Below are 57671 nucleotides of genomic sequence, written 5' to 3'. Positions count from 1 at the left end.
CCCGAGCAAATAACCGATAATGTATCTGGACAGCTGGATGCGGCCAATTCTCCTCCCCAGTTTGTGAAAGCGAAAGGTATTGCCAAAGCGCGTGTATGGTATGAGACATATGGAGAGACCGAACTGGCAACCCCGATATACCAGAGAACGGGCAATCGGGAAGTTGCTGTTAACATAAATATAGGAAGTAATAAAATTTCCCTTAAGAGCGCTGACCTTGATCCGAACGCTGAATTCGAAACAGAGGTAATATACAAAAAACTTCCTAAATGGAGGAATAGCGGGGTTACCGTCGAATCTGAAATTAATATCTTTCATGAAGTTACCACATCTTGGGCGACAAGAACTATTGACGAAGCAAGGGATGACGCAAGGGCTAAAGCGTTAGCGGCTGTCCAAAATCTAATTCCGGAAACTGCGTATATTTTATCTCGTACAAGTGAAGTATTGGACACCTCTGAACCAAATCTCGTCCGGGTGAAGGTTAGTGTGGAAACTATCGAAGAAATAGGCCAAAGTGTTGTAATATTGAGCCAATAAAGCTCACAGGGAGGCTAATTTTTGCAGCGGTTAACAGAGCAACGTATTACTTTAAACGATAGCCAAGAGGCTTTTGCCATCCTAGGGCGTAATGATGAGAATTTACGACTCATTTGTGAATCTTTTACTGTCAAAATTATGACGCGTGGTGACGAAATAACTGTTATCGGCAATGAAGACGAGGTTGATAAAGTTGCCGGATTATTTAACGAATTATTATATATATATCGATCCGGAAATGCCATTACCGTACATGACGTACGTTATAGTATTAGGATGATAAAGGAGGGGCAAGGAGCCCATCTGCATCAGATGTTTGCTGATACAGTACTAGTGACTGCTCGCGGCCGTCATATAAAGCCTAAGACGCTAGGGCAGAAGCGGTATCTTGAGGCCATCCGGCATAATCACGTAACCTTTGGTATAGGACCGGCAGGAACTGGGAAAACTTATCTTGCTGTGGCAATGGCAGCATTTTCCTTAAAGAACAAGGAAGTTGACCGTATAGTTTTGACCCGGCCAGCTGTAGAAGCAGGAGAAAAACTTGGATTTTTGCCGGGCGATTTACAGGAAAAGGTCGACCCATATCTTAGGCCTTTATATGATGCGCTCTATGACATTTTGGGGGCTGAAACCTTCCAAAAATATATGGCGAAAAACATTATTGAAGTAGCTCCACTTGCGTATATGCGTGGGCGAACTTTAAATGATTCATTTATAATTCTGGACGAGGCCCAAAATACTACCCCCCCGCAAATGAAAATGTTTTTAACTCGTCTTGGTTTTGGTTCAAAGATGGTAGTGACAGGTGATATAACCCAGATTGACTTGCCAGCCAACACTCCGTCAGGTCTCAAACAGGCCCAACAAGTTTTTCAGGATATTCCGGGGATCCAATGTGTTTCATTAACAGAACACGACGTCATCAGGCACGAAATTGTAGGCCGAATTATTAAAGCCTACGATTTATATGAGCAGCAAGATGATGGTTTGGGTGGAGTGAGTAAGTATGATATCATTAAATAATCGGCTGCGGAATTTTTTTGCGCAACCGGCCAGCATTTATGCCAAGCCAACCGTCCGTCGCATTGTTTTAGGTTTGGCATTTTTTTTCTTGTTCATGGTGATTTTATCTGCTGATTTTATACCGGACAAGGTTTCGTTTCAGATTGGTCAGGTAAGTGACCGGGATATTATCGCGCCGCGGACCGTGTCGTATGTCGATAACGGTAAGACTAAAAAATTAGAGTCGGAAGTTCTGGCTAGTGTTGCTAATGTCTATGATTTAGATATTAATGTAATGGCTAGGGCTGATGAGAGTGTTACAGCAATTTTCAATGCTGCCCGGCTGGTTGTTTCCGATTATACACTAAAATCGGAAGAAGACTGGGCGGACAAACTCCGGCATAGTATCAAAACATCTTTATCAGGCGCAACAATCTCAGCACTTACCGAACTAGATGAAACTGAATTAGCACAGGCAGAAGAACAGACTCGTAACATTCTGCGCAAGTATTTTCAACGGGGTATTCGGGATGATGAGTTAGATTTTGCTAGAAAGCACGTGGTTATCGAAACCGAAGAACTGCGGCTATCAAAAAATGTTGAATTAGTTGTTGCAGGTGTTTCGCAAGCATTGTTAAGCCCGAATTATATTTTGAATGTCAAAGAAACGGAAAAGCGAAAACAGGTAGCGTTAGCTGGTATTGAGCCTGTTCGTGAGACAGTAAAAAAGGGGCAGGTTATTGTCCGCCGCGGTGATATAGTAACCGGTGATCAAATCCATGCCATGGAAGAACTTGGACTGCATAAAGGTCAGGCCAATGAACTGCGTATCTTCGGACTTACCCTATTTGTGCTTGTTATAATGGCCCTTGTTATGGGTTATTTGTATAAGTTTGCTCGCCCGGTATACGAAAGTGACTTGAAGTTAGTCTTACTTGGACTCATTATACTTGTCGCACTCCTATTGGCTAAAATTGCCCACTATTACTCAAATTTCGCAGCTCCCCTGGCAGCAGGGGCCCTACTCGCGGCTATTTTGATCGATACCAGAATCGGCCTTTTGGTTAGTGTTGCATTAGCGATGTTTTTCTCCGTAATCGTTGACCACGAGCTGAGACCCGTAGCTGTAGCTTTAGTTGGCAGTATGGCCGGTGTATATAGTGTTTCTAAAATGGCTCATGGTTATAGCGTCACTCGGACAGGGCTGTGGATTGCGGCTGTTAATTTTATTGTAATAGCAGCAAGCGGATTCGTAGAGCAGGTAAATAGCTCGCAAGTGTTAATGCAAGGCTTGTTAGGCGTTGTTAGCGGTATTGGGGCTGCGGTAATAACAACCGGGTTACTGCCTTATTTAGAGCAGACCTTTAGTATTACTACGCCAATAAAACTGCTAGATCTTGCCCAACCTAATCATCCGCTCTTGCAACGGCTCTTGCTGGAGGCGCCGGGTACATATCACCACAGTGTGTTAGTTGGTAACATGGCTGAAACGGCAGCCGATTCAATTGGTGCTGATTTGGTTACGGTAAGGGTTGGCGCTTACTATCACGATATTGGAAAGATTAAGAGACCTTTTTTCTTCATCGAGAATCAAGTTGATAGTGAGAATCCCCATGATAAGATAGCCCCGTCTTTAAGTACGTTAATCGTTACATCACATATTAAGGACGGTCTGGATCTTTGCCGTGAATATAAAATTCCTCAGGTTATCGTCGATATTATTCAGCAGCATCACGGAACTACATTAGTATCCTACTTCTATAAACGTGCTACTGAAACCGAACATGGCGAATGTGTTTTCGAAACTGACTTCCGATATGAAGGGCCTCGGCCGCAAACTAAGGAGGCCGCGCTGATTATGCTTGCAGATGCTTCAGAGGCTGCGGTAAGGTCAATATCTAAGCCTAACATCAACAGGATTGAGGCGATGGTCCGCAAAATAATCCGTGAGCGTCTTAATGACGGTCAATTAGATGAATGTGATTTAACATTGAAGGATCTTAATACCATAGGCGATGTTTTTATTAGAGTGCTGTCGAGCATGTTCCACAGTAGAATTGAGTATCCAGAGGCTGTTAAAGAACTGGAAAAGAGGAAGGGTAAAAATGGAAATTGTAATAAGCAATCTACAACAAAAGATGAGTGTAACGCCGCAAATGGAGCAAATGATGAAGGCAGTACTCGAAAAGACTGCTGAAGTTCATGCGATAGCTGAGGAATGCGAAGTTAGCCTGGTTTTGGTCAACGATGAATATATCCATGAATTAAACCGGGATTACCGTGGTATAGACCGTCCTACCGATGTTCTTTCTTTCGCGCTCAATGAGGGTGAAGAGCCGGAGGTTTTTGACGGTCCGGAAGAATCGCTGCTCGGTGATATTATTATTTCGCTTGAAACAGCTGCAAGACAAGCTCTAGAATATAATCATAGCTTGGAACGGGAGCTAGCCTTCTTGACAGTTCATGGTATGCTCCATCTCTTAGGTTACGACCATGAAGACGAAAATGAACGAAAGAAGATGCGTGAACAAGAGGAAAATATATTATTACGCATGGGAATATCAAGAAAATGACATGACTAAAAGAGGTAATTTAGTGAATTCGTTCAAGTGCGCTTTAGCAGGAATTATTTACTGTGTACAGCGCGAGCGAAACATAAAAATTCATTTGGCAGCCGCAATTATGGCCTTTATGTTAGGCTGGTATTTAGAACTGTCGAGAGTAGAATTTTTACTTCTGGGACTATATGTTATGTTGGTACTTATAGCTGAGGTTGTCAACACGGCAATAGAAGTTGTTGTCGATCTTATTACCCCAGAGTATGACCTCTTAGCTAAGGCGGCGAAAGATATTGCTGCTGGAGCAGTATTATTAGCAGCGCTAGCCTCGCTAATAGCCGGAGGATTACTATTCTTGCCTAAGCTGGCGATTCTGTTAGGAGGATAAAATGGAAAAATTAATAAATGCAGCAATTTCAGCACGGGATGACGCTTATGTACCATATTCGGGGTTCAAAGTTGGCGCGGCAGTTCTGACGGGAAATGGCGACATTTATCAAGGCTGTAATATTGAAAATGCATCTTATGGACTAACCAATTGCGCAGAACGGACGGCAATTTTTAAAGCTGTGTCAGAAGGGCAGACTAATTTAAAAGCAATAGCCGTTGCTGCTGATACTGAAAAACCTGTAGCGCCGTGCGGTGCTTGCCGGCAGGTTATCGCCGAATTTAAAATAAATAAGATTATAATGTGTAATTTGAAAGGCGAAAAACGGGAAGTCAGCCTTGAAGAACTTCTGCCGTTCTCGTTTAGTAATACGGATTTGATAGGAGTAGAGAAAAAATGAATACTTCAGAGAGCTATAAATCTGGCTTTGTCTCGGTAATCGGCAGGCCTAATGTCGGTAAATCAACGTTAGTAAACAGCCTTATTGGCCAAAAGATTGCCATAATGTCGGACAAACCCCAAACGACGCGCAATCGGATTTTATGTGTGCTGACCACTGAAGATGCTCAGATTGTATTTATGGATACTCCCGGTATTCATAAGCCAAAACATAAATTAGGCGAGTATATGGTTGAGACGGCTACTCGGACTTTACGCGAAGTTGATGTCATTTTATTTGTTGTTGATGCAACCGCCTCGCTTGGGGCAGGCGAGCAGTTTATAATGGAAAACCTTATTTCAGTAAAGACCCCTGTTGTATTGGTTGTAAATAAAATCGATCAAGTACCAAAACAAGAGCTTTTACCAATGATCCAAAAATATACCGAGGCATACGACTTTGCTGCTGTTGTTCCAATATCGGCATTGGCGCGGACTAATCTTGAAGTTCTGGTTAGTGAAATAAAAAAATATCTTGAACCAGGACCGCAATATTATCCCGAAGATATGGTGACCGATCAGCCTGAACGCCTAATAATTGCTGAGCTCATAAGGGAGAAGGCACTGCACCTGACTCGGGAAGAAATCCCCCATGCTATTGCGGTCGATATCGAGGAAATAACGACTAGGACTAACGAAGATCTTTATATACGGGCCGTAATATATGTAGAGCGTGATTCCCAGAAGGGAATAGTAATTGGGGCAAAAGGGCAGTTGTTAAAAGAAATTGGTCAACAGGCAAGAAACGATATTGAAACATTGCTAGGGTCAAAAGCCTATCTTGATTTATGGGTAAAAGTAAAAAAAGATTGGCGTAATCGTGAAGGTATCCTTAAAAATTTTGGTTATGAATAAAAAATGTCTTAAAAGCATGGTTTTTTTTAGCTACCGCATGTCGGTAGCTATTCTATTTATTGACCATTTGGGTATCTGAATGGTATCATTTGTAAAGAAGACTGCTTTTATGGATGCGTGCAGCGTTAATTTATAATTGGCAAACGGGACATAATATTTTATAGATGGTTATAAATCGCCTGCTTGATTAGGTAAGGCGCTTGTAACTGTCGAGGGAGAGATGCGCTATCGAGTCGCCTTTATCTAGTGGTATGAAATTGTTGGCGGTTTTGATGCTGGTGTTAATGAATGGTTTTTTTGTTATAGCTGAGTTTTCACTGCTTAAAATACGTAAGACAAGGCTTGAGGAATTAGTGCATCAGGGCAATCGGAGAGCTCAACTGGCTTTAAAAGTAGTTTCATCATTTGATACCTATTTAAGCGCTACGCAACTAGGCATTACATTAGCATCACTAGCGCTGGGTTGGCTGGGTGAGCCAGCAGTTTCCTCATTAATAGGACCTTTAATCCTGACCTATTTACCAGAGCTTGATTGGCTTATCTCAACTATCAGTACTGTGATTGGTTTTACTATTATTACTTTTTTGCATATTGTTTTTGGGGAATTGGTACCAAAATCAATGGCCATTCAGCAGGCGGAAAGGTATGCCTTATTTGCAGTATGGCCGTTATACATTTTCCATAAGGTGGGCTATCCTCTCATTCTGGTATTTAATAAAGCTGCTAAAACAGTCCTGGCCTTTCTTGGAGTTAAAGCTGCTAATGAGGCTGATTTGGCTCATTCTGAGGAAGAATTGCGCATGATCGTCAGTGCCAGTCAGCGTGGCGGTGTACTTGATCAAATGGAAAGTGAGCTTATTGACAATGTTTTTGATTTTGCGGACCGCTTAGCACGCGAAGTAATGGTGCCGCGTCAAGACATGATATGCTTATTTGCGGACGATTCATTTGATGAAAACATGAAAATAGTGCACGAAACCCATCACACACGATATCCTTTGTGCGTTGAAGATAAAGATCACGTCATTGGCATGATTCATATTCGCGATTTAATGGATTTTGATATGTGTGATAGCGCCGACAAAGATTTAAAAACTATCATGAGGGAAATCCTCGTAGTACCTGAAGGTATGTCAGTTGCAAAACTCCTCCAAGTTATGCGGCGTAAAAGGATTCATTTAGCGGTGGTTGCAGACGAATACGGCGGAACCGCCGGATTGGTAGCTTTGCAGGATGTTCTGGAACAAATTGTCGGTGATATTCAAGATGAGCATGATGATGCTGTCGAAACTGAGATCTTGCGATTAAACGATGGTTATGAGTTTGACGGCAGGGTTCTTTTGGATGATGTATTAGAGCTTTTAGATATTAAATTAGAAGATCATGAAGAAGATACCATTGGAGGGTATATATTTGGACTTTTAGGCAGGCGTCCAGAAGTTAGCGATAAAGTCAATATCGGGAACTATGTCTTCGAAGTGTTAAAGGTTAATGGATTTCGTATCGTTAGGGTAAAAGCCACGCTTCTTCCTCAACTAATAGTTAAGGATTCCGAGATGGTCGATTAATAATAACGCACGAAGGGATGATGTCAAGTGATGCTTAGGGATCTAATGTGGGAGATATTCCAAAGTACAGGACATATTGGAGCATATCTGGCGTATCGTTCGTGTATTAGGCCTAATAACACCAGTGAGACTAGTGAAAATTCCAATAGTAAGATGGAGTGCATGTAAGTTATTATGACACAGTATCAAACTGAAGCCATCTTGTTGGCTGTGCGCAATTGGGGTGAGGCCGACAAGATGGTTACTTTGTTTTCACGTGAGCATGGGAAAATTACGGCAATTGCTTACGGGGCAAGACGGCCGAAAAATCGTTTGGCTAGTGGGATGCAGCCATTTATGCATATTAACGTATCTTTAGCTTCAGGTAATAGCCTTGATTATATAAAACAATATGAAACAATAAATACTTTCCGAGAACTGCGGGAGAAACTGGATCTATTGGCTTATGGCGCCTTTATAGCCGAACTGACGGCAGAATTGTGTCCTGATCGTCAGCCGGAACCGCAAATTTTTGACTTGCTGGAAGGTATTTTTAAGCTGCTTTCACAACGAAACCCGCGGGTTGCTAGCTTAGCAGGTGCTTGGCAGCTCTTGGCTTTAACGGGTTTTTCGCCGCATTACAATAAATGTACCGTCTGCTGTAAGGAGTTAGTACTTCCTGCTTACTTTAGTATAGCTTCCGGCGGCGGTGTATGCTCGGAATGCCGTACTCCGGAGAATTTTGAGTTTAGCATGGAGGTTGGCAAATTCCTTGACAACTTATTAAATCTTGAATGGCATAATCCGGGCCATTTTACCGTTAGTGGCGCAACGCTTGTAGAGACCGAAAAGTTATTCAGCTGTTACTTAAGGTATCATATCGATAAGCCGCTGAAATCTATCTCTTTCATAAGAGAGGTTATGGCTGCGGGGCGATAGCGAGATTTGCTTTGGAATCTCGGTCGGCTGATAATAAGTAAGCGGGGATAAAACGCCCTTACTATGGGTAATATTAAATGCACGAAAAATTCGCGCTGGAGGGTTTGGATATGGAAGAGATTACATTAGAAAAAATTGATCTTATACGGGAACGCACCGGTTTATCATACCGCGAAGCCAAAGATGCTTTGGAAAGAAGCAATGGCAATGTAGTTGATGCCTTGATAGAATTAGAAGGGAAAAAACAGACTAGATGGACCGAAGAATTCAGCTTGAAATCAACAGAGGTTATAGACAAAGTAAAAGAATTACTCCATGAGGGCAATGTCAATAAGATACGAATTAAAAATGATGGTAAGACATTGGTTGAGATTCCAGTTTCTATCGGAGCGATTGGAGCAATTGCTTTGCCGCAATTGGCTGCTTTGGGGGTCTTAGTAGCCGTATTTAAACGTTGTACTATTGAAGTCGTCCGTGGTGAAGGTGGCGAAAACGCTGACGAGCAGCCGGTTGAAGATAGTCAGGAATATAAACCACCTAAGAAAATAGATACTTTATCCGATGACTAACTCGCTCTAAGACTCCCGCATCTACAAGCTGGAGCAAGAGCGAGTAAGTCCCTGGATAATTTCGACTAGAGTTCAGATGGCGTTAAAACGCCATCTGAATAAAGTCTCCATTTATAGAGTTTGACAAATACTAACACATTTGATATATTTACACCTAGAAATAAAAATCATGGCGATGCGGGAAAATAGTAGCTTGCGCATTCAGCGAATCAGGGCGAGTGGAAGCCTGATAACTGCAAGTGAACGGCGTTCCCAAGCTGCAAGAGGAAATCCAAGCTTTCTAGCTGGAGAGTAAAACTTGCCATAACACAAGGTGGGCAGTTTTGCCAATCAGGGTGGAACCGCGGGAGTACCTCTCGTCCCTGTAACTTATTGTTACGTGGGCGGGAGGTTTGTTTTTTTATTTAACAAAATTCAGGGAGGCGAACACAATGACATTTCAGGAAATAATACTAGCTCTGCAAAATTTTTGGGCTGAGCAAAACTGCATTTTACAGCAACCTTATGATATTGAAAAAGGTGCTGGTACAATGAATCCCGCCACATTTCTAAGGGCTTTAGGACCGGAACCATGGAATGTGGCCTATGTCGAACCATCGCGTCGTCCTAATGATGGCCGCTATGGCGATAATCCTAACCGCCTGTTTCAGCATCATCAGTTTCAAGTTATTATGAAACCATCACCTGACAATATACAGGAACTGTACTTGCAAAGTCTGGCGCGGTTAGGAATCGATCCCGATAAACATGACATAAGATTTGTTGAGGACAATTGGGAATCACCAACCCTTGGAGCTTGGGGGCTAGGCTGGGAAGTATGGCTCGATGGTATGGAGATTACTCAATTCACCTACTTTCAGCAGGTCGGCGGCATAGACGTAAAGCCTGTTTCTGTTGAAATAACATATGGTTTAGAACGGATGGCAATGTATATCCAAGGTAAGGAAAATGTCTACGATATTGAATGGGTCAACGGTATTACATATGGCGATGTTTTCCATCGCAATGAAGTAGAACAATCAACCTACAACTTTGAGATTGCCGATATTAGTCTTCTGTTTAAACTATTTGATATGTACGAAAAAGAGGCTATGCGCATAATCGAAGCTGGCTATGTTTTACCTGCCTACGATTACGTACTCAAATGCTCACATGCCTTCAATCTTCTAGATGCGCGCGGAGCAATCAGTGTTAGTGAGCGAACCGGCTTTATCGGCAGGGTGCGCCATATGGCGAGACTTTGTGCGCAAGCTTATATTGAGCAACGGGAAAAACTCGGTTATCCCCTGCTTAAAGGAGGTAAGTAGAATGTCAAAAGATATATTACTTGAAATAGGTACCGAGGAGATCCCTGCAAGATTTATGCCTGGCATACTTACGCAGTTAGAAGCTAATGCCAAAGCAAAGTTAATCGATATGCGGATTGGATTCAGTGATTTACAAGTCTTTGGTACGCCAAGACGTTTTGCATTGCTAGTACGGGGCGTTGCCGGCCGCCAAGAGGATAAAGAAAGCGCGAACAAAGGTCCGTCAATAAACATTGCTTTTGATAAGAGCGGGGCGCCTACTAAGGCAGCACAAGGCTTTGCAAGGGGTCAGGGCATTGACGTAAACGATCTGGTAGTCAAGGATGGCTATGTATATGCCATGGTAAAGGAGACAGGGCGGAACGTTGATGATTTACTGCCGGAAATACTGCCTGGGATAGTAACTAGTCTTAATTTCCCCAAAAACATGCACTGGGGTAATCTTGATATGCGCTTTGTCCGTCCCATTCGTTGGATCGTTGCGCTGTATGGCAATGAGGTTATTCCCTTTGCCATAGCCGGGGTAGAAAGCAGTAATGTTACGCGCGGCCATCGTTTCTTATCAAAAGGTGAAATTTCAATAGAATCTGCTGATGAATACTTTGGTAAGTTGGCAGAAAACCATGTTATGGTTGATCAATCCGTGCGGCGTAAAGTAATCCGTGAACAGGTTGAGAAAATTGCGGTAAATCAAGGCGGCATCGCAGCTATTGATGAAGATTTACTAGAGGAGGTTGTATTCCTAGTCGAATATCCGACTGCGTTGTGCGGGCGGTTTGAAGAGGAATATTTAGCCTTGCCGCAAGAGGCTATCATTACGCCAATGCGTGAACATCAACGCTATTTTCCTGTAGTTTCTAATGAGGGCAAATTACTGCCGGTATTTATCACTGTTCGTAACGGCGGCTCAGATTATATTGATATTGTTCGGCAGGGTAACGAACGTGTTCTAAAGGCAAGATTAGCCGATGCGCGGTTCTTTTTTGAAGAAGATAAGAAGATCGCCTTGGCAGATAGAGTAGATAAGCTAAAAACAATTGTGTTCCAAGAGGGGCTTGGGACTTTATATGATAAAACACAGCGCATCAACAAGTTAGCTGTTTTAATTGCCGAAAGATTGGGTGCGGACCAAGCAATGGTCTTAGACACTTCACGAGCAGCTGTTTTGGCAAAGGCTGATCTTGTTACGGCAATGGTTAATGAATTTACTGAACTCCAAGGAATAATGGGGCGGGAATATGCTTTGCTAAGCGGTGAGAAGCCGTCAGTAGCAACTGCTGTTTATGAACATTATTTACCGAGATTTGCCGGGGATGCTCTGCCAGAAAGTCTCGCAGGCCGAGCTATTAGTATTGCTGATAAGATAGATAATATAGTTGCAACTTTTAGTCGCGGTCTTATTCCAACTGGATCGCAGGATCCCTATGCTCTCAGAAGACAAGCGCTAGGGATTGTTAACACTATAATAGCGGCCCAATATAACCTGTCTTTAACCGAAATAGTCGCAGAAGCAGCCAAGTTGCTGGGAATTAGCGACAGTGATTCTGATAAACTGCTTAACGAAATATATGAATTTTTCCGTCTTCGCATAAAAAATGTTTTGTCTGATGAAGAAATTCGTTATGATGTTATTGATGCTGTTATGGCTGCAGGTATAGATGATCTTTACGACACTGTACTTCGGGCTAGGGCTGTTACAGGAGTAATAGGCAGTGATCATATACGTAAAGCTATTCAAGCATTTACACGAGCTGGAAACTTAGCAAAAAATGCGTCTTCCAGCACGATTAACCCTGATCTCTTGAGTCAAGAGGCTGAAAGGGCTCTTTATCAGGAATATATTAATACAAAACAAGCTGTAAGTGAATTTTTAGACATCAAGGACTACTCGGCTGTTTTAAAGGCATTATCAGAATTAGCCGAACCGATCGATAAGTTTTTTGATGCGGTTATGGTTATGGATAAGGACGAGGCTATTCGGAATAATCGGCTAGCCTTGCTGAAGTCTATTACCCAAACCGCCTTAAGTGTTGCTGATTTGAGCAAATTGGTTGAATTATAAGGAAACCTTTCAAAAAGTTGTAACAAATGCAAAAAGGACCTGCGCCGCCCTGGTGCAGGTCCCTAGCATTAATAAAGGAAATAACAATAATTTGGCGTATATTATTCGGTAGGTGTTAGTAAATTGTGTTTGAAATAACGTTATAGCTGATGCTGTTTGTTTGCCAGCTTTTTCCGTTTTGCATAATCTGAACATTGCCGTTGAATACGGCAACTTTACTTTTCCAGTTAAAATCTACACGTTCAGCATTAATTTCAATACCTGGTCGTGAGAATTCAACTCCGCCATCGATTTTCGCGGTATTACTCGGAAAATAAACATAAACATTGCTGCCGACGAATCTGATGTCATCTTGCGTAAATGTTATACCGCCGGAGCCCCATATCTCGACTAAATTAGTCTTTGCCTCGCCGGCTGTGACAATGCGTCCATTGTGCTCAATATGTACATTACCTTTTAAAACATGGAGACCTGAACTTATGTCAAAATATTGCTGGTCAGCAGTTATAACCGGTGCAGCTGCGAATACACTGGACATAGAAAAGATTGTCAGCAAGATGCAGAATATAAATACTTTTGCCTTCACTATATCACATCCTTTCCAAGTTCATTATAACAGATTTCAAAATTAAATTTGCTAGTTAAAATTGGAACGAAGTGCTGAATAATTTTGGTAGGGGAGCGATAACATGAGTATTCGTGAACGAATAGAAGCGCAGGAATATAAAATATTATCATCTTTTGCCAGTAAAAGCCGTGAAGCAGTTCGGATGAATAACGAAGAGTTCTGTGATTTTCGTACTGCATTTCAGCGCGATAGGGATAGAATAATTCATAGCAAGGCTTTCCGTCGGTTAAAACACAAGACACAGGTCTATATATCGCCAGGTGATCATTATCGCATGCGTATGACTCATAGCTTAGAAGTAGCGCAGATTTCTCGTACAATTGCGCGGGGGTTAATGTTGAATGAAGATTTGACTGAGGCAATCGCGTTGGGGCATGATGTTGGCCATACCCCGTTTGGTCATGCTGGTGAGTATGCGCTTCGTGATATTATCGGACATTACAATCATAACGAGCAAAGTTTGCGGGTCGTGGAGCATCTGGAGCGCAGCGGCCAGGGCCTTAATTTGACTGTAGATGTCAAAGATGGAATTCTCAATCATACAGGCCCCAATAAGCCATTTACACTTGAAGGCAATATTATAAGATTCGGCGATCGGATAGCGTATTTATGTCATGATTATGACGACGGAATCCGAGCTGGAATGATTAAGCCAGTAGATTTACCGGAACAAGTCAGCCGGGTACTGGGGACTAATCCGTCTACTATGATTACTGTCATGGTCTCAGATATTATAACTACTTCTAGTGGTATTAGTGAAATCTGCATGTCCAATAATGTTCAAAAGGCAATGGAAAAATTCCGCGAATTCATGTTTGATAAAATATACCATTCAGCCGATCTTGAGCCTGATCGTAAAAAGGCAAAGTATGTAGTGCAAAAATTATATGAGTATTTTATGGCCAACCCCCGAAGTCTGCCGCAAGAGTTTCTTGAGCGTGAAGATAAGTGGGGACTGCAGCAGACTGTAGTTGACTATATTGCCGGGCTTACTGATATGTACGCTATTAACCTGTTTGAACAGCTATTTATTCCTGCTAAATGGATAAGAACGTAAGCAAATTTAAATGGTTTTGTCAATAGCTTAAAGAGGAAAAAATCGTTTTGTGCTGAATATACATAGTATCAACAAAACATAGCTGTTGACTTTTTATGAGCAGGATTAGTTAACTGCTTGTAGAATTAAGTCAAAACTTACCTTTTTGAACTTTAATTCTGAGATTTTAAGAGAAACTATTAAAATATGCGAAGGCGATAGAATACTGTAAATTTGGTAATAATGTATATATGTTTGCTATCGGCATATTCCCTGTAGATGCCTGACGTTACTAAGGATGAGTTTATGAAATATGTAATTACAGATGATTTTATTAATAGATTACGCGCCGAAAGTAATATTATTGGCATTATTTCGGAATATATTCCTTTGAAGAAAAAAGGAAGAAATTACTGGGGCTGTTGTCCTTTTCACCATGAGAAAACGCCCTCATTTTCAGTAGCGCCGGACAAAGGCTTTTTTTACTGTTTTGGCTGTCAGTCAGGCGGTAATGTTTTTAATTTTTTGATGAAAATTGAAAATATCGGTTTTATGGATGCTGTAAAAGTGTTAGCGCAGAAGATGAATATCCAGTTGCCTGAAGTGGAAAAGTCTGAGCAGGAGTTGGCCAGGGAGCGGCTGTTAGCAGAATTGTTTAGAGTTAACGAAATGGCCCGGGATTTTTATTATTCCTGCCTTGTTAATACAAGTTACGGACAGAGTGCTCGCGAATATTTAGCATCACGCGGAATAACCATACAGGTTATTGAAAAATTCAAGCTTGGGTTCGCGCCCCCGCATTGGGATAAATTATCACAAGCGTTTATGGGGCGGGGGATAGATAGACAGTTATTAATTAATGTCGGCCTGGCTGTCGAGCGTTCACACGGAAATGGAATATATGATCGATTTCGTAATCGCATTATGTTTCCTATCGCCAATATTCGAGGGAAAGTGATTGGGTTTGGCGGAAGGGTACTTGATGATAGCCAACCTAAATATTTAAACTCACCTGAAACGCCGATTTTTAATAAGCGGCACATTCTATACGGCATGGAGCATGCATTTAAAAGTATCCGCGATTCGGGTAAAGCCATTGTCGTTGAAGGATATATGGACGCAATCTCAGCGCATATAGCAAACCTTAAAAACGTAGTGGCTTCGTTAGGAACAGCCTTTACTCCGGATCAAGCAAAACAGATATTGCGCTTGGCGGATGAAATAATTTTTGCTTATGATAGTGATGCTGCCGGTAGGAATGCGACAGTTCGTGCTTTATCGATTGTTCAGGAATTGGGAGCTAAGGTAAGGGTTTTATCTATTCCTGATGATAAAGACCCTGATGAGTATATAAAAAATCATGGTGCTGTCGCTTTTAATGATTTGATTTCAAATGCTGATGGACTTATTGAATATCAGATCAAGCAGGCATTAAAGGAGATTGATTATTCAAGCCTGGAAGGCAAAGTCGCAGTTGTTTCTAGGATAATCCCCGTCTTAGCAGGATCTAAAAATGCAGTAGAGGTAAATAGTCATATTGCTCATGTATCCCAATTGTTAGCTATTGATGAAGGGGCTATCCGGAGCGAACTGAGCAAATTTATGAGACATGCGCAAAAGGATAAAACTGTAAGTTTGGGAAAGACTATAAACAATATATCGTTAATAAACAAGCCATCTGAGGCAGTTGAACAAGCTGAAAGAAATATTATTCGCTTAATTTATGATAATAATAATCTGATAAAAGATGTAAAAACGAGTCTCGCTACTGTGGACTTTCAAGATGAAAATCGTCAAGAAATAATTAAATCTATTATTGACGCGTATAATATGGGAAAAAATATTTCAGATACAGCTTGGTGTACAAATCTAAGTGATTCAGCTAATGCCGAGTTATCGCATATTATGTTGATGGAAGTCCCTACAGACAACGTAGATAAACTTATCGATGATTGTATGCGAACTATTCGTTTAGCGCATCTTAACGCATTATACGAAGAACATCGGCTACGCGCTGATGAATTAGAACGCATGGGGGATAGTCGCTTTCTGCAGGAATTAGCGGAAAGTCAGCGAATAAAAGATGAAATTAAGAAATTACACAATTGATAGCTTAATAGCACGTAAAGAACTGATCGGCCAAGGGAGGAGGGGAGTAAAATGACTGAGAAAAAGAATATCATTAATGATCACGTAAGTGAATTGCTGCATAAAGGAAAAAAACGTGGCGGCGTACTGACGTATGGCGAAATCATGGATACTCTCCAAAGTGATGATTTGTCTCCTGATGAGATTGATGATATGTACGAAGTTTTTTCCAATAAGGGAATTGAGATAGTGGATGAAATTCCCGAAGTCGAGAGCTTAGATGGTTCGGAAATGTCTGAAATTGAAGAAACAGCTCCGGAAGAGGCCGATGTTGATCTGACCATTCCTGAAGGTATTAGTATTGACGACCCGGTTCGCATGTACCTAAAAGAAATTGGTCGTGTACCGCTTTTATCCGCCGAAGAAGAGGTAAGTCTAGCTAAACGTATGGAGGGCGGAGATGAGGAGGCAAAGAGGCGACTGGCTGAGGCTAACCTCCGCCTGGTAGTGAGCATTGCTAAGCGCTATGTTGGACGCGGAATGCTTTTTCTGGACTTAATTCAAGAAGGTAATTTAGGGCTTATAAAAGCTGTTGAAAAATTCGATTATAGTAAAGGCTATAAATTCAGCACTTATGCTACTTGGTGGATTCGCCAAGCTATTACACGGGCTATTGCCGACCAAGCACGCACAATCAGAATACCTGTGCATATGGTAGAAACCATAAACAAGCTAATCCGAGTATCTCGTCAATTGCTGCAAGAGTTAGGCCGGGAGCCAAGTCCTGAAGAAATTGCCCGCGAGATGGATATAAGCGTGGAACGAGTTAGAGAGATAATGAAAATCGCTCAGGAACCTGTATCACTAGAAACTCCGATAGGTGAAGAAGAAGACTCGCATCTAGGCGATTTTATTGAAGATCAGGATGCGCCTGCTCCTGCGGAAGCTGCTTCCTTCATGTTGCTCAAAGAGCAACTAGAAGAAGTACTTGAGACATTAACACCAAGAGAAGAAAAAGTCCTTAGGCTTCGCTTTGGGTTAGACGATGGACGCGCGCGTACCCTAGAAGAGGTTGGACAGCATTTTGGTGTTACTAGGGAACGTATCCGTCAAATTGAAGCAAAAGCTCTTCGAAAATTGCGTCATCCAAGCCGTAGTAAAAAACTAAAAGATTTTCTCGAGTAAAAAACGCTTGACGTAACATAAAACTTGTTTTATAATGTATTTTGTCAGTTACGTTCCTCGATAGCTCAGTCGGTAGAGCAATCGGCTGTTAACCGATCGGTCGTAGGTTCGAGTCCTACTCGAGGAGCCATTTAAGAATGCTAAACAGGCTTTCTTCGGAAAACCTGTTTTATAATCTCCGGGCCTATAGCTCAGCGGTAGAGCAGCCGGCTCATAACCGGCTGGTCCCTGGTTCGATCCCAGGTGGGCCCACCATTTATTTAACATAAATTAAAAAATGGCCCGTTGGTCAAGCGGTTAAGACACCGCCCTTTCACGGCGGTATCAGGGGTTCGAATCCCCTACGGGTCACCACTAGGGTGATTAGCTCAGCTGGGAGAGCGCCTGCCTTACAAGCAGGATGTCGGCAGTTCGATCCTGTCATCGCCCACCATTGTAACTAAATGCAAAGCATAGCTTTGCATTTTTTTGTATTTTCCAGTATACTAAACATAATAACATTAGGGGGCAAGACATTGCGACTTAGCGCACGATTACAAGCTGTTGCTAACCTGGTTGAGGGTGGGACAACTTTAGCTGATATTGGAACAGATCATGCTTACTTACCTATATTTTTAGTTCAAGAAAAAATCGTTTCGCGGGCAGTCGCAGGCGAAGTTAGTCTGGGTCCATATAAAGCGGCGCAGCAAGCTATAGAAAATGCCGGACTGCAGGATAGTATAAATTTAAGACTGGGAAACGGGTTGCAAGTTATTAAACCGGCTGAAATTGAGACAGCTGTGATAGCTGGTATGGGCGGAGCTACAATAATTAATATTCTCCAAAGCGCGCCGGAAGTTGTTGCCTCTCTCAAACGCCTAATTGTTCAGCCGATGATAGCAGCAGCATCTGTCCGCCAATGGTTTACTAAAAACGGTTGGCAGATTGTCGATGAGGTCTTAATCTTAGACGATGGTAGACTTTATGAAATAATTGCTGCCGAACATGGTAAATCAGCAGAATTTGAAAACATATTATATGAAATAGGCCCAATTCTGTGGGATAAAAAGCCGCCCTTACTGTCGGTTCATATAGATCAATTGATAAATCAGACAAAACGAGTTATAGATGAGATGACAGCAGGCAAAAACTTTTCAGCAAAATATTATGAATATAACGAAAAGCTTCGCGGATTGGAGGCTAAGAAGGCATGCCTATAAAATGCCAATCAATAATTAATGAACTCGAAAAGCTTGCGCCGCGCGATTTAGCGGAAGATTGGGATAATGTAGGTCTCCTGGTAGGAAGTCCAGACCAGGATATTTCTAAAATCTTAATTGCACTGGACGTTACTGATAATGTTGTTGATCAAGCTATAACTAATAATTCTGACATGATTGTGACGCATCATCCGTTGATTTTTAAGGGCATCAAGAATATTCGTACTGATTTGCCTCATGGAAAGCTATTGGCTAAGCTTATAAAGAATGATATTGCAGTTTATACTGCTCATACTAATCTTGATATAGCTGCAGGTGGAATAAACGATATCTTAGCGAGCAAGTTAAACTTGACTAATGTCCAATCATTATCCCCGGGTCATAGTGAAAAGCTACTTAAACTGGCAGTATTCGTGCCGGATACTCATGCAGAGGCAGTTCGGGCCGCGATATGCGACGCCGGGGCAGGGCATGTCGGTAACTATAGCCACTGTACCTTTCAGACCGACGGTACTGGCACTTTTATGCCGCTAGAGGGTACTAATCCGTTTCTCGGCAGTCAAGGCGAGTTGGAGCAGGTACGGGAAGTGCGTTTAGAAACTGTTATGTCTGAGAAAATATGCAATAAGGTAATTAAGGCTATGCTGAAGGCTCACCCATATGAAGAGGTTGCATATGATTTATACCAACTTGCCAATACCCGGCCTCAGTTAGGGCTAGGACGTATTGGCAGTTTGTCTGCGCCTAAATCGTTGGCCGAGTTTGTGGATGAGGTAAAGCAAGCTTTAGGAATAAATTTGGTTAACGTCGCCGGACCTGAGAATAAATCTATCTGGAAGGTTGCCGTCTGTGGCGGCAGTGGAGCTAGCTTAATTCATTCAGCAGCTTTCGCCGGTGCTGATGTACTTGTTACCGGCGACGTAAAATACCATGAAGCCCAGGAAGCCGTTGCCGCAGGCATAGTTATTGTTGATGCCGGACACTTTGCTACAGAAGTTGTTATTGTTGATTACCTTAGTAATTACCTAGGGGCCCAAGCTCGTAATGAGAAATGGGGTATTGAAATTATTACCGATAATATTAGAACAGATATTTTTCGTCGTTATTAGACAGGTGTTTATGCCTGTCTATATTTTTTTGGCTATTTAAGCTATAAGGAGGAGGTACTAATGATTAAGGAGCAGCTAAATATGTTATGGAATTTACAAATGCTTGAGCAGAATAAAACTGCTATTATTCAGAAAAGGCAGGCCATTAACACACAAGAAATTAAAAATATGTGGTACGAAATTGAGACGGTCACAAGCAGCATAAAGCAGTACCAAGCAAGTCTAGCTGCCTGTTCCAACCAGTCATTTGAAATTGAAACCTCTATTGAAGGGGTTAGCAAGCAATTAAAAAAAATCGAAAACCAGCTTTATGTTAGTGGGATAAAAAACGTAAAGGAAATAGAGCAACTAAGAGGTAAATATGATTGCCTAAAAGCTACAATTGCTTTAAAGGAAGATGAATTATTGGATCATATGGATCAATGTGACAAACTAGCTAAGGAGATAGCAAAATTAAATGAACAACTTAGCGAAAAAAAACGTCAGCGCGAAGAGAAACAGCAAAATATTGCGATTGATAAGGCTTTACTAGATAAAAGCATATTAGATACCGAACAGGAAATTATAGCTTGTTCACAGCTAATAGATAAAGAATTGCTGCATACTTATAATGAACTTAAACGTAATTTTGATAAGCCAATAGCAAAATTAAATAATGATTATTGCAGCGGCTGCCATCGGAGTTTACCAATAACAAAAGTTGAAACTGCAAAAATTAAAATGGCCTATTGTGATAATTGCGGCCGAATACTAATTCCCTAATAAAAGGCAGAGCGATTAAATCCATTGATAATGTGAATAGTATATGTTATACTAATAATCCAAGTTGTGAGTATAAAAGATGATCGCGGATGTCTTTTCAGACATTTGAGGAAAGTCCGGGCTCCACAGGGCAAGGTGCTGGATAACGTCCAGCGAGGGCGACCTCAGGGAAAGTGCCACAGAAATGTAAACCGCCGGTTTTTGCCGGTAAGGATGGAACGGTGCGGTAAGAGCGCACCAGCAGTTAGGTGACTAACTGGCTAGGTAAACCCCACCTGGTGCAAGACCAAATAGGGAAGGGATGAGGCTGCCCGCTAACCTTCCGGGTGTGTCGCTAGAGCCGTCAGGTAACTGACGGTCCAGATAAATGATCATCACCGCTTTTGCGGTACAGAACTCGGCTTATTGATTACTTGCAACTTTAATGAATTTTTTAAACCCGCAGTATGTTGAACTGCGGGTTTTATATTTAAGTTGACTTTTTTTGTATATTTCTCTAATATAATAATTACCAACCCCCCGGGGGGTGGGATGTGATTAGAAGTTTTAGGTTTGTCTTATACTATTATAGTAAATTACTCACGAATATGAAGGAGGTAATATTTATGTCGTTGGTAAATATTCAAAACGAAACTGAATTTGATGAATTAGTGTTGAAAGCCGATAAGGCGGTATTAGTTGATTTTTGGGCGCCCTGGTGCGGACCTTGTAAGATGGTTGGACCCGAGGTGGAAGCTTTATCAAACGATTATGAAGGCAAAGCTATTGTCGCAAAAGTAAACGTTGATGAGCAGCAGTCTCTAGCATCAAAATATAATGTTATGAGTATACCTACTCTATTAGTATTTAAAGATGGACAGGAAACCAAACGTATTGTTGGCTTTCGGCCGAAAAAAGAACTTGGTGCTGCCCTTGACAGTGTTATGTAAGTTACTACTCCCGTTATGCGGGAGTTTTCTTTTTTAAATACTAGTTTTAGGGTATTGCGAAATCAAGAAAATCTAGTTACTTGCGATAATTAGTGTAATTTGCGATAATAGGACTAGATTATAGGAAGGAGCAATAACCCAATGATTATTTCGTGGAATACCACACAAGCTTGCAATATAAAGTGTATTCACTGTTACCGCGATGCGGGTACAAGACGCTCTGATGAACTTTCAACCGAAGAAGGTAAAAAACTGCTATCAGAGATGGCCAAAGCTGGGTTTAAAATTATAATTTTAAGCGGTGGCGAACCACTTTTCAGATCTGATATTTACGAGTTAATTAGTCATGCTCGCAGTGTTGGCATGAGACCTGTTCTTGGCACAAACGGTATCCTGATTACTGATGAAGTAGCTGTAAAGCTAAAGGAAGCCGGTCTTGCGCGGGCAGGAATTAGTTTAGACAGTACTGATAAGAAACAGCACGATTGGTTTAGGCAATGTGAAGGTGCCTGGGATCAAACAATGCGAGGGATGGAAGCATGCCGTAATGCTGGTCTTCCGTTCCAAGTTCATACAACGGCAATGAGCTGGAATGAAGCTGAAATTACTAAGATAACTGATTTAGCAGTTGAAGTGGGTGCCGCCGCGCATCATGTGTTTTTTCTAGTACCTACAGGACGTGGTAAGGATATTGAGGATACTACGTTAAAAACTGCTCAATACGAAGCATTACTTGAACGCATTCTTGATAAGCAGAATGAAGTTTCAATTGAATTAAAACCAACATGCGCTCCCCAATTTATGAGGATTGCGAAACAGCGCAATATGGCAATGAGATTTACGCGCGGTTGCCTCGCTGGAACCGGATATTGCGTAATACTGCCAAATGGAGATGTGCATCCTTGTCCATATCTGCCAATAAAGGTTGGCAATGTACGTGAGAAAGAATTTGATGCAATATGGCGTGACAGCAGTTTATTTAATGAACTGCGTCATGAAGAGCTTAAAGGCGGCTGTGGTCGCTGCGGTTATGATAAAATTTGCGGAGGCTGCAGAGCTAGAGCTTATTATTATTCTGATGGTGATTATTTAGCTGAAGAGCCGTGGTGTGACTACGGACGATAATTTATATACACCCGTTGTGTAAGTTATTACGCAACGGGTGTTTTTTCATACATTTTGGGTAACCATATTAGATGGCATTAGCAGAAACGTTAATACTTAGTAAGAAATAAAATATTACTTTCCAAATATTTAGCAGGAATTGTAATATATTTGTAAAAAATAGTAATGGATAATTCAGAATTGTAAAGATTCGAAAAATTAGATAATTTGAGAATGAGGCGGGTTGATATGGAAAAAAGAGATTCGTTATGGGACGTATTTCAAAAGAAGAATTTAAGCCGCCGCAGCTTCTTGAAAGCTTGCGTCGCCATCACCGGTATAATGGGTCTTTCACCAACAATGATACAGGATGTGGTCTATGCGGCCGAAAATCGCCCATTACCACCGGTTATATGGCTTCATGGCCATGAATGCACTGGCTGTGACGAGGCATTTATTCGGTCTGAAACGCCGCTAGCTTCGGATGTTATTTTAAACATGATAGCTTTAGAAGATATGGAGGTGCTCGGTGCTGCCGCAGGTATACAATTAGAGCATCATGCTGCAGAGATTATGAAAAAATATGCTGGACAGTATCTGCTCCTAGTTGAGGGAGCTGTTCCAGTCGGTGAAGACGGAATTTATTGTATGGTAGGCGGCAAAACATTCGAAGAAAACTTAAAAGAAGCGGCAAAAGGGGCTGTTGCAGTAGTTAATATTGGTTCATGCGCAGCATGGGGCGGCATTCAGGCAGCAAAACCTAATCCGACTAAGTCGGTGGCCGTTAGCGAAGTTGTCCGCGGAAAGCCGATTATTAATATCCCGGGCTGTCCGCCAATACCGGAAGTAATTACGGGCACAATAATGCATTATGTTATTTTTGGTCAAATCCCGCCGCTCGATAGTAAAAATCGTCCTAAACAATTTTTTGGCAATCGAATTCATGATACCTGCTATCGCCGCGCCTTCTTTGATTCAGGAATGTTTGTAGAGAAATTTGATGATATCGGCAGTAAAGCTGGCTGGTGTTTATATAAAGTAGGATGTCGCGGTCCGGAAGCTTATAATTCATGCGGCAATCTAAGATGGTGGAATGGTTTGTCCTACCCGATTCAGGCGGGTTCACCCTGCGTTGCCTGCGCATCTAATGATTTTTGGGATAACGATCCATTCTTCCAGCGTCTTCCTAATATACCTATTCCAAACACAATCGCTAATGCAGACAAGGTAGGAATGGTGGCTGCCGGGGCAGTCACAGCTGGTGTTGTCGCACATGGAATTGCTTCTGTTATCCAACATAAAAAGTATCATAAAAATGAGAATGAACATAACGATGATTGAGGGGAGAAGCTGGAATGAAACGAATTGTCGTCGATCCTGTAAGTCGGATTGAAGGTCATTTACGAGTTGAAGTTATGATAGACGAAGCTACAGGTAAAGTCCAAGATGCCCTCTCCAGCGGCACAGCTTGGCGAGGAATCGAAATTATCTGTAAAGATAGGGATCCGCGCGATCTTTGGCTTTTCGTACAGCGTATATGCGGAGTATGTACGACGGTACACGCTTTGGCTTCGGTAAGAGCAGTTGAGGATGCTCTCGGTATTGAAATTCCTAAGAATGCCAATTACATTAGGAATATCATTTATGCATCGCAAGTAGTACAAGATCATCTTATTCACTTCTACCATTTGCATGGTTTGGACTGGGTGAGCCCTGTTGAGGCTCTGAAAGCAGACCCCGCCGCGGCTGCGGCTTTACAAAATACGATTTTAGAGAAATATTCTTTGCCTTTTAGCGGGCCTGTTGAACATACTACAAGTGCTTACCCTAAAGAGTTTCCTAAGGCCACAACGGCATATTTAAAAGAGATACAGGCTAAAGTGAAGAAAATTGTTGATAGCGGACAATTAGGTATCTTTGCAGCGCATTATTGGGATCATCCCGATTATGCTATACTACCTCCGGAAGTTCATTTGATTGCGATATCGCATTATCTTAATATGTTAGACAAACAGCGGGAATTAGTTAAATCCCATTTGATATTCGGTGGAAAAAATCCTCATCCTCACTATCTGGTAGGCGGAATGTCTTGTTCAATCTCAATGAATGATATGAATGCTCCGGTCAATACTGAGCGGTTAGCAGTCGTAGATACGTCAGCCAACTTTGGGATTGATTGTGTTAACTCCTTTTATGTTCCTGACTTGTTAGCCATAGCTGATATCTATTCTAAAGCCGGCTATCTAGATGGGGGCGGGCTTGCCAAAGAACGGGTACTCGGTTTCGGAGACTTACCTGATGAAACGTATAGCGGCACTAGCAACGGCAGTTATCACAGCAATCTTTTGCTTAGATCAAATGGTGTCGTTGAGAACTTTGGTCAGGGGGTTACAAACGCTGTATTTCATCCGTTCGATCCCAAAGACATTGCCGATCCGGATACTCTAACTGAAAGTGTTGAACATGCTTGGTATCAATATCCGGAAGGTCAAGCAGATATTCATCCCTGGAACGGAGTTACTAAGCCTGAATATACAGCACCTAAAGAAGGGACAAAAACAAATTGGAAATATCTCGACGAAAATGGCAAGTATTCTTGGATAAAAACTCCTAAGTGGCGAGGGAAAACAGCCGAAGTTGGTCCACTTGCCCGTTATATAATTGTTTACACTAAAGTTAAAAAAGGGATTATCCAGCCGACCTGGGTAGAGAATATGATGGTAAGTCAAATAGATGCCGTATCCAAAATTCTTAATCTACCACCGGAAAAATGGCTCCCGTCTACGCTTGGGCGTACATTAGCGAGAGGGCTTGAGGCACAAGTATTTGCCTATGTAAATAAGTATTTTACCGATAAGCTGCTGAATAATATTAAAGCAGGCGATACTACCGTCGCCAATATGGTTAAATGGGAGCCGTCGTCTTGGCCGCAGGAAGCCCAGGGCGTAGGTCTGCATGAACCGCCGCGCGGTGGACTCAGCCATTGGATAGTTATAAAAAATGGCCGGACTGCTAACTACCAAACCGTTGTCCCTAGTACGTGGAATGCATGCCCCAGGGACAGCAAAGCCGGATACGGAGCATATGAACTTGGTATGATTGATACTAAAGTAAAGATAGCTGAAAAACCCCTTGAAATTCTGAAACTAATCCATTCTTTTGATCCATGCCTAGCCTGTGCAACTCACCTTTATAACGCGGAAGGCGAGCAAATTACTGTCGTGAATACTGATCCATTCAAGTAGTAAGAATATTAATAGAGAAAGGGGTCAGTCAAATGAGCACCGAGCCATTAAGGTGTGTTTATGTGTTCAGTCCGTTTTTGCGGTTATTTCACTGGATAATGGTTTTTTCGATTACCATATTGTTTATTACCGGCTTGTACATCGGCAACCCAGCGTATATCGGGACTCAAGGTACTGAGGCCACATATGCCGTTGAATCCCTCTTTTCGATGGAGACTATTCGCTACATACACTTCATAACGGCATTTATTTTTGTCGCTAGCTTTATCATGCGGATATACGGCATGATAGTTTTTAAGGGGGACCGTTTATTTCCTCGGCCGTGGACTTTTGAGTATTGGCTGGGAACAATCGATGTAGCCATGCATTACGCTTTTATTACTCCTGTGCATAGGCCGTATATCCGGAATCATATGGCCAGAGCAGGCTATGCGTCGGTGTATGTGATGATTTTACTCGAGGTAGTCACTGGTTTTGCCATGTATTATATGATTGATCCTAATCGATTTGGTGCCAAAGTTTTTGGTTGGTTCAATCATCTTCTGATAAATGAATACTATGTGCATTTAATTCATCATTATGTCGCATGGTTTATTGTACTATTTGCCATAGTTCATGTTTATATGACTATCAGGGCGGACTTAACTGATAAGAACGGCGAAATATCTAGTATGTTTTCTGGTGTTAAATTTCTCAAGGCGGATCCTGATGATATAGGAGATATTGATCATGATAAAGATAACAGTTCTGGGAATCGGAAATATTCTTCTTCAAGATGAAGGATTAGGGGTTCGGACGGTTGAAAGACTTATGAACAATTATCGTTTTCCCGACGATGTTCAGGTATTAGACGGAGGAACGTTAGGAATGGGACTTATACCTTTTCTTGACGGTACTGATAAATTATTGATTGTAGATGCTATTGCTGGCAAACTGCCGCCCGGATCTATCTATGAATTGCGGGATGGCGAAGTTAAAACCTACTTTAAGCAGAAGGTTTCTCTGCACGATCTAGGCATTCAGGATGTGCTTGCAACAATGGAAGTTTTGGAAAAGCCAATAAAAGAGATTGTGGTTGTTGGCATGCAGCCGGGTACAATGAATGTTGGGTTAGAATTGAGTTCAGAAATTGAACAGGGCCTTGTAAAGTTGGAGAGTCTTGTACTAAAACAATTAGCTGATTGGCAGGCGGAGGTAGAACAGGTTGGATGATAATCAATTACCGATAAAGGTTAAAGCGGTGTTAGTTGAAATCAAAGATGCGTTGTCGCGGTTTCTGCAATCTGGTGAATCGTGGACAATCTTTATTGATAAGATGGCTTTATCATTTGAGGAACGTCAGGCAATCCACGATTTTTTAGGTCAAGGAACAGTGACCGTCAAATTTAATGATGTTGCTGAACCTGTCGAATGGCTGGAAAGCGGTGTTGCTGGCGTTTGGTATGGCGTTTTTTATAATGCAAAGGGCAATCCAATTTTAGAAACAATTGAAATAAGCGCTTTCCCGGAGTTGGCTGCAGCTCAGTCTGAGGATGCAGCGCATGATATCAAAATCATTACCGAAAAACTTGGTTTAGCATAAGACGGCCCGGCACAAGCCGGGTTGTTGGCATTATTGGAGTTTACCAGTCGAACTAGCCTGCCAATAAAGGATATTTGCTGTAAGTAACGAAATTTAACATTCTTGGGAATAATAATTAAAAAATTATTTGTGATAATTGATGAGGTGACTAGCATGCTACGCGGAATTCGAGGGGCAATAACTGTTAATCAAAATGAACGTAATGATATTCTATCCGCCGTATCAGAACTCTTAAACGCTATGAAAGAGGCAAATTCAATCGATCTAGAGGATATTGGAGCGATAATTTTTAGTTCGACGCCTGATTTAGATACTGCATTTCCGGCCGCTGCTGCAAGATCGTTAGGCTGGCATGAAGTACCGCTTTTTGGCACGCAGGAAATCGATAATCCCTTAGGATTACCTCATTGTATCAGGGTGTTGATTTTATGGAATACTGAACTGCCGCAAAAGAGCATACGCCACGTCTATTTGCGCGATGCAGTGCGTCTCCGCCAAGATATTATCAGATAGAGGACGCTAGTCATAGATAATGACTTTCAGGTTAATTACCAAATAATGGAATGCAAACATTAAGAAAAAAAGCATAAACCAGCAGGATATTGCATAAAAATGGCGAAATTATTTTTCAGCAGTATAAAGCCTAATCAAGCTTACGACCGGGGAACCAAATGTTAAGGGTGAATTTTGAAAGGACGTATGTATAAATACTTTCATCAGGGTACCTCAACCCTAACCCGTCAGCTAACCTCGGAGGCCGTTGAGAGGAGTCGAAAAAGTGTCAAAGCTTTTCCGAACCATGTTGTTTTGTATGGTTCTATTATGTTTTTCTTCGCTCGCGTATGCTGCGGCTTATCAAAAAGGAGATCAAGGCGAAGATATTGCGTTGATTCAGCAGCGTCTAAGTTCGCTAGGCTATGAGACCGGTGCCGCGGATGGTGACTTTGGCACAGTAACGGAAAACGCCGTTAAAAACTTCCAACGAGATAAGGGTCTTGAAGCTGATGGCATTATTGGCACGCAAACTTATCAGCTTTTGATGGGACGGGATATCCCTGTCAGTAGAGCTACCTCCGCGACAGTAGTTCGCCGAGTTACCCAAAATGCCATGAAATATACCGGCGTCCCTTATGTATTCGGCGGTACAACACCTAACGGCTTTGACTGTTCAGGCTACACCCGTTATGTATTTGCCCAATCCGGCATCTATTTACCACGTACTGCTGACGACCAATTCAAATTAGGCCGGTCAGTATCTTACTATAATTTGCGACCCGGAGACCTGGTTTTCTTTACTACATATGCGCCAGGACCTTCACATGTTGGAATTTATCTTGAGAATGGGAAGTTCATTAGCTCGACGTCTAGCCGTGGTGTAATGGTAAGCAGGCTGGACAGCGGTTATTGGGGAAGTCGTTACTACGGTGCACGAAGAATATTGTAGATAAGCAAGATATTGGGGGCGTTAGCAGCCCTCTTTTATTTTTACTGCTATTATATAATGCACGATTGAGTATTTATGAAATAAAAGTACACTATTAAGTTTGGAACTTATAGCTTGATCATGCTCTAATGGTAAAAATGGGAATACTATAATTGATGCATCCCGTAAGAGGCCCTTAGGATAGAAAAAACTTTGGCTTATTCATAGCGGTACACATATGCTGAAAAAGGTGATTGGAAAATGTGCATGGTAAATCTATCAAACATAAGATTCTCTTATGGTGATGATGTTGTTTTAGAAAACTTATCACTTGCTATAGATCAAGGAAGCTTTACAGCAGTAATCGGTCCTAACGGTGCAGGCAAGAGTACTGTCCTTAAGATTATTGCAGGTATACTAACCCCGCAGGCGGGAACTGTTACTATCCGCGGTAAAAATTTGCGAGAGGCTAGATATGACGGTCTAATTGGCTATGTTCCTCAAAATTATGGAAAGAATATCAGTGGGTTTCCGGCTACAGTTGAAGAGGTCGTAAAATTAGGTACTTTAGCAGGTCTAAATAGAAAATGCTCAAAAAGTGCTGCCTGCCACATTGTTGATCACATGCTTCAGTTAGTAGGCTGTAAAGAAATCCGAAAGAAGCGAATTGGAGAACTGTCCGGAGGCCAACAGCAGCGCGTAATGGTGGCCAGAGCGTTAGCCGGTAATCCAGAGCTTTTACTCTTAGACGAACCTACCAGTGGTGTTGACTATGAAGCAAGCGCCAAAATTTACGAACTTTTAGGTCAGCTTAATTGTAATTTGGGTGTTACAGTTATTATGGTATCGCATGATATTGAAAAAGCAATCAAATGGTCAGATAAGGTGGTATGTATTAATCGTGGATTATGTTTCTTTGGTGACAGTAACGATTTTAATATTACCCATCTCCAATCCCGCCATCGATGGTTTTACGCCGGTCTTCAAGGGGAGAATTAAACTATGGAATTTTTACAGTATGATTTTTTTCAACGGGCGCTTGTTGCGGGATTAATTGCCGCGCTTGTATGCCCTTTAATTGGGATATTTGTAGTTGTCCGTCGTCAATCACTTATCGGCGATGGATTAGGGCATATTGCATTTGCCGGGGTAACAGGGGGCTACCTTATTGGCTGGTATCCGGTAGTTGGGGCCTTAGTTCTGACGGTAGTCGGTGCTATCGGCATTGAACTAATGCGTCGGCGACATACACAGTATACTGATATGGGACTAGCAATTTTTTTCTATGCAGGCATTGCTATGGCAATAATTTTTAGTACTATGACTAAAATGCCTAGCGCCGGACTACTGAGTTTTCTATTCGGCAGTATTATGACAGTAACGACAACTGATGTGACCTTAATAGCAATAAGCGGCACAATGGCCGCCGCTGTTATATATTTTCTTTATAATAAGCTTATGCTAATTGCCATTGATGAAGATGTAGCAAGTGTAACCGGTGTAAACGTTTCACTTATTAACATGGCTTTTAGTGTTATAACGGCAGTTGTTGTAGTTGTTGGAATGACAGTGGTAGGTATCCTGCTAGTGAGCGCGCTGATGGTAGTGCCTGTTGCCGCTGCCTATTTGTTAAGATTAAGCTTTAAAGGAACTCTTATTGCGGCCGCCGCCATATCCGTAGTATCTGTTTTAATGGGGCTGATAATATCATTCTACCTCGATATAGCTCCCGGCGGGACTATCGTTATTATGGCAGTAGGAATTTATGCCACCCTATTAATTTGCCGAAAAGTGATGGAATTAAAGACAAAATATTCTCGTGGCCTACCGATGACTAGGCACAAGTAGCACTATAAGTTTTGCATAATATTTAGCAATTGGTACAACGATAATCGACGACACTATATTAAAAAAGGTGTGAATAAATGCAACCTGGCCGGCAAAATCAGCAGAAAATCCACTGGCGGCTTGAATAAGTTGGGGTGTGAAGGGTAAGGCGACCATTACACCTAAAACATTCAAAACAATGTGTGACATCGCAACCCGTTTAGCAGCCAAAGGTGCTCCAGCAGCAATTACAACGGAAGAAAGGCACGAGCCGATATTATTGCCATATACAACATATGCTGAGGTTGTTAGATCGACAATTCCGTCACTTGCCAGTAACATTAAAACGCCTGTCGCAGCGCTGCTTGACTGAAACAGTAGGGTAATAACTATGCCGCCTAGGATACCAAAAAGTGGATTGGATTTAGAGGCAATCAGATAATGAACCAAATTGTTGAATTTAGAAATAGTTTCTAATGAATCAGATAAAAGCGTTAATCCTGTGAACATGCTAATTAGTCCGCATATGGCCAGAGACGGATAGCGAAATTTACGGCTAATTAATGCTATTAAGGAAAATGCCATAAGGAATGGTATTAGATATTGCTCTGATAAAGAGATAGTCATTAGTTGAACAGTTGAGCAAGTACCAATATTAGCACCGAGAATTATTCCAAGCCCTTGATAGAACGACATGTATTCAGCACTTACTAGGCCAATTGTAATTAAGGACACGGCAGTACTGCTTTGCATGACGGCAGCGGCAATTGTACCGACAATCATACCGCGCCAAGGCGTTACTGTAAGCTGTTGAAGAACTTTCTGTAGCTTAAACCATAATAATTTCTTCAGGCCATATCTCATTAGAAAAATTCCGCCAATAAGCATAGCGATACCAATAACGGCTAATATTATAAAATGCATTTTAGTTCCCCCCATTCCAGTACACTGTATGCGCTCAGGGAAATTTATATTAACGGTCATACTTTCACATTTTGTCAATACCTGTTATAATGTAAATAATTACAAGTATTCCATATATCGTCAGGAGGTAGCCTATGAAGCAAGTTACAAGATCTGAAGCTTGGCAAATATTGAGAGAGCATATGAAAAGTGAGTCGTTACTCAAACACTGTTTGGCAGTTGAAATAGCAATGAGAGCCTATGCTGAAAAATTTGGCGAGGATGTTGAATACTGGGGTGCTGTCGGTCTGCTACACGATGTTGATTTTGAAAAGTACCCTGATGATCATCTTAATCATGTGGAAGAACTACTTGAACCATATGGGTTTGACGAACAATTTTGCACTGATATAAAGTCGCATGCTAGGGACTGGAGTAGTGAACGTACCTTATTGCAAAAAACACTGCTTGCTGTCGATGAAATGACAGGCTTCATTATTGCCTGCGCTCTAGTTCGGCCCGACAAGAGCCTTGATAACCTCGAAGTAAAATCGGTTATGAAAAAAATTAAGGATAAAGCCTTCGCGCGGGCTGTTAATCGGGAACTGCTTACTAGTAGTGCTGAAGCTATGGGTATCGATTTTAAAGAGCATGTCGGATTTTTAACCAGGGCGTTAGCGCACGCTGTCAAGCAGCCTGAATATCAGCAACTGCCGCTAGTAGGTTAGTGTGATAACTAGACAAGTGTTGTATTATCGAGCTTTGTGCCGACGATAAACATTCCAGATTTTTTGATTGAATAGTAGAAAGCCTCTTTGCATACGTCTGCATGCAGAGAGGCTTTTATTTTTTGGCGTAAATATTGTTATTAGAGCATACAGATTAGTAAGATGGCTAAGAGGAGAGGTAAAATGGGTAAATTTGCCAACAAATTAACCGCTAACTTACATGATGTATTTGCTCGCGATAAAATCCATCAGCATATAGTTCAGCTGCTGCGCAAACAGGAAGGGCTTAAGATAAGATCGATAGTTATACTGTGCATAGGCTCTGACCGTTATACCGGCGATGCTCTTGGCCCTTTAATAGGATCGGACTTAAAAGAAAATACCAAGCTTAATGTTTACGGGAGTTTAGACTATCCTGTTCATGCCGGTAACTTGGTAGAAACAATAAGTGTTATAAAACACCAGTACCACCATCCACTGATAATTGCAATCGACGCATGCTTAGGAAAACCAAACGAAATTGGTAATATCGAAGTATGGGAAGGCGGTCTGCAGGCTGGAATCGCAGTGGGACACCGACTTCCGTGTGTTGGTGATATCTCTATAATCGGTGTTGTTAATTCCGGCGGGCAGCTCGGGTATTTAGATCTTCAGAGTACGCCGCTATCGATTGTTGTTAAGCTTAGTAAAGTCATAAGCCTTGCGTTGAGGGATGCTGTTCCTGTATTGGAAGAGGAATCAATCTGTATGCTATCGTGCTAACTAGTCTCTAGGGAAAACTTTGTCCCACATAATATACAAAATAATCAATAATGATAAAAAAATTATGCCAAGGTCTCCTAAATATGTCCCCATAATTCACACTCCTTACCATTATTATCTAGATAATAACCAGTTTTTGATAGTCACATTTAGCCTGGCCCCTCCATAAAATGAATCGACAGATACCGTCGGGGGTGATGGCTTAGTGTCTTTTTTTGCAGCGTTAGCGGCTTCCATAATTAAGGGGATTGCGCTCCTTGTTTCGTATGTTACCAATAACACATTTCCTTTACCATTAACAGAAAAGGAAGAAAAAACGTACTTAGACCGGTTGAAAAATGGTGATGAAAAAGCAAAAAATGTTCTGATTGAGCGTAATTTGCGGTTGGTAGCTCATATTGTAAAGAAATTTGATAATACAGGGGAAGACGTTGATGATCTTATATCAATTGGTACAATTGGTCTGATAAAAGCAATAAATACCTTTGATATGGCAAAAAAAATCCGACTAGCTACATATGCAGCCCGCTGTATTGAAAATGAAATTCTCATGCATCTAAGAAGTACTCGCCGAATCAGGGCTGAAGTAAGTCTTTATGATCCCATTGGCGTAGATAAAGAAGGGAACGAGATAACACTGATAGATGTTTTAGGAACAGCGCCCGATGTGGTTGCTGAGGCTGTTGAGAATCAATGTGAATGCGAGCGGCTGAGCAAGCAAATTAGCCGTCTTAGCAATCGGGAGAAGTGGGTATTGGAAATGCGGTTTGGAATGCCAGATGGTAACAGGAAAACACAGCGGGATATTGCCCAAATGCTAGGTATATCGCGATCATATGTGTCAAGAATCGAAAAGCGGGCGATAGGCAAGCTTGGTAAGAACCTTTCCGCAGAAGAAATTCAATAACCTTCCACACGGGAAGGTTTTTTTTTATGGATTAGAGGGTTAATGGCAATTAATGACGAAATACGAAATAATTGGTAAATTGTGATCGTTATAACTACACTCTTTCTGGACGAGGAAATAAAAAGAGGAAGGTGAGGTAATATGGCTAATATTTCGTTATTAAATTGCTTTATCGCTGTAGCAGAGTATATACCACAATTAATTAGCGGAAGAGTAGGAATGGTTGTTTGCGATTGTGAGAAATGGGTTGCTTCAAATTCTATTCCTGAACTTGCACACCAAGTAGTTGTTGGGGAGCCCGTTAAGCCAGGCTCAGCCGCGCATATTGCTATGGAGCAGCGTAAAAAGGTATTGGTAGAAGTACCTAGCGAAGTTTACGGTATACCTTATATTGCAATTAGTATCCCGATAATTGAGAATGGCGAAGTGTTTGGTGCGGTAGCCATTCATGAATCATTGGCCCGTAAAGAAACGTTGCTGGCAGCAGCTAAACAGTTATCTAGCTCGGCATCAGACCTGTCATTATCTATTCAATCAGTCTTAGCGCAAGCCGAGGAAATGGCTGCTAGTGGTAAAATGCTTAAGGGTTTATCTATACAGGCTAATAAACAAGTCAGTGAAACTGATGTCGTTGTTAATTTTATAAAAAACGTTGCTAGTGAAACTAACTTATTGGGTTTAAACGCAGCTATAGAAGCAGCCCGCGTAGGCGAATTAGGACGAGGATTTGGTGTTGTGGCTGATGAAGTTCGCAAACTAGCTGTAAATAGTGCTAGCTCTGCTACACAGATAACTGATACTTTAAGCGGGATCAATGAAAGTATCCAACAGATAGCTACAGAGATCAGCCAAATCGATGTAGTGACCTCTCAGCAAGCCGATACTATCCAAAAACTCACTGCGCATAGTCAGGAATTAATGGCAATGTCAGAGCAGTTAACTAGGATGGCAGAAAACCTTAATAAAGAGAATTAGAATCTAAACCCCGCCGCATTGCGACGGGGTTTACATATTAACTATAGTTCTACAGTTTCTAAGCGGGGATTAGGAAGATAGCGTCGGCCGAATTTGGCACAGGGTTTACCATCGACCATAACCACATCGGCTGTGAAATTGATGTTATTACTGCTAAACAAGCTGCTTCCGACGGCGTATATATCAACAGGAACCTTGGCTTTCTCATATTGAGCAATACGTTCAGCATTGAAGCCGCCTGAAACCATAATTTTAACGTGGTTGAATCCCTCCGCATCAAGAGCGGAGCGAACATTAAATACTAACTGTGGGCAAACACCGGTCGGTTTGATCATTCCCATATTCGGAAGAACAGAAGCATCAACAACGGTTTCAGAGGTATCCAGGCGAACTGCCGACAACTTATCCTTAAGCTCGCGAGCAATCTGGAGACTTGTTCTAACACAATCATTATCAAAATCGACTAACGCTACCCGACCTATAGACTTGTCCATGTATTTATCAAAAGCCTTTGTTGCTCTTAGAGAATCTCCTTTATATGCCGCTATTAGTGCATGGGGAATAGTACCAAGAGCTTCTTCACCATAATATGCACCGTTGGCCGGGGTAGATACACCAGTTACCCCACCGATGTGGGCGGCATATCCGTCAGCAAGCTGTACCGAGTAATAGTCAAACCGTGACGGAAAAAATACAACTGGTTTTCCGGAGGCAGCTTTAACTACTCTGCGAACATTTGTTGCAATTTTAGTCTGTCTAGCTATAACTCCAAGGAAAACAGTTTCAAGATGAGAAAAGTTTGCTAAGTCACCTTCGATGGTGAGCACTGATTCCCAAGGGCGAATTTCGTCGCCATCGTGAAGTGCTTTTACAACTAAATCTTTTGGATTATGCGCGCACTTCTGAATAATGGCAAGCGCCTCATCTATACCGCATAATACAGCATGTTGACGTTGAAAAACCTGCATTAGCACACGGGGATGGTAGTTGTCACGATTTAGAATTTCCTGAGTGCGTAAAAAATAACTGTCGCTAAAAAACCCGTTTTTTATTTCTTCGACGGGAATGCGAAAAACATCCGGGGATAGGCGTGATTTCATTTGGAGGCCTCCTAAATCCAATAGTTTTCTATTATTTGCATGACAGATTTCCATTCTGCATAATACTTATGATACAATAAAACCATATTTTGCTGCAATAGGGGGTACTTGACATGAACGCTCGAGTTGTCGAAATTTCAACTCAAAACCAAGCTCGCCAAGAATTAAAAAAAATAAATTGTGACGAATTTGGCATTAATATCATGGCTCCTAAAGCCATATTTAAAACATTGAAGATTGAAAAAGTTTCGTCAAAAGCAGCAAATTTACTGAAACAAACTTTTTTGGCCAAGGGTGGCGAAGTTGCTGTAGCTCGGGGGACAGCTGACCTTAGTGTTGAATATACCGATGTAGTTATCTGTGCAACAATGAAACAGTATAATCTGGCCGTGGCACAATTAAAAATGCAACCATGGGGTTTGCCCAAAATAGCTGAGGCCATAAATAAAGCTATTAAAGCTACCGAAAAATTTTCTTATCGCGAATACCAATGGCCAGGCAAGAAACTTTTGATTCAGCCTCATAGAACACTTATTATGGGAATATTGAATCTTACTCCTGACTCTTTTTCTGACGGAGGCAAGTATAATAGTTTTGATAATGCACTAAAAAAAGCTGAAGAACTGATTAAAGCCGGAGCCGACATACTTGATATCGGCGCAGAATCAACTCGCCCGGGCTTCGCAGAAATATCAGAAAACCAAGAAATGGAACGTATGTTACCTGTGCTGGAAAAACTGGCGAAAACATGTGAGGTGCCGATTTCGATTGACACATACAAACCGAGTGTTGCTAAAGCGGCGTTAGACTGCGGCGCAAATATAATTAATGATATTTGGGGGCTGCAAAAAGACCCTAACATGGCAAAAGTAGTTGCGGAGTATAATGTGCCGGTAGTAATTATGCATAATCGTATAAATAACGAGTATCAGATTGACATTATGGCTGATATTTGCAATTTTTTAAAAAACAGTATTGATATCGGCATCAATGCTAGAATAAGCTTTGAAAATTTTATTATTGATCCAGGCATTGGTTTTGCCAAGAATGGAGACCAGAACATTGTCGTGATGTCTAGGCTTGAAGAACTTAAATCGTTAGGATGTCCAATTTTGCTTGGTACATCCCGCAAAAGATTTATAGGCGAAGTTCTCGATCTTGCGGTTGACGATCGCGTTGAAGGAACTGCGGCGACGGTCGCGGTAGGTATAACTAAGGGCGCAAATATTGTCAGGGTTCATGATGTAGAGCCGATAGCAAGAGTAGCCAAGATGACTGATGCCATGATAAGGGGGGATTTGTTTGACTGATAAGATTTTGTTGCAAAATATGATGTTTTATGCCTATCACGGTGTTTTTGATTATGAACGCGAACATGGACAGCGATTTTATGTAGATATTGAGATAAATACAGATACGAAGGAGGCCGGAGAATCAGATGATTTAAATTGTGCTGTTGACTATACAACTGTGTATAAAAAAATAAAAGAAATAGTTGAAAAACACCGATATAAGTTATTGGAATCTTTGGCCGCAAAAATTTCGGATGAATTGCTGAAATTTGACCGGGTTAACAGTGTTACCGTACGGATTCGTAAACCTGCAGTGCCAATACCTGGACAAATTGATTATGTACAGTTGGAAATTACACGGAGAGGCTAAATGATAATATTAGGATTAGGATCAAATATCGGCGAGCGAGAGACAAATATTTTAAATGCAATTAAGCAGCTTTCCGCAACAGAAGGAATAACTATCGATAAGGTTTCCGCAATTTATCAAACTGAACCAATTGGTATTAAAGATCAGCCGGAGTTTCTAAATGCAGTAATCAGTATAAAAACCGGCCTAAATTCCTATGAACTTCTAAAAATATGCTTAGATATCGAAACGGCTATGGGGCGCATTCGGACTGTGAAGTGGGGACCCCGTATTATTGATATCGACTTACTGATGTTTGACGAATTGGTCTTAAATGAGGATCAGTTATGCCTGCCTCATCCTAGGATGTTTGAACGAAATTTCGTTTTAGTTCCTTTAATTGATATCGCCGGCGATTTACCAATATATAAGGGCTTAACTGCAACTGAATTGTTGAACAGAAGTACCGATGATAGTAAAGTGCTGTTTTATAAGCAAATTAATTTAGATGCTTAATCTTCGTGCATGTATGGAGGAATTTTATGCGTGAACCGAAAAAGGTATTGTTTATTACTGCACCAATCGGTTCTGGTCATATGCGAGCGGCCCAAGCTATTATGAAAAAGCTGGAAAGTCTGAGTCCCGGCGTTGATACTAAGATGGCCAACATATTTGACTTTATAAGTCCGGTTCTAGGTGATACAATCTTAAAAGGCTATTTGAAGGTGCTTGAACATTTCCCGTTGGCCTACGGTATGGCCTATGGCTGGGGTAATACTAATAAGGCGGCATTATTGGGGCGGGAAATTGTCAGCCGCTATATTTCGTCTCGAATGGAGCGTTTTCTAGTGAACTATGCTCCCGATGCGATAGTCTGTACACATGCTACCCCTGCCGGGATGATTTCGCACTTAGCCAGAAACGGCAAAGTAGGAGTTCCGTCAATTGCAGCTGTTACTGATTTTACCGTCCACCGGTTATGGGCCTACCCTGAATTGGATTATTATTTTGTGGCACATACTAAAATGCGGGACGACTTGGCTAAATGGGGAATTTCTCATGAAAGAAGTCAAGCAATAGGTATACCGGTTGATCAAGTGTTTTCAGCCTTACCTTGCAAAGAAGAAATCTTAACTAAGTTAGAGATGGATAAAACGCTGAAAACAGTCTTAATTATGGGGGGCGGGGCCGGAGTCTTCCCAATGGACAGAATTGTCTCAGCTTGTAATCAAGTTGATGCTTCCTTCCAAATGATCGTCGTTGCAGGTAATAACAAAAAAATGTATAAAAGACTAATTAATAACCAAGTAGGATTTCGCTGTCCAATCAAAATATTCGGTTTTGTTGATAACATCCATGAGTTAATGGCTGTCGCTGATATTTTAATATCAAAACCGGGTGGAATGACTGCTGCCGAAGCCGCTTGCCGGGGGTTGCCTATGGTAATATTTAGGCCCATACCTGGTCAAGAAGAGGCTAATACACGCTATCTAGAAAATAAAAAAGCAGCTATAAAAGCTAATTCACCGCATGACGTCCAAGTCTTGCTAAAAAGGCTATTGGTAGAACAACCGCAAGAATTGACTGAATTAAAGCAAAATATGTATAAGCTCGGACATCCTGAGGCTGCTGACACCATTGCCAGATATATACTAGCGAAGATTGGGTAGATTAAATAGTTTTTAGTGATTATTTTATAATAGATGGGTTGCTGAGGAGTTATGGACAAGTATTATTTAGCCGCGTTTCACATGGTAGAAGGCATTGGTAACGCCGGCTTGCAACGGCTTGTGGATTTTTTTGGCGGTGCTAAAAATGCATGGTTTGCTGATCGAAAGTCTTTATTTTCCTCTCGCCTTTTTAGTGATACTATATGTAATAATTTGCTGGACCACAGGGAAAAGATAGATGTACATAAGATAGCCGCCGAGTGGGAAAAAAAGCGAATTAAGTTGTGTACAATCAGTGATGAAGAATATCCTAATCTTCTTAGAAATACTTTTAAACCACCAGTAATACTATATTACCGCGGAACATTGCCAGCGGCCAATGACTATACTATTGCTATAGTTGGGGCAAGGCGAGCGACAGCTTATGGGAAGAATGCCGCCGGTATGCTAGCCGCAGAACTGGCGGCCAGCGGTTTCTGGGTGGTTAGCGGCGGTGCAAGAGGCATCGATAGTTCCGCTCATGCCGGGGCGCTAAAGAACGGTAGAACAATTGCCGTTCTAGGATCAGGCGTGGATGTAGTTTATCCTCCCGAGAATAGACGATTATTTGATAATATTGCCGAAGCGGGTGCTGTTGTATCAGAATATCCTCCAGGCACATTAGTCCACGCTGCTCATTTCCCGGCCCGTAATCGGATCATCAGCGGGCTCTCACTAGGAACTATCATTATTGAAGCTGCCAGAAAAAGTGGTGCCCTGATTACAGCAGATTTTGCCTTAGAACAGGGGAGAGATGTTTTTGCTGTTCCAGGCAGCATATTTTCTGAATTAAGCAAGGGAACAAATTATTTAATTAAGCAGGGTGCCAAATTAGTTGACAGTGCAAGTGACATTCTAGAAGAATATGATATAAAAGCAAATACACAGCAAAAAGATAATGAGTTGTCGATTGAGGAAATGCAGATATATTCGGTTTTGTCATACGAAGTGCCTATCGGAATTGAAAAAATAGTAATGAAAACTAATCTTACACCTTCGGTAGTTACATATATATTGTTGCAATTAGAATTACGCGGGTTGGTAGACGGGCAAAGCGGCCAGCGCTATGTTCGTGTGGCCAGGGAGGGAATTAATTGAGTAAAGCGCTAGTTGTTGTCGAATCGCCAGCAAAAGCTAAAACAATAGAAAAATTTTTGGGACGTAATTATACGGTAAAGGCTTCAATGGGGCATTTGCGCGATTTGCCTAAGAGCCAATTCGGAATAGATGTAGATAATGACTTTGCTCCTAAATATATTAATATCCGCGGCAAAGGCGATATAATTAAGGGCTTGAAAGAAACTGCTAAAGCCGTCGATAATATATACTTAGCATCCGATATTGATCGCGAAGGCGAGGCTATAGCCTGGCATCTTGCGCATATATTAGGTATCGATCCTGATAAAGCATGTCGCATTGAATTTAATGAAATTACAAAGAATGCTATTAAGCAAGCGATTAAGAAGCCCCGCCCAATAAATTTTGCTCGGGTAGATGCCCAGCAGGCTCGGCGCTTGTTAGACAGAATTGTAGGTTATAAACTAAGCCCGTTATTGTGGCGGAAAGTTCGCAAAGGTTTAAGTGCTGGACGGGTACAATCGGTAGCTGTACGGCTTATTTGCGACCGGGAAAAAGAAATCCAAGCTTTTATTCCCGAAGAGTATTGGAGTATAACTGCAAAGTTAAAAGAAAAGGCTAAAGCCCCGGCTTTCGATGCCCAGCTAACTAGCGTTGATGAGCAAAAAATTGAAATAGGCAATGAAAGCCAAGCAAGTATCATTACAAATGAGTTGGAGCAAGCTGAATTTGTTGTCCGTGATGTGAAGCGTCGGGAAAGACGCCGAAATCCTGCAGCGCCGTTTACAACAAGCAGCTTGCAGCAGGACGCCGCCCGCAAGCTTGGCTTCACCTCGCGTAAGACAATGATGACGGCGCAGCAGTTATACGAGGGCTTAGACATTGGTAAAAGTGGCCCGGTCGGTCTAATAACATACATGAGAACTGATTCTACCCGAATTGCGGAATCAGCTCAGTCAGAGGCTCGACAATATATAGAAACTAGATATGGCCGAGCTTATTTGCCTGATAAGGCACCTGTGTATTCCTCCAAGAACAAATCGCAGGATGCACATGAAGCAATTAGACCGACAAGCTTCGAATATCCACCTGAGAAACTGGCCGATAGCTTATCGAAAGATCAGCTAAAGCTTTATACTTTAATTTGGGATAGATTTATTGCCAGTCAGATGACACCAGCAATTTATGATACTTTAACAATCGATATTAAGGCTGGACGTTATAATTTGCGCTCAACCGGATCGCAGATTAAATTTCCTGGCTTTATGACTGTATATATTGAAAGCAAGGAAAATCCGGAAAATGATAAAGATGTTATTCTGCCGGATTTAAAGCCTGAACAGGTATTAAAACTGGCTAAGATTTCTCCCAAGCAGCATTTTACTGAACCTCCGCCTCGGTATACCGAAGCATCGTTAGTAAAAACACTGGAGGAAAAAGGTATAGGCCGCCCTAGCACTTATTCTGCAATTATCGAGACCATTGTAGCTCGCGGGTATGTCATGAGAATGGACAAAAAGTTTCAGCCAACCGAGCTAGGTTTTACTGTCGTAGATTTACTGAAACAATACTTTCATGAAATAGTAGATGTCAAGTTCACTGCCAACATGGAAGATAAGTTGGACGAGATTGCTGAGGGGCATGGGTCTCGAATTGAACTATTAAGAGAATTTTACAAGCCCTTTAGTGTTGCTTTGGCCCATGCCGAGGAAGAAATTGGAGCAGTTGAGCTGCCGGTTGAGATTTCTGAAGAAAAGTGTGAACACTGCGGTCGCAATATGGTGGTTAAGCATGGGCGGTATGGTAAGTTTCTAGCTTGTCCCGGATTTCCGGAATGCCGCAACACTAAACCTCTTCTAATAGATATGGGGGTTGCCTGCCCTAGATGTGAAGGCAGCATAGTGGAACGTCGGACCAAGCGGGGCAAAGTGTTCTATGGATGTAAGAACTATCCTGAGTGTGAATTTGTAACATGGGATATGCCGCTTAAAGAAACTTGTAAAACATGCGGATCGTTTATGGTTCGTCACAATTTTAAAAACGGACGGTTTGTTACAATGTGCAGTAGTGAGAGTTGTCCGACACGTGCTGCAGAAAAGGTTAAAAAGACTACATCAGCAGGAAAAAATAAAGCAAAGGCTAAACCGAAAAAAGTAAAAACGAAGTCAGAAAAGAGTAAACCGAAACAAAAGAGTAACGAGGGATAATATGACTATAGATAAAGTAATAGTGATTGGAGCCGGCCTCGCCGGAAGCGAAGCTGCGTGGCAGATAGCCCAGGCGGGAGTAAATGTAGAACTATATGAAATGCGGCCTAAGGTCATGACGCCTGCACATCACACCGCGGATTTTGCCGAATTAGTGTGCAGTAATTCGTTAAGGGGGGCGGCAATTGAGAATGCGGTAGGCCTTCTTAAAGAAGAGATGCGGCGGATGAATTCACTGATTATGAAAGCGGCTGATGCTAATCGGGTACCTGCAGGCGGTGCACTTGCAGTAGACCGAGATGGATTTAGCAGTTTTATAACTGAAGCTTTAAATCATCACCCTAAGGTAACTGTTATTAATTCTGAAGTGGCTGTAATACCCGAGGGGTTAGCTGTTATTGCCAGTGGGCCGTTAACATCACAGAAGTTGTCTGAGGCGGTAAGCCAAATGACAGGGGAAGAGTATTTATATTTTTACGATGCGGCGGCGCCCATTTTGACTAGTGAATCGCTTAATTATGAAAAGGTCTTTCGTGCATCACGCTATGGTAAAGGTGACGAAGATTATCTTAATTGCCCGATGACTAAAGAAGAGTATGAGCGGTTTTGGCAAGAACTTACTGCCGCTCAAACAGCACCTATTAAAGAATTCGAAAAGGCTATCTTTTTTGAGGGATGTATGCCGATTGAAGAAATGGCTAGGCGGGGAATTGACACTTTACGATTTGGGCCGCTTAAACCCGTGGGGCTTGATCACCCAGAATCTGGAGAAGCTCTATACGCTGTTGTTCAGCTAAGGCAGGATAATTTTGCCGCGACTCTTTATAATATTGTGGGTTTTCAGACGCATCTAAAATGGCCGGAGCAAGAACGGGTTTTTCGATTAATTCCTGGCCTTGAGAATGCAGAATTCGTTCGATTTGGCGTAATGCACCGAAATACTTTTATCAATTCACCTAAGCTTTTAAAATCAACAATGCAAATGGCTGACAGGTCAAATCTGTTATTCGCCGGGCAAATGACCGGTGTTGAAGGATATGTGGAATCAGCTGCAAGTGGATTAGTGGCTGGTATAAATGCCGCCAGGATAGCCAAGGGCAAAGAGCCGCTTATTTTTCCGGAAGATACAGCCCACGGCGCTCTTTGCCAATACATAACCCATGCCGATCCAAAACGTTTTCAGCCAATGAATATAAATTTTGGCTTGATGCCTCCCCTTGGCCAAAAAATTCGTGATAAAAAGGTCAAGAACAAAATGATTGCAGAACGGTCTTTAAGCTCTTTGCAAAAATTTAGTGAAAAATTCGACAACAATCTTGCGTAAATTACATTATTATGCTAATATAAATCAGTAAATTTCTTTTAGTAAAGTGTGGTAGCTAGCTATATGCTACAGCAGCAATTTAAGCAATTCTTGTTATATTTGACAGTTGAAAAGAACGCCTCACCTTTCACCGTGGCCAGCTATCTTGCAGATATTGAGAATTTCTTCGAATTTGCTAAGCTTCAGGGTGTTAGTGAGGCTCTTTTTGACGATATTAATCATATGTTTATCAGAACATATCTTGGTAATCTTAAGGCCCAGGGGTATTCCCAGCGGACCATTGCTCGCCGTATAGCAAGTTTAAGGTCTTTTTTTCGTTTTCTGATCCGAAATAACGTAATTGCCGATAATCCAGCTAAGGACATCCGTACTCCCAAAATTGAAAAACGGCCACCAGTGTATCTTGATTATTGTGAAATCAACCATTTATTGGATCTCCCTGGCTCCGATTCATTGGGAATGCGCGATGCAGCTATTCTAGAATTATTGTATGCTTCGGGATTGCGTATTTTTGAGCTAATAGGTTTAACTGTTAATGACGTTGATTTATTAAATCATTACATTCTTGTATACGGGCAAGGTATTAAAGAAAGAGTGATACCTATCGGCCGGCACGCTGCAGGTGCAGTTGAACGTTATTTAGGGCAGGGAAGACCTAACCTTTGTAAGAGTGACCAAAGTTATATTAGTGATATACTTTTTCTTAACAAGAACGGCGGCCCTTTGACTGATCGTAGCGTCCGTCGGATTGTCGCAAAATATGTAGATCGTTTGGCTGGATTAAAAAATATTAGCCCTCAGACACTGCGAAATACGTTTGCTGCCCATTTACTAAAAAATGGAGCCGATTTATCATCCATAAGAGAGATGCTGGGACATGTAAGCTTTCCTGCGCATCTGCTGGATATGGACACAGCGAAGGATAGTTTAAGACTAGTATACAAGCATGCACATCCGCGTGCATAGGAGGTGGTTTTAGGTGTTTCATGCTACAACAATTGTTGCTGTACGGCATCGAGGAAAAACGGCTATTGCCGGCGATGGGCAGGTAACTTTCGGCGGCAATACCGTAATGAAACATAATGCAAAGAAGGTCAGACGCCTCTATCATGGGAAGGTTTTGGCTGGTTTTGCCGGGTCGGTCGCAGATGCGTTTACCTTATTTGGTAAATTTGAGACTAAACTCGAGGAATTTAACGGAAACCTTATGCGCTCTGCCGTTGAACTGGCCAAAGATTGGCGCACTGATCGTGTTTTGCGAAAACTTGAGGCTCTTCTGATTGTAACTGACTCAGAGCATATGCTAATTATTTCCGGTAACGGAGAAGTTATTGAACCTGATGATAACGTCACGGCTATTGGATCAGGAGGTTCCTATGCGTTAGCAGCCGCACGGGCTTTGCTAAAACATTCAAATCTTACAGCTCCCGAGATTGCTCGGGAATCTCTTGAGATTGCCGCCGGTATCTGTATCTATACCAATAACCATATTACTGTAGAGGAATTATAAAATCGGGAGGGATGGCGTTGGCTGAACTGACACCAAAACAAATAGTAGCAGAGCTCGATAAATACATTGTCGGTCAAAAACAAGCAAAAAAATCAGTTGCAGTAGCTTTACGAAATCGTTGGCGCAGTAAGCAGCTTCCTGCTGATATTAAAGAAGAAATAATACCCAAGAATATATTAATGATTGGACCAACAGGAGTTGGCAAAACCGAAATTGCTCGACGTTTAGCCAAACTGGTTAATGCACCATTTGTTAAGGTAGAGGCTACTAAATTTACAGAGGTCGGTTATGTCGGACGCGACGTGGAATCTATGATTCGAGATCTAGTTGAAACGTCAATCCGAATAGTTAAACAGACCAAAATGATGGAAGTAAACGAACAGGCCCTCAAGCTAGCGAATGAACGTATTCTTGAGTACTTTCACCCTTCAGCTAAAAAAGAAACTCCGCGTAACCCGTTCGAGGTCCTGTTTGCCGGACAAAACACGATGGGAGCGCCCAAGGATAACACAATTGATCAAGCCAGCCAGGAATCAGAGAGACAAAAGTGGCGAAATCGGCTTATGGCCGGTGAACTTGAGAATGAGCTAATTGAGATTACTGTTGAAGATAACACCAATCCTATGATGGGGATGTTTGCCGGGTCCGGCGTCGAAGAAATGGGGATAAATATCCAAGACATGTTGGGTAACTTTTTGCCTAAAAAGCAAAAAAAGCGGAAGGTAACCGTCGCTAATGCCCGCAAGGTTTTTATTCAAGAAGAGGCGCAAAAGTTAATTGACATGGACGACGTTCATGCTGATGCAATATATTTCGCTGAGAATTACGGTATAGTATTCCTTGATGAGATTGACAAAATAGCCGGTCGCAGCCACTCATCCGGCCCTGATGTTTCACGCGAAGGTGTCCAGCGTGATATTTTGCCTATAGTTGAGGGGTCAACCGTTGTGACAAAATACGGTACTGTAAAGACTGATCATATTTTGTTTATTGCTGCGGGCGCTTTTCATATATCGAAACCCTCAGATTTAATACCCGAGCTCCAGGGGCGTTTCCCAATCAGAGTAGAACTGACCAGTCTTTCTAAAGAAGACTTTAAACAAATTTTAACTGAACCAGCTAATGCCCTTATCACTCAATATGTCAATCTGTTGGCAACAGAAGGAATAAAAATTGAATTTAGTGAAGAATCTATTGATGAACTAGCAGAAATTGCCTGTCAAGTAAATGCTCAGACTGAAAATATCGGTGCTAGGCGGCTGCATACTATCCTGGAAAAATTATTGGAAGACTTGGCTTATGAGGCTCCTGATATAACAGAAAAAAATCTAATTATCAGTCGTGATTATGTTAAACAAAAACTTTCTCATATTGTTGTGGATCAAGATTTAAGCCACTATATTTTATGAGGAATTTTTAAGATGAGTTAGGCCTAATGAAAGGTGGAAATGAAATATGTCATCAATGTTAGAACGCACCAGAAAAATCAATAAACTATTGCAAAAGTCGGAAAAAGTTGAATATGATGAAATGTCAAGAGTGTTGAGCGGTGTGATAGGCGCAAACGTATATATTGTTAGCAAGGAAGGCACTGTACTAGGATACGCCTTGCTTGATGACTTTGAATGTGAGTTAATGCGTGATCGCGTCCTTAAGCAAGCTAGTTTTCCTGAACACTATGTTGAATGGTTGTTACGCGTTAACGAGACATCGCCAAACCTCAAATTGAAAAGTGGAATGTGTACATTCAGCGAAGGTACGGCCTGCATGTTTGACGATAAGTTTACAACTGTTGTACCGATTTATGGCGTAGGGGAACGGATTGGAACACTAATTGTGGCCAAGTTCTGTAATGGCTTAAATGACGATGATTTAGTTTTAGCCGAATATGGTGCAACTGTTGTCGGTATGGAAATATTGCGTGACCGCAGTGAAAAAATGGAAGAAGAAGCCAGAAAAAAAGCCACTGTTCAAGTAGCGCTTGGAACCCTTTCTTACTCTGAATTAGAGGCAGTAATCCATATTTTAAATGAGTTGGAAGGTAATGAAGGCTTGCTGGTTGCCAGCAAAATTGCCGATCGGGTCGGAATTACTCGTTCGGTTATCGTCAATGCTTTGCGAAAGTTTGAAAGCGCCGGTGTCATTGAGTCCAAATCGCTCGGGATGAAAGGTACTTACATCAAGGTTCTAAATGAGCGGTTGCTTGATGAATTAGAAAAAATGAAAAAGTAATAAGCAGCTGATAAGCCACCCTTGTATATAGGGTGGTTTTTTGTTTGCTTAGGCAATATGGCCTTCTTATAAAAAAACATAGGACTTTTGTCGCTACGTGTAATTTTACCACATAGAAATTGACAGAAATCTAAAGGATTTAGCCAGAATATGTAGAAGTATGCACCATGCATAAATAAAAAAATCTGTATTTACGCAAAAGTTGTGGAGGTTTTCACATGCTTAAGGCCATATTATCAAACCCGCAATTTTCAATATTGGAACAAGGTATTAACGCAGCTTCTTTACGGCACAAAGTAGTAAGCAACAATATCGCCAATGTTAATACACCTGGTTTTAAAAAGAGTGAGGTAGTTTTCGAAGAACTTTTACAAGCGGAACTAAGCGGTAGAAGCGATTTAAAGTTAACTAAAACTAAGGCCAGTCATTTATCCAAAAGAGCATCAGATGGCAGTGTTCCTTTTATCAATACCATAAATTCAACTTCGTTCAGAACAGACGGCAATAATGTAGATATCGATGTTGAAATGGCTAATTTAGCTAAGAACAATATTTATTATAATGCTCTAATAACTCAATTAAGTAAACATCTTGCCGGTCTTAAATCTGCTATTAATGAAGGGAGACGCTAGTTATGGGAATGTTTGATGCCATTAATGCCGCCGCCTCAGGACTTACTGCGGAACGGCTGCGAATGGATGTAATATCCAACAATATTGCTAATGCCAATACAACTAGAACGGCTGAAGGTGGAGCTTATCGGCGTCAGATTGTTATCTTTGAACCTCGTTCAGGGCAGTCCTTCGCCCAAATTTTATCAAAAGAGATGGATCCTGGTTCTGGTGTTAAGGTTTCAGGAATAACCAAAGATAACTCTCCGACTCGGCGGGTATATGATCCTAATCACCCTGATGCTGATCGAGAAGGCTATGTTGAAATGCCAAACATAAATGTCGTATCGGAAATGGTCGACATGATTACCGCGACAAGGGCCTATGAGGCAAACGTAACTGCAGTTAACGCCGCTAAAAGCATGGCTCTTAAAGCGCTGGAAATTGGGAGGTAGTGAGGTAATATATGCGTATTGAACAATTAAAATTAATGCCGGTCAGTTTACCGATTAATAATCCGGCCCCAACTGAAACAGAGCAAGCTGGTAAAAGCTTTAGTCAGTTTTTGTCCGAGGCAATTACTGATGTAAACACTCTTCAACATAGGGCAGAGAAGGCATCACTCGATTTAGCAGCAGGGAAGTTACAGGATGTCTCCCAAGCAGTCATAGCCGCTGAAAAAGCATCTATTGCCCTACAGCTTACTATGCAGGTTCGCAATAAAGTTGTTGACGCGTATCAGGAAGTCATGAGAATGCAGGTCTAATTATACATCTCAGCAATTTATTTTTGCTAATCAAGAAGGGTGGATCCGATGGCTGACTGGAAGGAACAGTCTCTGCGCTTGTGGGGAAACATGGAAAAAAAACAGAAGTACATGATTATCGGTTCGGCAATCCTGATTTTTATTGCTATTTTATCATGGAGTTATTGGTGGGGAAGCCGGCCCGATCTTGTACCTTTATACACCAATATGGACGTAACAGATGCAGGTGAGGTCAGGGAAAAACTCAAAGAAATGAAAATTCAGCATGAAATCGGTAACAATGGTACAGCTATTATGGTACCATCAAAAGATGTTTACCGAATTAGGCTGGATTTAGCTAGTCAGGGCTTGCCAAGAGGTGGTAAAGGCTTTGAAATCTTTGATCAGAACAAATTTGGAACAACTGATTTTCAAAACAAGGTGTATTTACTGCAAGCCTTGCAAGGTGAACTGACCAGAACAATTGAGCAAATGTCAGAGGTAGAAAAAGCTCGGGTACATATTGTACTGCCTGAAGATAGTCTATACAAAAAGAACGAAAAACCAGCCACTGCGTCAATCATGTTAAAATTAAGGCCATCTGCGCAGCTTTCCCGTCAACAGGTAAAGGGGATTGTTAATTTGGTAGCGCACAGTATACAAGGTCTAAAGGCTGAGAATGTAACAGTAGTCGACAACAAGGGCCATGTTCTGAATGATCAGTCGGACGCTGAAATAGCCGGTGCAGGGACATTGACGCAGATAGAAATGACTAAGAAAGTACAGGAAGACTTGCAAAAGAGTGTGCAATCCCTTTTAGAGCAAGTTCTTGGCCCTGGAAAAGCAGCTGCAAGAGTCAGCGTTGAGCTTAATTTTGACCAGCGTACCATGGATCGGCAAATATTCGAGCCAGTAGTAGATGATAAGGGCATAATTAGAAGCTTGCAGGAATTTAATGAGAATTACGAAGGCACCTCACAAGCACCAGGGGGACCTGCCGGTACTACGGCTAACATCCCGGGATATGTGACAAATAGTAATAATGCCCAGTCGAACTACGAGAAAAAAGAAGTAACACGGAACTACGAGATTAATGAAACTAAAGAAAAGATTGTGTCAACCCCCGGTTCAATAAAGCGATTAACAGTTGCTGTCTTGGTAGACGGCGAAATTAGCCGAACACAACAGGATAGCATTTCACGTACAGTTGCTTCTGCTATCGGTTTTAACCAGAGTCGTGGTGACGTTATTTCAGTTGAAAGCATGCCGTTTAACACAGATTTAGCTGATAAGCAACGGAAAGAAGAAGAGGCTTTTCAAAAACAACAAGAGCGATCATTATGGCTAAAAATTGGTATCGCTGTCATATCAGTACTTGTCTTGCTCTACCTTGTTCGAATGTACCTGGCGCGGCGTCGCCAACATGAGGATGAGTTGGAATTGGAGCAGGTTTTAACACAGGCACAAGCGGAGTCCGATACACAAAAATTACAAGAACTGACTCCGCAGGAAAAAGAACAGCTTGAACAGCGTGAAGCAGTTGAAAAGTTTGCTAAGTCTAAGCCCGAAGAAGTGGCGCAATTGATAAAGGCTTGGTTGGCTGATGAATAATAGTCAGGAGGTGAAATTTTGTATCAATCTAACGAGATGGGAAATAAGCAAAAGGCAGCTATTTTGCTAATCGCCTTAGGCCCGCAGATATCAGCTCAGATTTTTAAGCATTTGCGGGAAGAGGAAATAGAAAAACTTACTTTGGAAATTGCTAATCAGCGAAAAGTTAGCCAAGAGCAAAAAGATAAAGTTCTGTCAGAATTTCACCAAATGGCTTTAGCTAAAGAGTATATTTCTTCCGGAGGCTTAGATTATGCCAGGGAGGTACTTGAAAAAGCATTAGGTGCTGAAAAAGCTGTATCGATTATAAACAGATTAACGGCGAGTCTGCAAATTAGACCGTTTGATTTTGCACGCAAGACCGATCCCGCTCAGCTCCTGAACTTTATCCAAAATGAACATCCGCAGACGATTGCATTAATAATGGCTTACCTCCATCCAGACCAAGCCGGTGTAATATTATCTGCGCTCCCGCCAGATCGGCAAGTTGATGTCGCCAAACGAATTGCTACGATGGATCGCACATCGCCGGATGTTTTAAAGGATATTGAAAGAATTTTAGAAAGAAAATTATCGTCTTTGGCTACTCAGGATTTTACTGCTGCCGGTGGTGTCGATTCTATTGTCGAAGTGCTTAACCGGGTAGACCGTACTACGGAACGAACTATCATTGAGAATCTTGAGGTTCAGAATCCTGAACTTGCCGAAGAAATCAAGAAGAGAATGTTTGTCTTTGAAGACATTATCTTGCTTGATGATCGTTCTCTGCAACTTGTATTACGGGAAATTGACTCTAAGGACCTTGCGCTTGCGCTCAAGGCGTCCTCAACTGAAGTCGCCGAAAAAATCTATAAGAATATGTCTAAGCGCGCGGCTGAAATGCTGCGCGAAGAAATCGAATATATGGGTCCTGTGCGTATTAGAGATGTTGAGGAAGCCCAGCAAAAAATCGTTAATGTTATCCGTCGTCTCGAAGAATCCGGTGAAATTATTGTGTCACGTGGCAAAGGGGACGAGATAATTGTCTAGAATTATTAAATTTGCTTCAGTCCAGGAAGAACCTCTTATAATTAATAACCATCGTCCGGCATTTGCGATTGTCGAGCAAACCGAAGACAGTGCTGCAGAACCAGAACGAGAACAAATCCAAGAAGCTATTGATGAGGCAAAGAAAATCCTAGATGATGCTAAAAAGCAAGCTGAAACATGCATAAGCCAGGCCTTGCAGGAGGCAGAACAACTTAGACAGCAGGCTTGTGAAGCCGGTCGGCAGGAGGGCTATCAAGCCGGCTACAGTGAAGGGGTTCGTCAAGGCAAAGAACAAGCAGAACTAGAAATGACAAATAAAATTAACAGTGCATCTGAAACAGCTGAGAACATATTAGCTGATGCCCGGCAAGAGTACCAAGAAACTCTAATCAAAGCTGAGCGCGAGATAGTAAAAATAGCTCTTGCAGTAGCACGGAAGATTTTAGCGCGGGAAATAGACGAAAATCCGACAGTGATTTTGCCAATTGTAAAGACTGCGTTAGAAAAAGTACGTGATCAAGAGAGTATTATTATTCGTGTGAATCCGATCGACTATGATATTGTGGTTCAGTCTAAACGTGATTTGCAGATAATGATTGGCTGTGAAGATGCATTATCAGTAGTTAGTGATAATACTGTCAGTCCTGGCGGCTGTATGATTGATACACCCTACGGGACAGTTGACGCCAGTCTTGATATTCAGTTTGAGGCTATAAAAAGAGCTCTTGAGGAAATAATGCCATGAGGTTTTGTGCAGATAAATATTTAAGCGCCGCAAGCAAAGTTGAGACAATGAAGCTTAGCGGTAAAATCGCTGAAATAATTGGCTTAGTAATCGAAGCCCACGGCCCTAATGTTAGTCTTGGTGAGCTATGTTATATCAGGCCGCGTAATAGAGATTTTTTAATCCCGGCTGAAGTTGTCGGCTTCCGTCAAAATAGGGTAATGTTAATGCCGATTGGCGAAATGGAAGGGATAGGGCCAGGCTGCGAGGTAATTTCAGCCCAACAGACGCTGGAAGTTCCCGTTGGGCCGCAGTTATTGGGCAGGATTTTAGACGGTTTGGGGAACCCAATAGATGGTAAGGGGCCGCTTCTAACTAATAACCGCTACTCACTGCATGCAACACCGCCGTCTCCTTTGTTGAGAAGCCGCATATCGAACAAATTAGCTGTTGGTGTCCGTGCTATTGACAGTCTTATAACCTTAGGGCGTGGGCAGCGAGTTGGTATAATGGCGGGCAGCGGTGTAGGCAAGAGTACGCTTTTGGGCATGATGGCGCGAAATACCGAGGCTGATATAAGTGTCATCGCGCTGATTGGCGAACGCGGTCGTGAAGTCAGAGAGTTTATTGAGCGTGATCTTGGGGAAGAAGGCTTAAAAAGATCGGTTGTTGTAGTAGCTACTTCGGATCAGCCAGCGTTGGTCAGGATAAAGGGCGCTATGACAGCGACTGCAATCTCAGAGTATTTCCGCGACCAAGGCCGCAATGTAATTTTGATGATGGATTCTGTGACCCGCTTTGCCATGGCGCAGCGCGAGGTAGGCCTTACAATTGGCGAACCGCCTGCGACGCGGGGTTATACGCCATCAGTATTCGCTATGCTGCCGAAATTATTAGAACGCTCAGGTACGGGCGAATGCGGATCAATAACAGGTATTTATACGGTACTGGTGGATGGCGATGATATGAATGAGCCGATTGCCGATGCTGTACGCAGTATCTTAGATGGTCATATTGTTCTGACACGAAATATGGCTGCACAGAATCATTATCCGGCAATTGATGTATTGGCAAGTGTCAGCAGGGTTATGCTGGAAATTGTCGAAAAAAACCACTATAAAGCGGCGCAGCAGTTGCGCTCGATTATGGCGACCTATCGAGAAGCCGAGGACCTAATAAATATCGGTGCCTATGCCCATGGCAGCAACCCAAATATTGATAAAGCAATTAATGTGATTGACGATATTAAAAGATTTTTACAGCAGGGTGTCTACGAAACAACAACTTTCGACCAAGCTGTTAGCAGGCTGATTGAGTTAGCCGAATAACAGATGAAGAGGTGGATTTATGAAGAAATTTCAGTTTCGACTCGATACCCTTTTAAAATACCGTCAGATGCAAAATGAACAAGCCCAGCTAAAGTTTATGCAGGCATCACAAGTTTTGCATGAGGAAAAGGAAAAGTTTGATAAGTTAACAATAAAACTAACTGAGTCTATTGTCAGTTTTAGAAAATATCAAGATAGTTCGCCTATTATTGATGAACTTAAGGATTTTCAGAATTACTTCGATAAAATTAGGGAGAACATAAAACACCAAAGTATGCGTGTTAACGAGGCGCAGGCAGTGCAGCAAGAACGTTTGCAGGAGCTTCAACAAGCAGCCAAAAACTATGAGATTGTTGAAAAATTTAGAGTGAAGCGTCTGCTGCAGTACCAAGCAGAAGCATTAAGCGAGGAACAAAAGTATCTCGATGAATTGGGACTTCAAAATTATGTCCGCAAAAGTTAAGGTGATTTAATGGACGGATTAACTAGAGTGACGCAGCGTATCAACACAATAGAGAAGCGGTTTATGATACCGGCAAATCCAACGTCGATTGGTGCCTTTGCAGACGTATTGGCAGGGGCAAAGCAAAAGAGCGCTTCAACCGCCTTAAATACGAACAAGCAAAGTATTGCTAAACTGGTTGAAACCAGTGCACGACAGCATGGTGTTGATCCTAAGTTAGCATTAGCAGTCGCTAGAACTGAATCAGGTCTAGAGACCAATAGTGTTTCGGTGGCTGGTGCTGTTGGCGTTATGCAGCTTATGCCGGATACTGCCCGTAGTTTAGGTGTACAGAATATTACCGATCCGCAGGAAAACATTGATGGCGGGGTGCGCTATCTACGCAAAATGCTACATACATTTAACGGCGATGTAGTAAAGGCTGTTGCGGCCTATAATGCTGGACCGGAGGCTGTAAAGAGCTACGGAGGTGTTCCACCTTATCCGGAAACAAAATCATATGTGACAAAGGTTATGTCACAATTTTAATAGCTTTATTACCTAAAGGAAGGTAAACATGGCAAATATAAACCTTAAATCCAGTCAAAAAACTTCAGGGCAACAGTCTCAGGCTAAAGGATCGCTATTTAAAAAGCTGCTCATTGCATTTGTAATATTAATGCTAACCGGTGTCGGCTTTGCGCTTGGTATATATATGAAGTTTATTGATCCACAGGCCATAATAGCTAGATTAAAGCTTCATGAATATCCGGTAATTGGCCAATATTTTACTCCACCAACAACGAATTTTGAACCGGTGGAACTTGAGAACATTGAAGATATCCAGCCGCCGAAGGCGAAAAAACCGGCAGACCAACCAGTTAAACAGGAGCAGCAACCGGTATTATTGCCTCCTAGCGGCAGCGATAGCGAGAAAATAGCCAAAGCCAAGCAACTCGAAGAAGCAAAAAGGATTTCAAAAGTGGCACGGCTTTATGAGAATATGAAACCTGAAGAAGTAGTTCCAATAATGAATAAACTTGATGATGATATGGTCATCGCTATTTTCAATAAAATGGATGAGAGCCAGGTAGCTAAAATTATGGCTTTGTTGGACGTAGAACGGGCTGCACGTTTGAGTCAGACAATGTTAAAGGCCCAAACTCCTGGTACCCTCTAAGCCAACATTATCATTGAAAGGAGGTGAATAAATACGTGGATGTATTAGCGGCAAGTATTTCAGCGGAGCTTCCCAAAGCCCACAAGAAGAGTACAGCCGGTAAATTAAGCGGCTCACCTAATAGCAATAAGGAACAAGCGGCATTTGCCGATGTCTTGAATTCGGCTGCTTACCCAAAGCGCTTTAAAGGGGAGACCGGTCATAAAGCGGATGACCGCAATAATGTTACATCGTCTGCGCCGACTGGTGAGGTTATCCCATTATTCAATAATTTAGTGGTAATGCCGGTTTCAATAGGCGACGCTGACGACAAAGGCGGCAGGAAAGTTGGAACTTCTACTGATACAATGTTTAATCAGGATGTAGAAGTTAATCTTAACCAATCCAATAGTAAATTATCACCATTTCAGGTCGCAAGTCAAAACGGGTTAATTTCAGAAGGCGCTTCCAAAATGCTTGATGGCAACACTGGAAATGTTAACACTCCTACAACTCTAGCTAATCAATCGGAGCAACTGCAGCAGACTGGCATAAGCCAAGTTACCACGGTGCCAGAAGATCTCAACCAAAACGGACTAAATAGCCAAACCATTGCTATTAATCAGCAGGAAAACTACGGTGTAAAAAAGCAGGGCACCCACAATCCTGACGGCAAGGGAAAACAGGCCACAGGTATAGCGGTTGAACAATTAATATCTGCAGGGCAGAGCCAGTTAGTATCAGACAATTTATTAAAACCGCTTGCAACAGTGTCCGCCTACCAAAATGCGTCTGTAATTGCAGCAAACAATGCAGCTGATGAAAGTCTTCAAGCAGATGACCCTGTACAAACTTTAGATATGCCGGTTAAGGAAAGTAAAGTAAGCCTTAATGCTATGACGTCTTTATCAGCAGATACCAGTCTGGAAACAACGAACAACGGTCTATTCCATGAGCAGAATTTAAGCGAAGCAACAGCAGTAGAAAATGTCTCTGATAAACCGCTGCAACCTTTTCAGCAGCTACTTCACCAAACCGGTATGAAGGATCAAGCTGATGCTGTTGTTGACATTGACGGACAGCCGATACCACAGACACCGAAAGATACAAATAATGTCGTTGGACAGATTGTCGAGCATGCGCGCTTAGTCAAGAATTCTGATATGTCGGAAATGATTATAAAGCTAAAGCCTGAGCATCTTGGCGAACTCACACTAAAGGTTGCGGTTGATAATGGCGTAGTCAGCGCATCTTTCCATACTAACAATAGCGAGGTGCGCGGCATAATTGAAGCTTCTATGCAGCAGCTACGGCAGGATATGGCTCAACAAGGACTTAAAGTAGAGTATGTAGGAGTCTATGCTGGACTAGGCCAACCATTTTCCAATGGACAGGGTGAGGCAAACAGACAGCAGGCATGGAAATCTCAACTAAATAAGAAAAACAGCAGCAATGAATTCAGCGAAAGTATTGAGGCTATTGAAAATACTGGAATAACTACTTCAGAAACTGGAGTTGACTATCGGATTTAGGAGGTGAGAATTAGTGGCAAGTGTATATAACGTAGGCCAAACTAGCACGACGCAAACTGCAAGCGGGCAAACGGCAAGAACTAAGCAGGACAATATGGGAAAAGATGAGTTTCTTAAGTTATTGGTAACGCAGCTGCGGTATCAGGATCCGATGAATCCAATGGAAGATAAAGAATTTATTGCCCAAATGGCACAGTTTTCCAGCCTAGAGCAAATGCAGAACTTAAATGCTTCTATGCTGACTGTTCAGGCCAGTGGGATGATTGGAAACCAGGTAAGATGGACTGATGATTACGGTGAGGAACAAGCCGGAATAGTTAGTGCAGTACGGATAAGTGATGGAAAACCGTCCTTAGTTGTAGGCGATGTTAATGTAGCGCTTGAGAAAGTAACTTCTGTTGAAGGCGTAATTTGGGGAGCTAAATAATATGGCTGATAATCGTATTTATTATCCGCAGTCGCCCATTTTACCAGTCCAAAAACCATCAAACGCTGTACCACGTCCGTTAGGCAAGTCATCACCTAGCTCAGTTCCATTTAATAAAATACTGGAACAGCAATTAACCGGTGTAAAGTTTTCGCAGCACGCTATGCAGCGTCTCGAGAACCGGAATATTCGGCTTAACCAGACAGATATGGATAAATTGAACCGTGCGGTAGAAAAGGCTGCGCAAAAGGGTGCGAAGGAATCACTGGTGCTAATGAATAATGATTTGGCGCTAATTGTAAGTATCAAAAACAAGACCGTTATTACGGCCATGGATGGTACAAGCATTAAAGATAATGTCTTTACCAACATTGACAGCGCTGTAATTGTTTAGGGCTGGACCTCTTGAGGGAGCCCACAAGCTGCCGACTGATTGACGCAGCTACATAAAAAAGATAAACGAAAATTCGGGAGGTCATTTATTATGATGCGTTCGATGTTCGCCGGTGTTTCCGGCCTTAAAAACCATCAAACCCGTATGGATGTTATCGGCAACAATATTGCCAACGTTAACACTGTTGGTTTTAAAGGAAGCCGGGTTAACTTTCAGGACATTTTAAGCCAGACAATGCAAGGTGCGTCAAGCGGGCAAGGGGCTCGCGG

General features: G+C 41.9%; 61 protein-coding genes, 4 tRNA genes and 1 other RNA gene (1 of these 66 running past the window's edge). 63 read left to right on the top strand and 3 right to left on the bottom strand.

The window, feature by feature from the left end; translation table 11 throughout:
- From yqfD to GX348_09495, 12 genes are all read left to right on the top strand, one after another.
- Window positions 1–540: the 3' portion of a sporulation protein YqfD gene (gene yqfD, locus GX348_09550; GenBank protein ID NLP42420.1), read on the top strand. Its footprint begins 681 nt before the window's first position; only the last 540 of its 1221 coding nucleotides appear in the window; its start codon lies beyond the left edge, outside the window; it ends in the stop codon at window positions 538–540.
- Window positions 541–561: 21 nt separating this feature from the next.
- Entirely contained in the window at window positions 562–1566 is a 1005-nt protein-coding gene (locus GX348_09545) for a PhoH family protein (protein ID NLP42419.1), read from the top strand.
- A complete protein-coding gene (locus tag GX348_09540) occupies window positions 1550–3742 on the top strand; it encodes an HDIG domain-containing protein (protein ID NLP42418.1) in 2193 nt (730 codons plus the stop codon). The genes GX348_09545 and GX348_09540 overlap by 17 nt, the downstream gene beginning before the upstream one ends.
- A complete protein-coding gene (ybeY, locus tag GX348_09535) occupies window positions 3651–4118 on the top strand; it encodes an rRNA maturation RNase YbeY (protein ID NLP42417.1) in 468 nt (155 codons plus the stop codon). The genes GX348_09540 and ybeY overlap by 92 nt, the downstream gene beginning before the upstream one ends.
- A gap of 1 nt (window position 4119) precedes the next feature.
- Window positions 4120–4491 (top strand): diacylglycerol kinase family protein, encoded by a 372-nt coding sequence (locus GX348_09530; GenBank protein NLP42416.1) that lies wholly within the window; start codon window positions 4120–4122, stop codon window positions 4489–4491.
- 1 nt (window position 4492) lies between these two features.
- Window positions 4493–4891: a cytidine deaminase gene (locus GX348_09525; GenBank protein ID NLP42415.1), complete on the top strand. Its 399-nt coding sequence runs from the start codon at window positions 4493–4495 to the stop codon at window positions 4889–4891.
- Window positions 4888–5784 carry a GTPase Era gene (locus GX348_09520; GenBank protein ID NLP42414.1) on the top strand — a complete coding sequence of 299 codons (897 nt, stop codon included), beginning with the start codon at window positions 4888–4890 and terminating at the stop codon, window positions 5782–5784. Before GX348_09525 ends, GX348_09520 begins: the two co-directional genes overlap by 4 nt.
- Window positions 5785–6035: 251 nt before the next feature.
- Window positions 6036–7352, top strand: a complete 1317-nt coding sequence (locus GX348_09515; GenBank protein NLP42413.1) for an HlyC/CorC family transporter — start codon at window positions 6036–6038, stop codon at window positions 7350–7352.
- 174 nt (window positions 7353–7526) lie between these two features.
- Complete coding sequence (gene recO / locus GX348_09510; protein NLP42412.1) at window positions 7527–8270, top strand: DNA repair protein RecO; 744 nt, start codon at window positions 7527–7529, stop codon at window positions 8268–8270.
- A 110-nt stretch (window positions 8271–8380) separates the two neighbouring features.
- Window positions 8381–8839, top strand: a complete 459-nt coding sequence (locus tag GX348_09505) for a DUF4342 domain-containing protein (GenBank protein ID NLP42411.1) — start codon at window positions 8381–8383, stop codon at window positions 8837–8839.
- A 431-nt stretch (window positions 8840–9270) separates the two neighbouring features.
- Window positions 9271–10146 (top strand): glycine--tRNA ligase subunit alpha, encoded by an 876-nt coding sequence (gene glyQ, locus GX348_09500; protein NLP42410.1) that lies wholly within the window; start codon window positions 9271–9273, stop codon window positions 10144–10146.
- Between the two features lies 1 nt (window position 10147).
- Window positions 10148–12208 carry a glycine--tRNA ligase subunit beta gene (locus GX348_09495; GenBank protein ID NLP42409.1) on the top strand — a complete coding sequence of 687 codons (2061 nt, stop codon included), beginning with the start codon at window positions 10148–10150 and terminating at the stop codon, window positions 12206–12208.
- 115 nt (window positions 12209–12323) lie between these two features.
- Here GX348_09495 and GX348_09490 read toward each other — a convergent pair whose 3' ends face one another.
- Window positions 12324–12794, bottom strand: a complete 471-nt coding sequence (locus tag GX348_09490) for an organic solvent tolerance protein OstA (GenBank protein ID NLP42408.1) — start codon at window positions 12792–12794, stop codon at window positions 12324–12326.
- A gap of 103 nt (window positions 12795–12897) precedes the next feature.
- On the opposite strand from GX348_09490, the gene GX348_09485 reads away from it, so the two are divergent.
- From GX348_09485 to GX348_09380, 22 genes are all read left to right on the top strand, one after another.
- Window positions 12898–13893: a deoxyguanosinetriphosphate triphosphohydrolase gene (locus GX348_09485; GenBank protein NLP42407.1), complete on the top strand. Its 996-nt coding sequence runs from the start codon at window positions 12898–12900 to the stop codon at window positions 13891–13893.
- Window positions 13894–14178: 285 nt separating this feature from the next.
- On the top strand, window positions 14179–15981 hold the full coding sequence (locus tag GX348_09480; protein ID NLP42406.1) for a DNA primase: 1803 nt from the start codon (window positions 14179–14181) through the stop codon (window positions 15979–15981).
- A 51-nt stretch (window positions 15982–16032) separates the two neighbouring features.
- Window positions 16033–17145, top strand: a complete 1113-nt coding sequence (gene rpoD / locus GX348_09475; GenBank protein NLP42405.1) for an RNA polymerase sigma factor RpoD — start codon at window positions 16033–16035, stop codon at window positions 17143–17145.
- Window positions 17146–17199: 54 nt separating this feature from the next.
- A tRNA-Asn gene (locus GX348_09470) sits at window positions 17200–17275 on the top strand.
- Window positions 17276–17325: 50 nt separating this feature from the next.
- A tRNA-Ile gene (locus GX348_09465) sits at window positions 17326–17400 on the top strand.
- Window positions 17401–17424: 24 nt separating this feature from the next.
- Window positions 17425–17499, top strand: a tRNA-Glu gene (locus GX348_09460).
- Between the two features lie 3 nt (window positions 17500–17502).
- Window positions 17503–17578 (top strand) — tRNA-Val (locus GX348_09455).
- Window positions 17579–17660: 82 nt separating this feature from the next.
- Window positions 17661–18344, top strand: coding sequence for an SAM-dependent methyltransferase (locus GX348_09450; protein ID NLP42404.1), 684 nt, complete (start codon window positions 17661–17663; stop codon window positions 18342–18344).
- Entirely contained in the window at window positions 18335–19453 is a 1119-nt protein-coding gene (locus tag GX348_09445; GenBank protein NLP42403.1) for a Nif3-like dinuclear metal center hexameric protein, read from the top strand. The genes GX348_09450 and GX348_09445 overlap by 10 nt, the downstream gene beginning before the upstream one ends.
- Before the next feature lie 60 nt (window positions 19454–19513).
- Window positions 19514–20215, top strand: coding sequence for a hypothetical protein (locus GX348_09440; GenBank protein ID NLP42402.1), 702 nt, complete (start codon window positions 19514–19516; stop codon window positions 20213–20215).
- 67 nt (window positions 20216–20282) lie between these two features.
- Window positions 20283–20635: RNase P RNA component class A (gene rnpB / locus GX348_09435), an RNA gene on the top strand.
- 185 nt (window positions 20636–20820) lie between these two features.
- Window positions 20821–21144 (top strand): thioredoxin, encoded by a 324-nt coding sequence (gene trxA, locus GX348_09430; protein NLP42401.1) that lies wholly within the window; start codon window positions 20821–20823, stop codon window positions 21142–21144.
- A 141-nt stretch (window positions 21145–21285) separates the two neighbouring features.
- Window positions 21286–22269, top strand: a complete 984-nt coding sequence (gene nirJ2, locus GX348_09425) for a putative heme d1 biosynthesis radical SAM protein NirJ2 (GenBank protein ID NLP42400.1) — start codon at window positions 21286–21288, stop codon at window positions 22267–22269.
- 228 nt (window positions 22270–22497) lie between these two features.
- A complete protein-coding gene (locus tag GX348_09420; protein NLP42399.1) occupies window positions 22498–23589 on the top strand; it encodes a hydrogenase small subunit in 1092 nt (363 codons plus the stop codon).
- 14 nt (window positions 23590–23603) lie between these two features.
- Window positions 23604–25493, top strand: coding sequence for a nickel-dependent hydrogenase large subunit (locus tag GX348_09415; GenBank protein ID NLP42398.1), 1890 nt, complete (start codon window positions 23604–23606; stop codon window positions 25491–25493).
- Window positions 25494–25525: 32 nt separating this feature from the next.
- Window positions 25526–26272 (top strand): Ni/Fe-hydrogenase, b-type cytochrome subunit, encoded by a 747-nt coding sequence (gene cybH / locus GX348_09410; protein ID NLP42397.1) that lies wholly within the window; start codon window positions 25526–25528, stop codon window positions 26270–26272.
- Complete coding sequence (gene hybD, locus GX348_09405) at window positions 26223–26705, top strand: HyaD/HybD family hydrogenase maturation endopeptidase (GenBank protein ID NLP42396.1); 483 nt, start codon at window positions 26223–26225, stop codon at window positions 26703–26705. The genes cybH and hybD overlap by 50 nt, the downstream gene beginning before the upstream one ends.
- Entirely contained in the window at window positions 26698–27075 is a 378-nt protein-coding gene (locus GX348_09400) for a hydrogenase expression/formation protein (GenBank protein ID NLP42395.1), read from the top strand. The genes hybD and GX348_09400 overlap by 8 nt, the downstream gene beginning before the upstream one ends.
- A gap of 153 nt (window positions 27076–27228) precedes the next feature.
- Complete coding sequence (aroH, locus tag GX348_09395; GenBank protein NLP42394.1) at window positions 27229–27588, top strand: chorismate mutase; 360 nt, start codon at window positions 27229–27231, stop codon at window positions 27586–27588.
- Between the two features lie 265 nt (window positions 27589–27853).
- Window positions 27854–28519, top strand: a complete 666-nt coding sequence (locus GX348_09390) for a glycoside hydrolase (GenBank protein NLP42393.1) — start codon at window positions 27854–27856, stop codon at window positions 28517–28519.
- 240 nt (window positions 28520–28759) lie between these two features.
- On the top strand, window positions 28760–29497 hold the full coding sequence (locus tag GX348_09385; protein NLP42392.1) for a metal ABC transporter ATP-binding protein: 738 nt from the start codon (window positions 28760–28762) through the stop codon (window positions 29495–29497).
- A gap of 3 nt (window positions 29498–29500) precedes the next feature.
- Window positions 29501–30346 (top strand): metal ABC transporter permease, encoded by an 846-nt coding sequence (locus tag GX348_09380; protein ID NLP42391.1) that lies wholly within the window; start codon window positions 29501–29503, stop codon window positions 30344–30346.
- Here GX348_09380 and GX348_09375 read toward each other — a convergent pair.
- Window positions 30323–31249, bottom strand: a complete 927-nt coding sequence (locus tag GX348_09375) for a Na/Pi cotransporter family protein (protein ID NLP42390.1) — start codon at window positions 31247–31249, stop codon at window positions 30323–30325. The genes GX348_09380 and GX348_09375 overlap by 24 nt on opposite strands.
- A gap of 134 nt (window positions 31250–31383) precedes the next feature.
- Here GX348_09375 and GX348_09370 point away from each other — a divergent pair, with 134 nt between their 5' ends.
- The 4 genes from GX348_09370 to GX348_09355 all read left to right on the top strand — a co-directional run bounded on the left by GX348_09370 (window position 31384) and on the right by GX348_09355 (window position 34600).
- Window positions 31384–31956, top strand: a complete 573-nt coding sequence (locus GX348_09370) for an HDIG domain-containing protein (protein NLP42389.1) — start codon at window positions 31384–31386, stop codon at window positions 31954–31956.
- A gap of 183 nt (window positions 31957–32139) precedes the next feature.
- Window positions 32140–32718 (top strand): spore protease YyaC, encoded by a 579-nt coding sequence (gene yyaC / locus GX348_09365; GenBank protein NLP42388.1) that lies wholly within the window; start codon window positions 32140–32142, stop codon window positions 32716–32718.
- A 205-nt stretch (window positions 32719–32923) separates the two neighbouring features.
- Window positions 32924–33625, top strand: coding sequence for an RNA polymerase sporulation sigma factor SigK (gene sigK, locus GX348_09360; protein ID NLP42387.1), 702 nt, complete (start codon window positions 32924–32926; stop codon window positions 33623–33625).
- A 141-nt stretch (window positions 33626–33766) separates the two neighbouring features.
- The gene (locus GX348_09355) at window positions 33767–34600 is read left to right on the top strand and encodes a methyl-accepting chemotaxis protein (protein ID NLP42386.1); all 834 of its coding nucleotides are present in this window, start codon (window positions 33767–33769) and stop codon (window positions 34598–34600) included.
- Between the two features lie 41 nt (window positions 34601–34641).
- On the opposite strand, the gene GX348_09350 is transcribed toward GX348_09355, so the two are convergent.
- The gene (locus tag GX348_09350; protein NLP42385.1) at window positions 34642–35700 is read right to left on the bottom strand and encodes a nicotinate phosphoribosyltransferase; all 1059 of its coding nucleotides are present in this window, start codon (window positions 35698–35700) and stop codon (window positions 34642–34644) included.
- A 113-nt stretch (window positions 35701–35813) separates the two neighbouring features.
- Here GX348_09350 and folP point away from each other — a divergent pair, with 113 nt between their 5' ends.
- From folP to GX348_09225, 25 genes are all read left to right on the top strand, one after another.
- The gene (folP, locus tag GX348_09345) at window positions 35814–37010 is read left to right on the top strand and encodes a dihydropteroate synthase (GenBank protein NLP42384.1); all 1197 of its coding nucleotides are present in this window, start codon (window positions 35814–35816) and stop codon (window positions 37008–37010) included.
- On the top strand, window positions 37003–37362 hold the full coding sequence (gene folB, locus GX348_09340) for a dihydroneopterin aldolase (GenBank protein NLP42383.1): 360 nt from the start codon (window positions 37003–37005) through the stop codon (window positions 37360–37362). The genes folP and folB overlap by 8 nt, the downstream gene beginning before the upstream one ends.
- On the top strand, window positions 37363–37857 hold the full coding sequence (gene folK / locus GX348_09335) for a 2-amino-4-hydroxy-6-hydroxymethyldihydropteridine diphosphokinase (GenBank protein ID NLP42382.1): 495 nt from the start codon (window positions 37363–37365) through the stop codon (window positions 37855–37857).
- A gap of 26 nt (window positions 37858–37883) precedes the next feature.
- A complete protein-coding gene (locus GX348_09330; protein NLP42381.1) occupies window positions 37884–39011 on the top strand; it encodes a glycosyltransferase in 1128 nt (375 codons plus the stop codon).
- A gap of 51 nt (window positions 39012–39062) precedes the next feature.
- Entirely contained in the window at window positions 39063–40148 is a 1086-nt protein-coding gene (dprA, locus tag GX348_09325) for a DNA-protecting protein DprA (GenBank protein ID NLP42380.1), read from the top strand.
- The gene (gene topA, locus GX348_09320) at window positions 40145–42334 is read left to right on the top strand and encodes a type I DNA topoisomerase (GenBank protein ID NLP42379.1); all 2190 of its coding nucleotides are present in this window, start codon (window positions 40145–40147) and stop codon (window positions 42332–42334) included. The genes dprA and topA overlap by 4 nt, the downstream gene beginning before the upstream one ends.
- A 7-nt stretch (window positions 42335–42341) precedes the next feature.
- Complete coding sequence (locus GX348_09315) at window positions 42342–43658, top strand: methylenetetrahydrofolate--tRNA-(uracil(54)-C(5))-methyltransferase (FADH(2)-oxidizing) TrmFO (GenBank protein NLP42378.1); 1317 nt, start codon at window positions 42342–42344, stop codon at window positions 43656–43658.
- A gap of 63 nt (window positions 43659–43721) precedes the next feature.
- A complete protein-coding gene (locus tag GX348_09310; protein ID NLP42377.1) occupies window positions 43722–44624 on the top strand; it encodes a tyrosine-type recombinase/integrase in 903 nt (300 codons plus the stop codon).
- A 13-nt stretch (window positions 44625–44637) separates the two neighbouring features.
- Window positions 44638–45168 (top strand): ATP-dependent protease subunit HslV, encoded by a 531-nt coding sequence (hslV, locus tag GX348_09305; protein ID NLP42376.1) that lies wholly within the window; start codon window positions 44638–44640, stop codon window positions 45166–45168.
- Window positions 45169–45185: 17 nt separating this feature from the next.
- The gene (gene hslU, locus GX348_09300; protein ID NLP42375.1) at window positions 45186–46577 is read left to right on the top strand and encodes an ATP-dependent protease ATPase subunit HslU; all 1392 of its coding nucleotides are present in this window, start codon (window positions 45186–45188) and stop codon (window positions 46575–46577) included.
- 46 nt (window positions 46578–46623) lie between these two features.
- The gene (gene codY / locus GX348_09295; protein NLP42374.1) at window positions 46624–47400 is read left to right on the top strand and encodes a GTP-sensing pleiotropic transcriptional regulator CodY; all 777 of its coding nucleotides are present in this window, start codon (window positions 46624–46626) and stop codon (window positions 47398–47400) included.
- A 218-nt stretch (window positions 47401–47618) separates the two neighbouring features.
- Window positions 47619–48032, top strand: coding sequence for a flagellar basal body rod protein FlgB (gene flgB / locus GX348_09290; GenBank protein ID NLP42373.1), 414 nt, complete (start codon window positions 47619–47621; stop codon window positions 48030–48032).
- 2 nt (window positions 48033–48034) lie between these two features.
- Complete coding sequence (gene flgC / locus GX348_09285; GenBank protein ID NLP42372.1) at window positions 48035–48466, top strand: flagellar basal body rod protein FlgC; 432 nt, start codon at window positions 48035–48037, stop codon at window positions 48464–48466.
- An 11-nt stretch (window positions 48467–48477) separates the two neighbouring features.
- Window positions 48478–48777, top strand: coding sequence for a flagellar hook-basal body complex protein FliE (gene fliE, locus GX348_09280; protein ID NLP42371.1), 300 nt, complete (start codon window positions 48478–48480; stop codon window positions 48775–48777).
- 48 nt (window positions 48778–48825) lie between these two features.
- Window positions 48826–50367 (top strand): flagellar M-ring protein FliF, encoded by a 1542-nt coding sequence (gene fliF, locus GX348_09275; protein NLP42370.1) that lies wholly within the window; start codon window positions 48826–48828, stop codon window positions 50365–50367.
- Between the two features lie 18 nt (window positions 50368–50385).
- Window positions 50386–51396 (top strand): flagellar motor switch protein FliG, encoded by a 1011-nt coding sequence (gene fliG, locus GX348_09270; GenBank protein NLP42369.1) that lies wholly within the window; start codon window positions 50386–50388, stop codon window positions 51394–51396.
- Window positions 51389–52141, top strand: coding sequence for a flagellar assembly protein FliH (locus GX348_09265; protein ID NLP42368.1), 753 nt, complete (start codon window positions 51389–51391; stop codon window positions 52139–52141). The genes fliG and GX348_09265 overlap by 8 nt, the downstream gene beginning before the upstream one ends.
- Window positions 52138–53448, top strand: a complete 1311-nt coding sequence (gene fliI / locus GX348_09260) for a flagellar protein export ATPase FliI (GenBank protein NLP42367.1) — start codon at window positions 52138–52140, stop codon at window positions 53446–53448. Before GX348_09265 ends, fliI begins: the two co-directional genes overlap by 4 nt.
- A gap of 19 nt (window positions 53449–53467) precedes the next feature.
- Complete coding sequence (gene fliJ, locus GX348_09255; protein ID NLP42366.1) at window positions 53468–53911, top strand: flagellar export protein FliJ; 444 nt, start codon at window positions 53468–53470, stop codon at window positions 53909–53911.
- Window positions 53912–53920: 9 nt separating this feature from the next.
- Complete coding sequence (locus GX348_09250; protein ID NLP42365.1) at window positions 53921–54439, top strand: lytic transglycosylase domain-containing protein; 519 nt, start codon at window positions 53921–53923, stop codon at window positions 54437–54439.
- A 28-nt stretch (window positions 54440–54467) separates the two neighbouring features.
- Window positions 54468–55070 (top strand): magnesium transporter MgtE, encoded by a 603-nt coding sequence (locus tag GX348_09245; GenBank protein NLP42364.1) that lies wholly within the window; start codon window positions 54468–54470, stop codon window positions 55068–55070.
- 35 nt (window positions 55071–55105) lie between these two features.
- Complete coding sequence (locus GX348_09240) at window positions 55106–56581, top strand: hypothetical protein (protein NLP42363.1); 1476 nt, start codon at window positions 55106–55108, stop codon at window positions 56579–56581.
- Window positions 56582–56594: 13 nt separating this feature from the next.
- Window positions 56595–57008, top strand: a complete 414-nt coding sequence (gene flgD, locus GX348_09235) for a flagellar hook assembly protein FlgD (GenBank protein ID NLP42362.1) — start codon at window positions 56595–56597, stop codon at window positions 57006–57008.
- Between the two features lies 1 nt (window position 57009).
- Window positions 57010–57402, top strand: coding sequence for a flagellar protein (locus GX348_09230; protein ID NLP42361.1), 393 nt, complete (start codon window positions 57010–57012; stop codon window positions 57400–57402).
- A 90-nt stretch (window positions 57403–57492) separates the two neighbouring features.
- A partial coding sequence (locus GX348_09225) for a flagellar hook-basal body protein (protein NLP42360.1) occupies window positions 57493–57671 on the top strand: 179 nt, incomplete at its 3' end.

This window comes from Veillonellaceae bacterium, assembly GCA_012523975.1.
Lineage (GTDB): Bacteria > Bacillota > Negativicutes > JAAYSF01 > JAAYSF01 > JAAYSF01.
Note: the sequence above shows the minus strand (reverse complement) of the source record. Positions and strands in the feature narration are given on the sequence as shown.

Coding starts and splice junctions, on each gene's coding strand:
- rpoD (NLP42405.1), top strand. CDS start 16,033: ATGACTGAGAAAAAGAATATCATTAATGATCACGTAAGTGAATTGCTG.
- dprA (NLP42380.1), top strand. CDS start 39,063: ATGGACAAGTATTATTTAGCCGCGTTTCACATGGTAGAAGGCATTGGT.
- nirJ2 (NLP42400.1), top strand. CDS start 21,286: ATGATTATTTCGTGGAATACCACACAAGCTTGCAATATAAAGTGTATT.
- GX348_09330 (NLP42381.1), top strand. CDS start 37,884: ATGCGTGAACCGAAAAAGGTATTGTTTATTACTGCACCAATCGGTTCT.
- recO (NLP42412.1), top strand. CDS start 7,527: ATGACACAGTATCAAACTGAAGCCATCTTGTTGGCTGTGCGCAATTGG.
- fliF (NLP42370.1), top strand. CDS start 48,826: ATGGCTGACTGGAAGGAACAGTCTCTGCGCTTGTGGGGAAACATGGAA.
- GX348_09375 (NLP42390.1), bottom strand. CDS start 31,249: ATGCATTTTATAATATTAGCCGTTATTGGTATCGCTATGCTTATTGGC.
- GX348_09385 (NLP42392.1), top strand. CDS start 28,760: ATGTGCATGGTAAATCTATCAAACATAAGATTCTCTTATGGTGATGAT.
- GX348_09415 (NLP42398.1), top strand. CDS start 23,604: ATGAAACGAATTGTCGTCGATCCTGTAAGTCGGATTGAAGGTCATTTA.
- glyQ (NLP42410.1), top strand. CDS start 9,271: ATGACATTTCAGGAAATAATACTAGCTCTGCAAAATTTTTGGGCTGAG.
- flgB (NLP42373.1), top strand. CDS start 47,619: ATGCTTAAGGCCATATTATCAAACCCGCAATTTTCAATATTGGAACAA.
- yyaC (NLP42388.1), top strand. CDS start 32,140: ATGGGTAAATTTGCCAACAAATTAACCGCTAACTTACATGATGTATTT.
- GX348_09245 (NLP42364.1), top strand. CDS start 54,468: ATGGCAAATATAAACCTTAAATCCAGTCAAAAAACTTCAGGGCAACAG.
- flgC (NLP42372.1), top strand. CDS start 48,035: ATGGGAATGTTTGATGCCATTAATGCCGCCGCCTCAGGACTTACTGCG.
- GX348_09485 (NLP42407.1), top strand. CDS start 12,898: ATGAGTATTCGTGAACGAATAGAAGCGCAGGAATATAAAATATTATCA.
- GX348_09310 (NLP42377.1), top strand. CDS start 43,722: ATGCTACAGCAGCAATTTAAGCAATTCTTGTTATATTTGACAGTTGAA.
- GX348_09495 (NLP42409.1), top strand. CDS start 10,148: ATGTCAAAAGATATATTACTTGAAATAGGTACCGAGGAGATCCCTGCA.
- GX348_09370 (NLP42389.1), top strand. CDS start 31,384: ATGAAGCAAGTTACAAGATCTGAAGCTTGGCAAATATTGAGAGAGCAT.
- GX348_09440 (NLP42402.1), top strand. CDS start 19,514: ATGATTAAGGAGCAGCTAAATATGTTATGGAATTTACAAATGCTTGAG.
- trxA (NLP42401.1), top strand. CDS start 20,821: ATGTCGTTGGTAAATATTCAAAACGAAACTGAATTTGATGAATTAGTG.
- hybD (NLP42396.1), top strand. CDS start 26,223: ATGATAAAGATAACAGTTCTGGGAATCGGAAATATTCTTCTTCAAGAT.
- cybH (NLP42397.1), top strand. CDS start 25,526: ATGAGCACCGAGCCATTAAGGTGTGTTTATGTGTTCAGTCCGTTTTTG.
- codY (NLP42374.1), top strand. CDS start 46,624: ATGTCATCAATGTTAGAACGCACCAGAAAAATCAATAAACTATTGCAA.
- GX348_09540 (NLP42418.1), top strand. CDS start 1,550: ATGATATCATTAAATAATCGGCTGCGGAATTTTTTTGCGCAACCGGCC.
- GX348_09230 (NLP42361.1), top strand. CDS start 57,010: ATGGCTGATAATCGTATTTATTATCCGCAGTCGCCCATTTTACCAGTC.
- GX348_09530 (NLP42416.1), top strand. CDS start 4,120: ATGACTAAAAGAGGTAATTTAGTGAATTCGTTCAAGTGCGCTTTAGCA.
- GX348_09445 (NLP42403.1), top strand. CDS start 18,335: ATGCCTATAAAATGCCAATCAATAATTAATGAACTCGAAAAGCTTGCG.
- folP (NLP42384.1), top strand. CDS start 35,814: ATGAACGCTCGAGTTGTCGAAATTTCAACTCAAAACCAAGCTCGCCAA.
- aroH (NLP42394.1), top strand. CDS start 27,229: ATGCTACGCGGAATTCGAGGGGCAATAACTGTTAATCAAAATGAACGT.
- GX348_09480 (NLP42406.1), top strand. CDS start 14,179: ATGAAATATGTAATTACAGATGATTTTATTAATAGATTACGCGCCGAA.
- fliE (NLP42371.1), top strand. CDS start 48,478: ATGCGTATTGAACAATTAAAATTAATGCCGGTCAGTTTACCGATTAAT.
- GX348_09350 (NLP42385.1), bottom strand. CDS start 35,700: ATGAAATCACGCCTATCCCCGGATGTTTTTCGCATTCCCGTCGAAGAA.
- GX348_09420 (NLP42399.1), top strand. CDS start 22,498: ATGGAAAAAAGAGATTCGTTATGGGACGTATTTCAAAAGAAGAATTTA.
- GX348_09525 (NLP42415.1), top strand. CDS start 4,493: ATGGAAAAATTAATAAATGCAGCAATTTCAGCACGGGATGACGCTTAT.
- fliJ (NLP42366.1), top strand. CDS start 53,468: ATGAAGAAATTTCAGTTTCGACTCGATACCCTTTTAAAATACCGTCAG.
- GX348_09515 (NLP42413.1), top strand. CDS start 6,036: ATGAAATTGTTGGCGGTTTTGATGCTGGTGTTAATGAATGGTTTTTTT.
- fliI (NLP42367.1), top strand. CDS start 52,138: ATGAGGTTTTGTGCAGATAAATATTTAAGCGCCGCAAGCAAAGTTGAG.
- GX348_09505 (NLP42411.1), top strand. CDS start 8,381: ATGGAAGAGATTACATTAGAAAAAATTGATCTTATACGGGAACGCACC.
- ybeY (NLP42417.1), top strand. CDS start 3,651: ATGGAAATTGTAATAAGCAATCTACAACAAAAGATGAGTGTAACGCCG.
- GX348_09250 (NLP42365.1), top strand. CDS start 53,921: ATGGACGGATTAACTAGAGTGACGCAGCGTATCAACACAATAGAGAAG.
- GX348_09380 (NLP42391.1), top strand. CDS start 29,501: ATGGAATTTTTACAGTATGATTTTTTTCAACGGGCGCTTGTTGCGGGA.
- GX348_09355 (NLP42386.1), top strand. CDS start 33,767: ATGGCTAATATTTCGTTATTAAATTGCTTTATCGCTGTAGCAGAGTAT.
- folK (NLP42382.1), top strand. CDS start 37,363: ATGATAATATTAGGATTAGGATCAAATATCGGCGAGCGAGAGACAAAT.
- GX348_09520 (NLP42414.1), top strand. CDS start 4,888: ATGAATACTTCAGAGAGCTATAAATCTGGCTTTGTCTCGGTAATCGGC.